Raw genomic sequence first — 56897 nt, 5'->3', positions numbered from 1 at the left:
TCGGCGCGCGCCGCTGACCTCCTGCGGTTCGCTGGGGTCGCGCACGCGACCCCGGGCCGACCCGTGCTCGACCAGCGATCACCCCTCGGACGTCTCGACGTCCCCTGACGGTCAAGGAATACTCTCGTCACCGTGAATGACCTCCCCCCTTCGGAACTGACCCCGTCCCCGGGTGCTGCCGACGGCCCCGACCGGGTCTCCGCCGACGTCTCCGACCTCCCCGACGACACCGGTCACGCCGGGCGCGGCCTCGCGCGCCACGACGTCCCGGGCCCGCTGCGCGACGACGTCCGCCTGCTCGGCGGTCTGCTCGGCACCGTGCTGCGCGAGACGGGCGGCCAGGACCTGCTCGACGACGTCGAGCGGCTCCGCGAGCTCTCGATCCGCGCGTACGACGACCCGTCCGGTGCCGTGCTGGCCGAGGCGGAGACGCTCGTCGAGGGCCTCTCCATGGCTCGCGCCGAGCAGGTCGCCCGTGCCTTCACGTGCTACTTCCACCTCGCGAACCTCGCGGAGGAGTACCACCGCGTGCGCGTCCTGCGCGAGCGCGAGGCCGAGTTCGCGACCCGCGCCACGACGCCCGACGACTCCCTCCCGGAGGCGTTCGAGCAGCTCGTCGGCGAGGTGGGCCGCGAGGAGGCGCTGCGTCGTCTCCGCGGGCTCGAGTTCCGCCCGGTGCTCACGGCGCACCCGACCGAGGCCCGCCGCCGTGCGGTCTCCGGCGCGGTGCGGCGCATCGCGACGCTGCTCGACGAGCGGGACGCGCAGCGCCTCGGCGGAACGTCGCTCGCGGAGAACGAGCGTCGCCTCCTCGCCGAGATCGACACGATGTGGCGCACCGCCCCCATCCGCGAGCACAAGCCGTCGGTCCTCGACGAGGTGAAGACGGCGCTCGGCGTGTTCGACGCCACGATGTTCGACACGTTCCCCACCGTCTACCGCCGCCTGGACGACTGGCTGCTGGGCGACGAGGCGGGGCGCGAGGAGCCGCTCGTGCGGCCGTTCGTCAGCCTGGGCACGTGGATCGGCGGCGACCGCGACGGCAACCCGAACGTCACGGCCGACGTGACGCGCCAGGCCGCGGCGATCGCCGCCGACCACGCGCTCGCGGCGCTTGAGCAGCAGGCGCGCGCCGTCGGGCGCAAGCTCACGCTCGACCAGGACGGCACGCCGCCGTCGGACGGCCTGCGCGCCCTGTGGGAGCGCCAGCGCCGGCTCTCGGAGGCGGTCACCGTCGCCGCGTCGGAGGCGTCGCCGCGCGAGCCGCACCGCGCGGTCCTGCTCGTCGTCGCGGACCGCATCGCCGCGACGCGGGCCCGCAACGCCGACCTCGCCTACCCGAACGCCGAGCAGCTCGAGTCCGACCTGCGGGTCGTCCAGGAGTCGCTCGTGGCGGCGGGCGCGCCCCGTGCGGCGTACGGGGACCTGCAGCAGCTCGTGTGGCAGGTCGAGACGTTCGGGTTCCACCTCGCGGAGCTCGAGGTGCGTCAGCACTCCCAGGTCCACGAGGGGGCGCTCGCCGAGATCGCGGAGAAGGGCCTGCACGGCGACCTCTCCGACCGCACGCGCGAGGTGCTCGACACGTTCCGCGCGCTCGGCGCGGTCCAGCAGCGCTACGGCATCCGGGCCGCACGCCGCTACATCGTGTCGTTCACGCAGAAGCCGGAGCACCTGGCGGCGGTGTACGAGCTCGCGGAGCTCGCGTTCGAGGGCTCCGACGAGGCGCCCGTGGTCGACGCGATCCCGCTGTTCGAGACCTTCGCCGACCTCCGGGCGAGCGTCGACATCCTCGAGTCCATGCTCACGCTGCCGCAGGTGCAGCGTCGGCTCGCCGAGAACGGGCGCCGCGTCGAGGTCATGCTCGGCTACTCGGACTCGTCGAAGGACGTCGGCCCGGTGTCCGCGACCCTCGCCCTGCACGACGCGCAGAGCCGCATCGCGCAGTGGGCCGAGCGCCACGACATCACGCTCACGCTGTTCCACGGCCGCGGCGGCGCCCTCGGCCGCGGCGGCGGCCCGGCGAACCGTGCCGTGCTCGCCCAGCCCCCGGGCTCGGTCGACGGCCGCTTCAAGCTCACCGAGCAGGGCGAGGTCATCCTCGCGCGCTACGGCGACCCGACGATCGCGTCGCGCCACATCGAGCAGGTCGCCGCGGCGACGCTGCTCGCGTCGGCGCCGTCGACGGAGAAGCGCAACGCCGAGGCGACCGAGCGCTACCGCGACCTCGCAGCCGCGCTCGACGAGTCGTCGCGCCGCCGGTTCCACGAGCTCGTGCGCGCGGACGGGTTCCCGCAGTGGTTCTCGCAGGTGACCCCGCTCGAGGAGGTCGGTCTCCTGCCGATCGGCTCCCGCCCGGCACGTCGCGGCCTGTCGGTCTCGTCCCTCGACGACCTGCGCGCGATCCCGTGGGTGTTCTCCTGGTCGCAGGCGCGCATCAACCTCGCGGGCTGGTACGGGCTCGGCACGGCGCTGCGCGACTTCGGCGACCTCGAGCTGCTGCGCGAGGCGCACCGCGAGTGGCCGCTCTTCGCGACGCTGCTGGACAACGTCGAGATGTCGCTCGCCAAGACGGACGAGCGCATCGCCGAGCGGTACCTCGCGCTCGGGGACCGCGACGACCTCGCGCAGGCGATCCTCGACGAGCTGCGCCTCACGCGCGAGCAGGTCCTCGCGGTGACGGAGAACGCGTGGCCGCTCGCCGGCCGGCGCGTGCTGGGCCGTGCGGTCCAGCTCCGCAGCCCGTACGTCGACGCGCTCTCGCTGCTCCAGGTCCGCGCGCTGCGCGGCCTGCGCTCCGGCGCGGAGGGCCCTGTCAAGGACGAGCTCCAGCACCTGCTGCTGCTCACCGTCAACGGGGTCGCGGCCGGCCTGCAAAACACCGGCTGAGGTCCGGCGCCCGCCACGACGGCCGTCACGTCGACCCGCGACCGGGTCCGTGGCGGCCGTCGTCGTCTGGACAGCCGTCCAGTTGTTGAATGAATCCTCAACCATCGCCCGGGTGAACGGCCGCTCACGGGGTTCTGGGTAAAGTCTTCGCCAGAGGCCTACCAGCCGCCGCTATCCGTGGGGTACTCTGGCGACGACCGACCACGCCGGAGTCCTGCTGTCGCCCGACGACGTACGAGAGCAGGGGCCGACAGGTCGGGGCGTCGGGCAGGAGGCGCGGCACTCGTCGGGGTGGGCGAGGCAAGGCGGGACGAAGGGCGGGGCAGTGTTGGTACAGGAGCTCGAACGCAGCGACACCGGGGCAGGGACGGGCGGCATCCGGCTGCTCGAAGAACGCGACGCGAGCGTCGTGGACATGTGGGGCGAGATCGACGTCGCCCTGCGCAGCGAGGCGAGCGCCGCGCTCGCCAACGCTCTCGAACGCGACGTACCCGTGGTCATCGACACGTCCAAGGTGACGTTCATGGACTCGACGGGCATCGCGTTCCTCGTGCAGTTCTACACGATCGGCTCCGAGGAGGGGCTGTCCGCGACGCTGCGCAACCCGCCGACGGTCGTCACCGACGTCCTGGAGATGCTCGGCGTCATCGAGATCTTCGGCACCGAGCACCACGAGGTCAGCCCGGCCTGAGGGCCCCGGCGAGCCCGGCCCCTCGGGACCGGGCTCGGACCCCGGGCACGATCGTCAGACGGCGTCGGCCGCGAGCGACGCGGCGCCCACGATGCCCGCTGCGTTGCGCAGCTGGGCGGGCACGATCGGCGCCCGCAGGTGCAGCAGCGGCAGGAAGTGCTCGTGCTTCTTGCTCACGCCGCCGCCCACGACGATGAGGTCGGGCGAGAACAGGTCCTCGACGACCCCGAAGTAGCGCTGGAGCCGCTCGGCCCACTGCGCCCAGTCGAGGTCCTCGCGGTCGCGCGCGGCGTCGGAGGCCCGCGTCTCGGCGTCGTACCCGTCGATCTCCAGGTGGCCGAGCTCCGTGTTGGGGAGCAGGTGGCCCTCGACGAGGATCGCGCTGCCGATGCCGGTGCCGAGCGTCGCGACGAGCACGACGCCGTCCGCGTCGCGCGCGGCGCCGTAGCGCACCTCGCCCACGCCCGCGGCGTCGGCGTCGTTGACGGCGACGACGTGCCGTCCCGTCTCGCGCGCGACGAGCGCCGGGAGGTCGACGCCCGTCCACGACTTGTCGAGGTTCGCGATGAACCGCACGACGCCGTGCTGGAGCGGGGCGGGGAACGCGACCCCGATCGGCACGTCCTGCGGGAGGTCGTAGGCGCCTACGAGCTCGGCGATGACCTCCGCGACGGCCTGCGGCGTCGACGGCTGGGGGGTGGGGATGCGGTGCCGCTCCTGCGCGAACTCGCCGGTGGCGAGGTCGACCGGGGCGCCCTTGATGCCGCTGCCGCCGACGTCGATGCCGAAGGCGGTGCGGGGGCGCGGGCGGTCCGCGGGGGGTGCGGCGTGCGAGTCCTGGTGGGCGTTCATGGCAGTGTGAGGATCTCCGCTCCGTCGTCGGTCACCAGCAGCGTGTGCTCGAACTGCGCGGTCCGCGAGGCGTCCGCGGTGACTACCGTCCACCCGTCGTCCCACATCCGCCACTCGGACGTGCCGAGCGTGAGCATGGGCTCGATGGTGAAGACCATCCCGGGCTCGATCACGGTCGCGTGGTCGGGCGCCGCGTCGTAGTGCGGCACGACGAGCCCCGAGTGGAACGCGCGCCCCACGCCGTGGCCCGTGTACTCGCGCACGACCCCGTACCCGAAGCGGGCGGCGTAGCGCTCGATGACGCGACCGACGACGTTGATCTGGCGGCCGGGCGCGACGGCCTTGATGCCGCGGGCGAGCGCCTCGCGCGTGCGCTCGACGAGCAGCGCCGACTCCGGGTCCACCTCGCCGACGGTGAAGGTGGCGTTCGTGTCGCCGTGCACGCCGCCCACGTAGGCGGTGATGTCGACGTTGACGATGTCGCCCTCGACGAGCTCGGTGGAGTCCGGGATGCCGTGACACACGACCTCGTTGAGCGAGGTGCACAGCGACTTGGGGAACCCGCGGTAGCCGAGCGTCGACGGGTAGGCGCCGTGGTCGAGGAGGAAATCGTGGCCCACGCGGTCGAGCTCGTCCGTCGTGACGCCGGGGGCGACGTGGCGCCCGACCTCGACGAGCGCCTGCGCCGCGACGCGCGAGGCCGTCCGGATGCGCTCGACGGTCGCGGGGTCGTTGACCTCGCTCCCCTCGAAGGGCCGCGGTCCCGGCCGGCCCACGTACTCGGGGCGCTCGATCGTCGTCGGGACCTGCCGCTGGGGTCCCACGACACCCGGCGTCAGGGGGCCACGGCGCCCGGGGCGTGGGAGAGCGGCGGCGTCGGGCGGGACGGGGGCGGTGCTCATGGCCGCCAGTCTACGAACGCGCGGGCGCCGTGGGCGGCCGGCCGGGCCGGGATGGGGGAGGATCGAGGCATGAGCACCGGATCACGCTTCAGCGACGACGGCGAGCCCGCGGCCGCGGACGGGTACTACTACGACACGCGCACCGGCGAGGTGCACCGCGGCCCGAGCGCGTCGTGGTCGCACCGCATGGGCCCGTACCCGACGCGCGAGGCCGCCGAGAAGGCCCTGGAGACGGCGCGCGAGCGCACCGACGCCTGGGACGAGGAAGACCGCCGCGAGCGCGAGGAGTGACCCACGCCCCGCCGCCCGGCCCGCGCCGGGTGTGGTCGGGTCGTCTCGGCCTCCTCCTCGCGGGCCTGGCGGTGGGCGCGCTGACGTTCCTCGTCGCGCTGCAGGTCCGCGCCGTGTCGGGGGCCGGCCCGACGACGGTCACCCCCTCGGGCGGGGCCGTGCCCGCCGCGCCCGAGCCCGCGCCGTCGACGGCGTCGCCCGACCCGACCGCCACGGAGACCGGGCCGGCGCCCCCGCTCGCGGGCGTGACGGTCGCCGTCGACCCGGGGCACAACGGCGGGAACGGGGCGAACCCGCTCGTCGTGAACGCGCCCGTCCCCGATGGCCGTGGCGACACCAAGGCCTGCAACACCGTGGGGACGTCCACGGACTCCGGCTACCCGGAGCACGCGTTCACGTGGGACGTGGCGGGACGGCTCGCGGGACGCCTGACCGAGCTGGGCGCCGTCGTCGTGCTCACGCGCCCCGACGACGCGGGCGTGGGCCCGTGCGTCGACGCGCGCGGCCGGTTCCCGCAGGAGAACGACGCGGACGTGCTCGTCTCGCTCCACGCCAACGGCACGGAGGACCGCCGCGCGCACGGGTTCTTCGCGATCGTGTCCGACCCGCCCGTGGACGAGGCCCAGGGGGAGCCGAGCGTCGCGCTCGCGCACGAGCTCGTGGCCGCGCTGACGGCGGCCGGGTTCGCGCCGTCGTCGGCGGTCGCGGCCGACGACGGTCCCGTCCAGCGGCGCGCCGACCTGGCGACGCTCAACCACGCCGAGCGGCCGGCCGTGATGCTCGAGCTGGGGGAGATGCGCAACCCCGACGAGGCCGCGGTCATGGAGTCGGAGGAGGGGCGCCAGCGCTACGCGGACGCCGTCGCGAGCGGCGTCGCCGCGTGGGTGACCGACGGCGGTGCGGGCGCGGGGTGACCCGGCGCCCGCACCGGGTGCTCAGCGGGCGAAGCTGTGCGCGTCGTCGGGGAAGGTCCCGCCGCGCACGTCGGCGGCGTAGTCGGCCGCCGCCTGACCGAGCGCGGCGCCGATCTCGGCGTAGCGCTTGGCGAACCGGGGCGACCAGTCCGTCATCCCGGCCATGTCGGTCCAGACGAGCACCTGGCCGTCGCACGCGGCGCCCGCGCCGATGCCGATGGTGGGGATGCGCAGGATCTCGGTGACGCGCGCGGCCACCTCGACCGGCACCATCTCGAGCACGACCGCGACGGCGCCCGCCTCGGCCACGGCGAGCGCGTCCTCGCTGAGGCGCTCCGCGGCGTCGTCGCCCCGCCCCTGGACGCGCGGGCCGCCGAGCAGGTTCTCGGACTGCGGCGTGAAGCCGAGGTGCCCGACGACGGGGATGCCCGCGTCCGTGAGCGCCTGGATCTGCGCCGCGACGCGGCGGCCGCCCTCGAGCTTGACCGCGCTCACGCCCGTCTCCTTGAGGAACCGGACGCCGGTGGCGAGCGCCTGCTCCGGGCCCGCCTCGTACGAGCCGAACGGCAGGTCCACGACGGTGAACGCGCGGCGCGCGGCGCGCGCGACGGCGCGGGCCGGGGGGATCAGGTCGTCGACCGTGACGGGCAGGGTCGACGCGTGCCCGTGCATCGTGTTGCCGATCGAGTCGCCGACGAGCAGCATGTCGATCCCCGCGTCGTCGAAGATGCGCGCGGTCACCGCGTCGTAGGCGGTGAGCATGGTGATCTTCTCGCCGCGCGCCTTGGCCTCGGCGAGGTGGTGCACGCGGACGCGGCGCGGTCCCGTGCCGCCGGTCGCGGCGGGCTCGGGGGCGGTGTGAGCAGACATGACGGCCTTTCCTGGGTGCGGGAGGGGGCGGACGACGCGCGGGGTGCCGGCGTCGTCAGGCGAGCGGCTCGCGCCAGCGGTTCGTGATCGGCAGACGGCGGTCGCGGCCGAACGCGAGCGCGGTGACCTTGGGGCCCGGCGGGTACTGGCGGCGCTTCCACTCGGCGCGGTCGACGAGCGTCACGACCTTGTCGACGACCTCGGGGTCGAACCCGCGGGCGAGGAGCTCGGCGCGTCCCTCGGCGTGCTCGATGTAGGCGTCGAGGACCTCGTCGAGCAGGTCGTAGGGCGGCAGCGAGTCCTGGTCGGTCTGGCCGGGGCGCAGCTCCGCCGACGGGGGCTTGGTGATCGACGACTCCGGGATGGGCGGGATCTCGCCGCGGTCGAGCGCGGCGTTGTTGCGCCAGCGCGCGAGCTGCCACACGCGCGACTTGTCGACGTCCTTGAGCGGCGCGAACCCGCCGATGCTGCCGGCGTCGTAGATCGTGGCGTACCCGGTCGCGAGCTCGGACTTGTTGCCGGGCGCGATGACGAGGTGGCCCTCGCGGTTGGAGATCGCCATGAGGATCACGCCGCGCACGCGCGCCTGGAGGTTCTCCTCCGCGACGCCCTCCAGTGCGAGCTCGCCCTGGAACGCCTCGACCATGGGCGCGATCGGCTGGACGCGGTAGTCCGCGCCGAGCCGCTTCGCGAGGTCGGCCGCGTCGTCCTTGCTGTGGTCCGACGAGTACCGCGACGGCATCGAGACGCCGACGACGTTCTCGCCCCCGATCGCGTCCGCGGCGACGGCGGCGGTGAGCGCCGAGTCGATGCCGCCCGAGACGCCGAGGACGACCGAGCGGAAGCCGTTCTTGCGCACGTAGCCCGCGAGGCCCGTCACGCACGCCCGGTACACCTCCTCGTCCGGGTGCAGCTCGGGGGCGCGCGGCCCGCGCGGGGCGCCGTCGGCGGGGAGCTCCCAGACGAGCAGGTCCTCCACGAACTGCGGCGACGAGGCGACCACCGTGCCCGCGGCGTCGGTGACGAACGAGCCGCCGTCGAACACGAGGTCGTCCTGGCCGCCCACGAGGTTCACGTACGCGACCGGGGCGCTCACCTCGCGCGCGCGGCGCGCGGCGAGGTCGGTGCGAACGTGCCCCTTGCCCTCCTCGTACGGCGACCCGTTGAGCACGAGCAGCAGGTCGAGCCCGTTGCCCGCCTCGTCGAGCGTCGCCATCTCCGCGACGGGGCCGCCGTCCTGCCAGATGTCCTCGCAGATCGCGATGCCGACGCGGCGCCCCTCGACCTCGACGACCGTCGTCGTCTCGCCGGGCGCAAAGATGCGGAACTCGTCGAACACGCCGTAGTTGGGCAGGTGGTGCTTGTCGTACGCGGCCTGCACGGCGCCGTCGCGCAGCACGACCGCGCGGTTGGTCGGCAGGTCGGCGGGGGAGCCCGAGGCCTCGCGCTCCGCGGCGCCCGCACCGCGCGGCGCGCCCGAGGTGCCCACGGTGCCGAGCACGACGGTGACCGCGCCCAGTCCCTCGGCGTCGAGCCGCGCCGCGATGTCCGCGGCGGCGTCCCACGCCGCGCGCCGGAACGACGCCCGCAGCGCGAGGTCCTCGATCGGGTAGCCGGTGAGGGTCATCTCCGGGAAGGCGACGAGCTGCGCGCCCGCGGCCGCGGCCTCCCGGGTGCGCTCGAGGACCAGGGCGGCGTTGCCGTCGAGGTCCCCCACGCACGTGTCGACCTGTGCCAGCGCGACGCGCAGATCAGCCATGCGTCCACCCTAGACGAGCAGGGCGGACGGCTCGTCCGGGGGCCCGCCGCGCGGCACGACGTCCAGGACACGACCGTGTCACCCGTTCGTCACACGGATCAGGCAGGATGTACCGCATGGACAGGCAGCAGGAGTTCGTGCTCCGCACGGTCGAGGAGCGCGACATCCGCTTCATCCGGCTCTGGTTCACCGACGTGCTCGGCATGCTCAAGTCGGTGGCGATCGCGCCGGCGGAGCTCGAGTCGGCGTTCGCCGAGGGGATCGGGTTCGACGGCAGCTCGATCGAGGGCCTCACGCGCGTGTACGAGGCCGACATGATCGCCAAGCCGGACCCGACCACGTTCCAGGTGCTGCCGTGGCGCGGCGAGCGGCACGGTACCGCCCGCATGTTCTGCGACATCCTCACGCCCGACGGCGAGCCGTCCCTCGCGGACAGCCGCAACGTCCTCAAGCGTGCGCTCGCCCGGGCGAGCGACAAGGGGTTCACGTTCTACACGCACCCCGAGGTCGAGTTCTACCTGTTCAACCAGCCGGCGGACGCCGGGTCGCCGCTCGTCCCCGTCGACCAGGGCGGGTACTTCGACCACCTCGCGCGCGGGAGCACGCACGACTTCCGGCGCGCCGCGATCACGATGCTCGAGTCCATGGGCATCTCGGTCGAGTTCTCCCACCACGAGGCCGGGCCGGGGCAGAACGAGATCGACCTGCGCTACGCCGACGCGCTGACGACGGCCGACAACCTCATGACGTTCCGCACGGTCGTCAAGGAGGTCGCGCTCGAGCAGGGCGTGTTCGCGTCGTTCATGCCCAAGCCGATGGCCGACCACCCCGGCTCGGGCATGCACACGCACCTGTCGCTCTTCGAGGGCGACCGCAACGCGTTCCACGAGCCGGGCGCCCAGTTCGAGCTGTCCAAGACGGCGCGCCAGTTCATCGCGGGCCTGCTCGTCCACGCGGCGGAGATCACCGCGATCACGAACCAGTACGTGAACTCGTACAAGCGCCTGTGGGGCGGGGCCGAGGCCCCCAGCTACGTGTGCTGGGGCCACAACAACCGCTCCGCGCTCGTGCGCGTGCCCATGTACAAGCCGGGCAAGGGCAACTCGAGCCGCGTGGAGTACCGCGCGCTGGACTCGGCCACCAACCCGTACCTGGCGTTCGCCGTCATGCTGGCCGCCGGGCTCAAGGGCATCGAGGAGGGCTACGAGCTCCCCGAGGAGACCGAGGACGACGTCTGGGAGCTCACCGACGCGGAGCGTCGTGCGCTCGGCATCAAGCCGCTCCCGCAGTCGCTCGACGAGGCGATCCGCATCATGGAGGGCTCCGAGCTCGTCGCCGAGACCCTGGGCGAGCACGTGTTCGACTTCGTGCTGCGCAACAAGCGCCAGGAGTGGGACGCGTACCGCGCGCAGGTCACGCCGTTCGAGCTGAAGCGGTTCCTCCAGGTCCTGTGAGCGGGTCCACGACGACGTCCGGTCGGTCCGGCGGGTCCCGCCGGCCCACGCTCACGGGTCGGCTCGCGCGGTTCGGCTTCGCCGACATCACGCGCTCGGCCGGTTTGCTCGCGGACCCTGACCTGGCGCTGCTGCTCGACCCGGGTGCCCGGTCCGTCGACGGTCCCGAGGCCGGCGCCGCCGACCCGGCGGGCGTCGTCGACGACGAGCTGCTCGCCGCGTTCGGCCAGGCCGCCGACCCGGACCTCGCGCTCCTGCAGGTCGTGCGGCTCGCGGGCGCGCTGCGCCCCGACGTCGAGGCGCGCGGTGCGCTCGCGGACCTCGCGCGCGGCACCCTGCGGCCGGGCCCGGCCCGCGACCGCCTCCTCGCGGTGCTCGGGGCGTCGGTCGCGCTCGGCGACGACGTGGTGCGGCGCCCCGCGCTGCTGGAGGTCGTCGCGGACCCGGCGCCGGGCACCGGGGTGGCCGCGGGCGACGTGCGGGCGGAGCTGCTGCGCGCCGTGGGCGCCGACCCGGACGCCGAGGTCCCGGTCGCGGCCGAGCCGGGGCCCGAGCGGGTCGACGCGCTGCGCCGGGCCTACCGCGAGCGGATCCTGCGCATCGCCGCGACCGACCTCACCGTGACCGACCCCCTGACACGCATGCCCGCGGTCGGTGCTGCGCTGGCCGACCTCGCCGCCGCCGCGCTCGAGGGCGCGCTCGCCGTCGCGCGCGCGGAGCTCGACGACCACGGCGCGGGGGTGCGACTCGCGGTCATCGGCATGGGCAAGTGCGGGGCGCGCGAGCTCAACTACGTCTCCGACGTCGACGTGATCTACGTCGTCGAGCCCGCCGACGGCTACGACGAGGAGCACGCCACGACCGTGGGGGCGCGCCTCGCGACGAGCCTCGCGCGCGTGTGCTCCGGCACGTCCGGCGAGCCCGCCCTGTGGCAGGTCGACGCCGCGCTGCGCCCCGAGGGCAAGCAGGGGCCGCTCGTGCGCACGCTCGCGAGCCACGTCGCGTACTACGAGCGCTGGGCCAAGACGTGGGAGTTCCAGGCGCTGCTCAAGGCGCGCACCGTCGCGGGCGACCGCGAGCTCGGGCGCGCGTACGAGGAGGCGATCGCCCCGTTCGTGTGGTCGGCCGCGGGTCGCGAGAACTTCGTCGAGGACTCGCAGGCGATGCGCCGCCGCGTCGAGGCGCACGTGCCCGCGGCGGAGGCCGACCGCCAGCTCAAGCTCGGCAAGGGCGGCCTGCGCGACGTCGAGTTCACCGTGCAGCTGCTCCAGCTCGTGCACGGGCGGTCCGACGACTCGATCCGCAGCCGCAGCACCCTCACCGCGCTCGCCGAGCTCGCCGCCGCCGGGTACGTGGGGCGCGAGCACGCGGCCCGGCTCGGCGTCTGCTACCGCTTTCTGCGCTCGCTCGAGCACCGCATCCAGCTCTTCCGGCTCCGGCGCACGCACCTGCTCCCGACGGCCGACGACGAGCTGCGCCGTCTCGCCCGGTCGCTCGGCATGCGGACCGAGGGCGCGGCGGGCCTCACCGAGCGGTGGCGCGCGACGCGGCGCGAGGTGCGCGGCCTGCACGAGGAGATCTTCTACCGGCCGCTCCTGCCGGTCGTCGCGCAGCTCTCGCCGGACGAGGTGAGCCTGGCGCCGGAGGCCGCGAAGGCGCGCTTCGCCGCCATCGGCTACCGCGACCCGGCGGGCGCCATGCGGCACGTCACCGCGCTCATCGAGGGCGTGAGCCGTCGCGCCGCCATCCAGCGTCAGCTCCTGCCCGTGATGCTCGGCTGGTTCGCCGAGGGCGCGGACCCGGACGCCGGGCTGCTCGCGTTCCGCACGCTCTCCGAGACGCTCGGCACGACGCACTGGTACCTCCAGCTCCTGCGCGACTCCGGGTCCGCGGCCCAGCGGCTCGCGCACCTCCTGGCGAACTCGCGCTACATGGCCGACGCGCTCGGCCGGTCGCCCGAGTCCGTGCGCTGGCTCGCGGGCGACGCGGACCTCGTCCCGCGCGGCATCGAGCGCCTCGCGGCGGAGACCGACGCGATCCTCACGCGCGCCGACGAGGTCGAGCCGGCCACGGTGAGCCTGCGCGCCGTGCGGCGGCGCGAGCTGGCCCGCACGGGCGCCGCCGAGCTGCTCGGGGTCGTCGACCCGGTCGACGCCGCGCGCAGCATCTCCGACGCGGCGGACGTCGTGCTCGCGGGCGCGCTCCGGGTCGCGGAGTTCGTGGCGCGCGACGAGCTCGGGTACGACGCGCCGGACCCGTCGTCCGCGCCGGCGCGCCTGCTCGTCGTCGCGATGGGGCGCCTGGGCGGCCGCGAGATGGGCTACGGCTCGGACGCCGACGTCATGTTCGTGCACGACCCCGCGCCCGGTGCGGCCGGCGACGCCGCCCAGGCGTACGCGCTCGCCGCGGCGACGCGGCTGCGGCAGCTGCTGTCCGCCGTCGGGTCGGAGCCTGCGCTGCCCGTGGACGCCGACCTGCGGCCCGAGGGGCGCAACGGCCCGCTCGTGCGCTCGCTCGCGTCCTACACCGAGTACTACGAGCGCTGGTCCAGCGTGTGGGAGGCGCAGGCGCTGCTCCGCGCGCGGCCCGTCGCGGGCGACGTCGCCGGGCTCGGCGAGGCGTTCACGCGCGTCGTGGACGCCCGGCGCTACCCGGCCGGGGGCCTCGACCTCGCCCACGTGCGCGAGGTCCGGCGCATCAAGGCCCGGGTCGAGGCGGAGCGGCTCCCGCGCGGGGTCGAGGCGTCGCGGCACCTCAAGCTCGGGCGCGGGGGAGTGTCCGACGTCGAGTGGACCGTCCAGCTCCTGCAGCTCCAGCACGCCCACGAGGTCCCCGCGCTGCGGACCACGTCCACGGTGGACGCGCTCGACGCCGCGGTCGACGTCGGGCTCGTCGACCCCGACGACGCCGCGACCCTCGGCGAGGCGTGGCACCTCGCGTCGCGCCTGCGCAGCGCGCTCGTGCTGTGGTCCGGGCGCACGACCGGCACGACGGTGGACGTGCTGCCGCACGACCGCTTCGCGCTCAACGGCCTCGCGCGCGTGCTCGACCTTCCGGGCGTGGACACCGGCGCCGAGCTGGAGGAGCACTACCTCCGCACGGCCCGCCGGGCCCGCACCGTCATGGAGCGCGTCTTCTACGGCGAGGACTGACCGCGGGCCGCGCGGGGCGGTCAGATCGTGCGCGGGGCGCGTGCGAGGTTGGCCCGCAGCTCGTCGGCGTCCTGGCGCGCGACGTACGCCGGGCGGTCGCGCTCGACGCGCCACGACTCCGCGAGCGGGCTCGTGTCGACGGTGTCGAAGCCGAGCTCGTCGTAGAACCGCTCGACCCACGCGGCGGCCTCGGGGAAGTCGCTCGACGTCGCCAGCGCGCGGCGCCCCGGCGTCCCGGCGGGCGTGCCGTCGGTCGTGATGTGCGCCGACTGGATGTGGTTGAACGCCTTCGCGACCTTGGACGACGGCAGGTGCTCCTGGAGCAGGCCCGACGACGTCGCCTCGCCGCGGTCGAGCGCGTCGACGTGGCCGTCGCGCTCCCAGTAGTAGTTGTTCGTGTCGAGCACGATCTTCCCCGCGAGCGGCTCGACCGGGATCTCGCGGTACGCGTGGAAAGGCACCGCCACGACGGCGACGTCGGCGGCCCGCGCCGCCTCCTTCGCGGTCGCCGCGCGCGCCCGCGGACCGAGCTCGGCGACGAGGTCGTCGAGCGTGCGGGGGTCGCGCGAGTTCGCGATGACCACGTCGTACCCCTGCCCGACGGCGGCCCGCGCCACCTGGGAACCGATGTTGCCTGCGCCGATGATGCCGAGAGTCGTCATGGTCATCGACAACGCACCTGCGGCGTCACTATTCCGCACGGCTCGCCGTCCGGGCCGCTGTGGCATCCTGACGTCCGAGAGGGGGCCCCATGATCGATCCGCTGGTCGCCACGTTCGCGATCCTGGCCCTCGCCGTCGTGGGCTTCATGACGAACCGCCTGCCGCTCGTCGTCGTCGCGCTCTTCGTGCCCGTCGCGCTGTGGGCGACGGGCGTGCTCCCGCTCGACGAGGCGCTGGGAGGCTTCAGCGACCCGATCGTCCTCTTCATCGCGTCGCTCTTCGTGCTCAGTGACGCGCTGGACTCCACCGGCGTCACGGCGTGGATCGGGCAGTGGCTCGAGCGGCGCGCGTCGCTCGGGCGCGCGGGCCTACTCACGCTCATGGTGGGCGTCGCGGCGCTGCTCGCGGCGGTCATCAGCATCAACGGCGCCGTCGCGGCGCTGCTCCCCGTCGCGGTGGTCGCGGCGGCGCGCGCCGGGATCGTGCCGTCGCGCATGCTCGTCCCGCTCGCGTTCGCCGCCGGCGCGGGGTCGCTGCTCACCCTCACGGGCACGCCCGTGAACATCATCGTCTCCGAGGCGGCGGCCGAGGCCGGCGGCCGCGAGTTCGGCTACTTCGAGTTCGCGCTCGTCGGCGTCCCGCTCGTCCTCGCCACCGCGGTGCTCGTCGTGACCCTCGGCGACCGGCTGCTGCCCGAGCGCGTCCCCGAGCACCTCGCCGACACCGCGACCGACCCGCGCGAGCGCGTGCGCTCGTGGCGCGAGAGCTACACGCCCGACCTCGACACGGGCCGCCTGTTCACCGGCGGCACCGGGGTCGTGGAGGTGGTCATCGCACCCCGATCGACCCTCGTCGGGCGCACCGTCAGCCCGGGCATGACGACGCGCGACGAAGGGCTCGTCGTGGTCGCCCTCCGGCGGGGCGAGGCGCACGCGTCGGCGTCCGACGCCGAGCGGGCCTCCGGGACGCTGACCCTCCAGCCGGGCGACGCCGTGCTCGTGCGCGGCCCGTGGGACGCGCTCCACCGGTACACGCAGTCGCCCGACGTGCTCGCGGTCGACTCGGCGCGCAGCCTGCAGCGCGGCGTCCCGCTGAGCCGCGGCTGGCGCCGCTGCCTCGCCGTGCTCGTCGTGACCGTCGTGCTGCTCGCGACCGGCGTCGTGCCGCCCGTCATCGCCGGTCTGCTCGCCGCGGGTGCCCTGGTGGTCGGCGGGGTGGTCACCGTGCCGCAGGCGTTCCGTGCGATCTCGTGGGACACCGTCGTGCTCATCGCGGCGCTCATCCCGCTGTCCGCGGCGTTCGTCTCGTCCGGGGCGGCGGAGGCGATCGCCGGGCTCGTGCTCCGGCTCACGGGCGACGGGTCGCCGCGCCTCGCGCTGCTCGTGGTGTGCGTGCTCACGCTCGTGCTCGGGCAGTTCATCTCGAACGTCGCGACGGTGCTCGTCATGGCTCCCGTCGCGGTGTCGTTCGCGCAGACGCTCGACGTGAGCGTGCTGCCGTTCATGATGGCGCTCACGGTCGTGGGCGCGGCCGCGTTCCTCACCCCGATCGCCACCCCCGTCAACCTCATGGTCCTGCAGCCCGGCGGGTACCGGTTCGGCGACTACTGGCGCCTCGGCCTGCCGCTCGCCCTCGTCTTCCTCGCGGCAGCGGTCCTCTACGTGCCGCTCGTCTGGCCGTTCTGAGCCGCGAGCCCGTGACCGTCCTGCGGTCACCGTGGCACGACGTCACAGGTCGTGGCACGGTATACCGCGTCGCGCGGGCACCGGGCCCGTGCCGACGTACCTGACACGGGGGAGTCGTCCATGGCGGAGACCACGAACGGCACGTCCTACGACGCGGTCGTCATCGGGGCGGGCTACTCGGGCCTGGCGATGCTGCACCATCTGCGCGAGATCGGTCTGTCCGTGCTCGTCGTCGACGCCGCGGACGGGATCGGCGGCACCTGGTGGGCCAACCGCTACCCGGGCGTGCGGACCGACTCCGAGTACCTCGCGTACGCGTACTCGTTCTCGCGCGAGGTGCGCGACGAGTGGGACTGGTCCGAGCGCTACCCGCGCGGCGAGGAGATCCGCGCCTACCTCGAGTTCGTCGCCGACCGGCTCGACCTGCGCCGGGACATCCGGCTCGGCGTCGCCGTCGAGCGGGCCGAGCACTCCGACGCGACGAACCTCTGGACCCTCACCCTCGCGGACGGCTCCCGGCTGCGTGCGACGTACGTCGTCTCCGCGACCGGCCTGCTCTCCCGGCCCCTGTACCCGGACCTGCCCGGGCTCGACACGTTCGCGGGGCCGGTCCACCACTCGGCCCGCTGGCCGCACGACGGCGTCGACCTGGCGGGCAAGCGCGTGGGCCTGCTCGGGGTCGGTGCCTCGGGGATCCAGATGCTGCCCGAGCTCGCGGCCGTGGCGGAGCACGTCACCGTCTTCCAGCGCACCCCCAACTATGTGCTGGAGACGACGAGCCCCGCCGTGACGGCCGACGAGCTCGCCGCCCTTCGCGCCCGCTACGACGAGGTCTTCGAGCGCGCCGCGCGCCACCCCTTCGGTGTCCCCATGGAGATCCCCACGCGGTCCGCGCTCGAGGTCGACGCCGAGGAGCGCCGCCGCGTCTTCGAGTCCCGCTGGGAGGCGGGCGGCTTCCGGTTCGCCAACGAGTGCTTCACGGACCTCGTGTCCAGCCCCGAGGCGAGCGAGCTCGCGTCCGAGTTCCTGCGCGGCAAGATCCGCGAGGTCGTCGAGGACCCGCGGACGGCCCGCCTGCTCACCCCGACGACGTACCGCTTCATGGGCAAGCGGCCCCCGACGGGCCACGGCTACTACGCGGCGTACAACCGCGAGAACGTCGAGCTCGTCGACGTGCTGACCACGCCGGTCACGCGCGTGACGCCGCGCGGGATCGTCGTGGGGGAGGTCGAGCACGAGCTCGACGTGCTCGTGCTCGCCACCGGCTTCGACGCCATGACCGGGGCGCTCACGGCGTTCGACGTCGTCGGGCGGGACGGCGTCACCCTGCGCGAGCGCTGGGAGCGCGACGGTCTGCGTACCTACCTCGGCATCTCCGTGCGCGGCTTCCCGAACTTCTTCATGTCGCTCGGGCCGCAGACGCCGCTGTCCAACCTCACGGTGCCCGTCCAGCGCGGCGCGCAGTGGCTCCAGCGCGCGCTCGCGTACGCGCGCGAGCACGGCATCGACCGGCTCGAGGCCACGCCCGAGGCGGAGGAGTGGTGGCGCGCCGAGACGGAGCGCGCGGCCCGCGCGACCGTCATGTACGAGGAGGGCAAGAAGGCGGGCGCCTGGTTCGTCGGCGGCAACGTGCCGGGCAAGCGCGAGGAGATCGCCGTGTATCTCGGAGGTGGGCACGTCTACCAGGACGAGTGCGCCCGCGCCGCGGCCGAGCACTACGCCGGGTTCCGCCCCGGCACGGGGCTGCCGTCCTCCCACGTCGTGCGGCCTGAGGATGACCCGGAGACTGCGCCCGACGCCGGCTCGGCATCCGGGACCCAGGAGGCGCCGGTGGCCGCCGGGGTCGGCGGCTGACCGGCGGGCTCGGCGGCTGACCGGCGGGGTGCGGTGCGCCCCCTGCGTGCACCGCACCCGCCGCTCACGCCGCCGGACGTGCTGCGGCCGACCGGCCGCCCACGCCGCGGTCCGGACCGCTCAGCAGGTCAGTCCCGAGCCCGGGGCGACGCCCAGCACCTCGGTGATCCGCACGTAGCGGTCCACGCGGGACTGCACCGACGCCGGGTTGCCACCGCCGCACTCGAGCGCCCCGTTGAGCGAGTTGATCGTCTGGCCGAAGCCCGCGCCGGACACCATCGCCTGGTGCGACGTCATCACGCCGGGTCCGTTCTGGGTGTTCCAGTACCAGAGCGCGGTCTGCCACGCGACGGACGGGTCCTCCTCGACGAGCCACGGGTCGTTGAGCAGGTCGAGGCCCAGGGCGTCGCCGGCAGCCTTGTAGTTGAAGTTCCAGCTGAACATGATCGGCCCGCGCCCGTAGTAGGCCGTCTGGCCCGCCGGGCAGCCGAACGGCTGGGAGTAGTCACACTTGATCCAGTAGTTCGCCTCGTTGATCTCCTTCACGTACCGGAGCCCGACCGACTCGAAGTCCGCGTGCGTGAGGAACGCCGCGGCCTCGCGCGTCCGGGTCTCCGGCGTCCCCGTGCTGGCGAACGCCGGGTACGCACCGAGCGCGTCGACGAACCCGTCGTACGTGTAGAACGGGTGCCGCTTCGGGAAGATCGCGTCGAACTCCGCGCGGCTCACCACGAAGTCGTCCCCGCCGCCCGTGCACCGGCCCGCGTCCACCCAGACGCTCGTCGACCCCGGCGTCTCGCGCTGGGTCCACCACCGCGCCGTCCAGTTCCGCCCGTGGTGCGACGCCGTCTTCCCGCCCGAGTACGCGGTCGTCGGCGACCACGTCGCGGCGCACGCGGCGGCGCTCGCGGGCTGGTCGGCGCTCGCGGGGGAGAGGCCCGTTCCCGCGCCCGCCGGGGCCGTGACGGACACGGCGAGGACCGCCGAGGTGAGGACGGAGACGACGGTGGTGAGGGCGCGCCGGAAGCGAGTGCTCATGAATCCCCCTGCTGTTGCGGGCGGCATCGTTACCGCCGCTCGCAAACCTAGCGCGAGGGGTGCTCCGGCGACAAGGGCATGCTCGTCGCACCACGCGGAACGGCGCCCGGCCTGCACCGGAGAGGTGCGGGACGGACGCCGTTCGCTGTCATCCTGGGCAGGGCCGTGAGGCCCTCCGATCAGATGTCGTAGTAGAGCTCGAACTCGTGCGGGTGCGGGCGCAGGCGGATCGGGTCGATCTCGTGGGTGCGCTTGTAGTCGATCCACGTCTGGATGAGGTCCGGCGTGAACACGTCGCCCTGCGTGAGGAACTCGTGGTCGGCCTCGAGGTTGTCCAGCGCCTCGGCGAGCGAGCCGGGGACCTGCTGGATCTGCGCGTGCTCCTCGGGCGGCAGCTCGTACAGGTCCTTGTCGATCGGCTCCGGCGGCTCGATGCGGTTCTTGATGCCGTCGATGCCGGCGAGGAGCTGCGCGGCGAACGCGAGGTACGGGTTGGCCGACGGGTCCGGCACGCGGAACTCGACGCGCTTCGCGGCGGCGGACGAGCCGGTCACCGGGATGCGGATGCACGCGGAGCGGTTGCGGGCCGAGTAGACCAGGTTGACCGGGGCCTCGTAGCCCGGGACCAGGCGGTGGTAGGAGTTCACCGACGGGTTGGTGAACGCGAGCAGCGACGGCGCGTGCTTGAGCAGGCCGCCGATGTACCAGCGCGCGAGGTCGGAGAGACCGCCGTAGCCCTTCTCGTCGAAGAACAGCGGCTTGCCGTCCTTCCACAGGGACTGGTGCGAGTGCATGCCCGAGCCGTTGTCGCCGAAGATCGGCTTCGGCATGAACGTGACGGACTTGCCGGCCTCGAACGCCTCGTTGCGGATGACGTACTTGAACTTCATCAGGTCGTCGGCCGCGTGCAGCAGCGTGTTGAAGCGGTAGTTGATCTCCTGCTGGCCGGCGGTGCCCACCTCGTGGTGCGCGCGCTCGACCTCGAGGCCGACCTTCTCCAGCGTCGCGCACATCTCGTCGCGCAGGTCCGCGAAGCGGTCGGACGGGGAGACGGGGAAGTAGCCGCCCTTGTAGCGCGTCTTGTACGCGAGGTTGCCACCCTCCTCCTCGCGGCCCGTGTTCCACGCCGCCTCGACGGAGTCGAGGTAGTAGAAGCTCGAGTGCTGGTTCGTCGCGAAGCGCGCCTCGTCGAAGAGGTAGAACTCGGCCTCGGGCGCGAAGAACGCCGTGTCGGCGATGCCGGTGGAGCGCAGGTACGCCTCGGCCTTGGCCGCGATGTTGCGGGGGTCGCGCGAGTACGGCTCGCCCGTGAACGGGTCGACGATGGAGAAGTTCACGACGAGCGTCTTGCGCTTGCGGTACGGGTCCACGAACGCGGTCTTGACGTCCGGCACGAGCTTCATGTCCGACTCGTGGATCGCCTGGAAGCCGCGGATCGACGACCCGTCGAACATCAGGCCGTCCTCGAACGCCGACTCGTCGAACTGCGAGACGGGGATGTTGAAGTGCTGCATGATGCCGGGCAGGTCGCAGAACCGGACGTCGACGAACTCGACGCCTTCGTTCCGCGTGAAGGCGATTGCCTCCTCCGCGTTGTTGAACATCCGTTGCTCCTTGATCGGGTGGTGCCGTCGGGCTGCGCGGCGGACGAGCCGCTGACGTGGCGCCCACGAACCTAGGCCGGGGCGGTTTCCCTGCGGTGTACCCCTTGTTTCGGTCGTGTTACGTCCCGCGTCCCCGTGTGACGATCGTGCGACACGAGGGCACGCGGCAGCCGACGTGGGGTCGGTGTGCCGTTCGGCACGATACCGCCGTCCGACCGCCGGCGGGCGGTCCCGTCCACCGCGTGGCACGTACGCTGGTCCCGTGGTTTCACGCGAGGACATGGGTTCGTGGCTCGAGGGCGCCCCGGGCGGCCAGAACAGCGGTCGCGGTGCGCGGCTGGGACTCCCGCCGGACGGCCCCGGCTCCCTCGCGACGCTCGGTCGGCGCGTCGTCGCGCTGGTCATCGACTGGGTCCTCGCGACCCTGGTCGCGTTCCTCTTCTTCCGGCCCGCCGCGCCGGGGTTCTTCGAGGGCATCTCGGCGCTGCCGGTCTGGTCGCAGCCGCTGGTCTTCGCGATCGAGAACGTGCTGCTCGTGAGCACGCTCGGGTTCACCGTCGGCCACCGCGTCATGGGGATCCGGGTCCGGCGACTCGCCGAGCCGGCCCGCATGGTGGGTCTCGGTCGTGGCGTGCTGCGCACGGTCCTGCTCTGCCTCGTCATCCCGGCGGTCGTGTGGGACGCCGACGGTCGCGGCCTGCACGACCGCGCCGCGGGCACGGTGCTCGTCCGCTCCTGATCGCGGGCGGCCGGATCCCCACCCCTTCGCACGACGACGCCCGGCCGGCAGAGGGAAGATCCTCACCGACCGGGCGTCGGTCGTGGTGCAGGGGGTGCGTCAGCGCCCCTTGAGGCCCTTGCGGTCCGGGCGGGCCCGGGTCGGGTCGATCCCCTTGGGGATCGGCAGGCGCGAGACGCCGAGCGCGCGCAGGCGCTTGGAGACCTCCGCCGTCTCGGGCTTCGTGAGGGTCGGCTTGAGCTTCTGGACGGCGCGGGGGAGCTTGGGCAGCGCCACCTGGTCCTCGCCGTCGCCGACCTGGATCGTGGTGACCGGCACGTTCGGCAGCACCCGCGCGACGCGCTTGCGCTCGGCGTCGAGCAGACGCTTGGCGCGGTGCGGCGGGCCCTCGCTCACGAGCACCACGCCCGCGCGCCCGACGCCGCGGAACACGAGGTCCTGCGTGCGGGGGTCGATCGCGACGGGCTCCTCGTCGAACGTCCACCCGCGGCGGATCGTGCCGAGCGCGGCGCGCGCGGCGCCGGGCTGACCCTCGATCTGCTGGTAGGCGGCGCGCTCGGCGCGACGCGTGAGGACGAACATCGCGCCCAGCGCCGCGAACGGGATGCCGACGATGAGCGTGTAGACCCACTGGCCCCACCACAGGCCGATGCCCAGCGCGACGGCGAGGATGCCGACGAACACGCCGAGCATGACCCACGTGACCGCCGGGTCCTGCTTGCGGGTCATCTGGTAGGCGGCCCACACCTGGTGGTACCAGCGCTGCTTCTTGGGCTTCTTCTGCTTCGCGACCTGCTCGCCGGCGGCGGGCGCGCCGGTGCTGTCCGAGTTCTTGCGGGCCATGCCGGTCAGTCTAGTGGGGTGCGCGGGCCAGCAGGCTCGCGGCCTCCTGGCGGGACGTCGTCGGCTCGGCGAGGTGCGCGAGCGCGGCGGGGATCTCCATGCCGCGGCGCGTCATGGCCTGGCCCCAGAGCCGCCCGGCGCGGTACGACGACCGCACGAGCGGGCCGGACATGACGCCGAGGAAGCCGATCTCCTCCGCGGCGTCCGACAGCTCGACGAACTCCTCCGGCTTGACCCAGCGGTCCACGGGGTGGTGCCGCAGCGACGGGCGCAGGTACTGCGTGATCGTCACGAGGTCGCAGCCGGCGTCGTGCAGGTCCTGCAGCGCCTCCCTCGCCTCGTCGATCGTCTCGCCCATGCCGAGGATGATGTTCGACTTGGTGACGAGCCCCGCCTCGCGCGCCCGCGTGAGCACGGAGAGCGAGCGCTCGTACCGGAAGCCGGGACGGATCTGCTTGAAGATGCGCGGGACCGTCTCGAGGTTGTGCGCGAGCACCTCCGGCCGCGAGTCGTTCACCTCGTCGAGCAGCTCGGGGATCGCGTTGAAGTCCGGGATGAGCAGCTCGACGCCCGTGCCGGGGTTGAGCGCGTGGATCTGGCGGACGGTCTCCGCGTAGAGCCAGGCACCGCCGTCGGGCAGGTCGTCGCGCGCGACGCCCGTGATGGTCGAGTAGCGCAGGCCCATCGCCTGGACGGACTCCGCGACGCGGCGCGGCTCGTCCGCGTCGAAGTCGGCCGGCTTGCCCGTGTCGATCTGGCAGAAGTCGCACCGGCGCGTGCACTGGTCACCGCCGATGAGGAAGGTCGCCTCGCGGTCCTCCCAGCACTCGAAGATGTTGGGACAGCCCGCCTCCTCGCAGACCGTGTGCAGACCCTCGCGCTTCACGAGCCCCTTGAGCTCGGAGTACTCCGGGCCCATGGTCGCGCGGGTCTTGATCCACTCGGGCTTCTTCTCGATCGGCGTCGCGGCGTTGCGGGCCTCGACCCGCAGCATGCGCCGTCCTTCAGGTGCGATCGTCACGGGTGTCTCCCGGTCGTCGTGGCGAGTGAGCGCCGACGTCGCGCCGAGCAAACGGGCGGGCGGCGCACCGTTCGGGTGCGCGCCCTGGTACGACGCCGGACTCCGGTCAGACTACGCGCTCGCGCTCGTCGTCTCCCGCGCGTCGCTCACCCTGTGGACGTGACGTCAACGACACCCCGGTCACCACGAGCAGGACCGCCGCGACGACCGGCAGCGCGAACGCGCTCGTCGTCGAGACGGTGTCGGCGAGCGCGCCGCCCCCGGACGCACCGATCGCGACGCCGACGACGTTCGCGCTGGCCACGAGTGTCATGGCCGACGCCGTCCGCCCGGCCGGCGCGCGCTCGCCCGCGACGGTGAACACCGTGACCATGACGGGCCCGACGAACAGGCCGGTCGCTGCGACGGCGACGACGACGGCGGTCAGCGAGCCGCCCGCGGCCGCGAGCACGAGACCGGCCGTGCCGACCAGGAGCCCGGCCGCGAACGTGATCCAGCGGCTGCGCAGCCCCCAGCGGCGGGGGAGGGCGACCACGGAGAGCGCGGTGATCGCGGAGCCGACGCCCATGACGGCGTACACGAGCCCCGCGCTGCCGGGCACGCCCGCGTCGCGCGTGAGGGCGGTGAGCGCCGCCTGGGTCCCGCCGAACAGCAGCCCCATGGCGAGCATCCCGACGAGGACGACCGCCTCGCGACGCACGAGCGCGGCCGTCCCGCCGTCCGCCGCACCGGCCGTCGCGGCGTGCGGGCCGTGGCCGTGCGGCGTGGTCGCGCGCGCCGTGGGGTGGAGCGCGAACGCGGCGCCGAACACGGCGATGCCGCCGGCTGCGGCGAGCACCGCCACCTGGGGCGAGCCCGCGGACGCGAGGACGCCCACGAGGGCTGGCCCCAGCACGAAGCTCACCTCGTCGGCCGTGCTCTCGTAGCTCATCGCCGCCTCGACGGTGCGGGGCTCGTCGGCCGCGAGACGCAGCCAGCGCACGCGGGCCAGCGGACCGACCTGGGGAGCGCTCGCGCCGGTCGCCGCCGCGGCGAGCAGCACCGCGGCAGTGGCACCCGGCGCGGACGCCGAGAGGACGAGCGCCAGCACGGCGACCGTCGCGACCGGCACGCACACGAGCAGGACCCGGCGCTGACCGACGCGGTCGGCGAGCGCGCCCTGGGTCGGGCCGCCGAGCGCCGTCCCGAGCGCCGTCGCCGCGGAGGCGAGGCCGCCGAGCGCGACCGACGACGTCGTCGACGACACGAGCAGCAGCGTCCCGATGGTCAGCATGGAGAACGGCAGGCGCGCGAGGAAGGCGACGGGGAGGAACGCGCGGCCCGCGAGCTGGGGGAGCCGGGCGTAGCCCGTGCGGACGGGAGCGTCGCCGGGCGGGGGAGGTGCGGGGGTGCGGGTGCGCGACGTCGCGCGCGCGGGGGTGGTGGTCATGCGGTCCAGGTCCTCGGGGTACGTCCTGCCGCGCGCCGACCCACCCGTACTCCGGCGCGCGAGGATTCCCTGGAGCCTCCAGCCTATCCCGCGAGCGCGGCCGGCGGGGCGTCCGGAGCGCCGGCCGCGAGCAGCGGGCCGAGCGCCGTCCCGAGCGCGTCGACGAGGAGCGGTGCGACCTCGGCGAGCGTGACCTCGCGGCCGAGCTCCGCCGTGAGCGACGTCACGTCGGCGTCCTCGATGCCGCACGGGACGATCCGCTCGAACCGCGACAGGTCGGGCACGCAGTTCAGCGCGAGGCCGTGCATCGTCACGCCGCGCGCGACCCGCACGCCGATCGCGCAGACCTTGCGCTCGCGGCGGGACGCGTCGGCCGCGACCCAGACCCCGCTGCGGCCCTCGACGCGCATCGTCGCGAGCCCGAGGCGGGTGCAGACCGCCATGACGGCCTCCTCGAGCGCCCGGACGTACGCGACGACGTCCACGGGCTCGGCGAGCCGGACGATCGGGTAGACGACCTGCTGGCCGGGACCGTGCCAGGTGATCTTCCCGCCGCGGTCGACGTCCACGACGGGCGTGCCGTCGTCGGGCCGGTCGGAGCGGTTCGTGCGGCGCCCGGCCGTGTAGACGTCGGGGTGCTCGACGAGGACGAGGGTGTCCGGCCGCGTGCCCGCGACGACGTCGTCGTGCACCGCGCGCTGCAGGTCCCAGGCCTCGTGGTAGTCCGTGATCCCCGGCAGCGCGAGCAGGTCCATCGGGCCAGGCTAACGCTCGTCGCCCGGTGTGCGGGGGAGGGTCTCGAGGAGCGTGAGGAGCGCCGCGCGCAGGGCGGCGATTTGCTCGTCGTCGAGGCCGCGGGTCGCGAGGTCCTCCGCGGGGCGGCGGCGCGCCGCCGCGAGCCCGGCCGCGCGGCCGGCGTCGGTGATGGCCACGGCCCGACGGCGGCGGTCGGCCGGGTCGTCGGTGCGCGTCACGTAGCCGGCCCGCTCGAGCCGCGCCACGATCCGGCTCATGGTCTGCTCGGTGACGCCCGACTCGTCCGCGAGGACGCGCTGGGACCGAGGCCCGGACAGCAGGTGCATGAGCACGGGGAAGCCGGCGTGGTTGAGGTCCCACTGCCCGAGGTGGGCGTTCCACTCCCGTTCGATCCGGCGCGCGACGGCGAAGAGCAGCCGGCCGGTGGCCCACTCCTGGGGGTCGCCGGGGGTGGGGTCGCCGACGTCCGGGTCGACGTGCGGCCCGGTGCGGTCCCTCGGTGCAAGCTCCAACGTGCATTCCTCCCTCCACCATGGCACCATTCCTCAGCATGCTGAGCAATCGGACGGGCGGGTTCCTCCGCGGACTGATCATTGTCGCAGTCATCGGTCTCTGGATGGCCATCGGCGCACTGGGTGGTCAGGCGCAGGGTCGTCTGAGCAGCGTGCAGACCAACGACGCCGCGGCGTTCCTGCCGGCGAGCGCCGAGTCGACGCGCGCCGCCGAGGTCGCGCAGGAGTTCACCGACTCCGAGACGCTGCCCGCGCTCGTCGTCGCGACGACTGGCGATGGGAGCGCGCTCACTCCCGACGACCTCACGGCGCTCGACGCCTACGCGCAAGCCGTCCCCGCCGCGCCGCTCGAGGGGACCTCGGGCGACGAGCCCGCGACCGTGGGCGACGTCTCGATCGCCGACCCGGTCCTCGTGCCGTCCGAGGACGGGGAGGCCGCGCTCGTCGTCGTCTCGCTCGACGCGTCCGTCGCGTCGGACCGTATCGGGGCGGACGAGAGCAGCGTGAGCGAGCTCGCCGTCGGCGCGCTGCGCGACCTCGCCGCCGCGGACGCGGCCGACGGCGGCCTCGCCGGCACGTCGCTCGACGTGTGGGTCACCGGCCCCGCCGGGTTCGTCGCCGACCTCGTCACGGCCTTCGGCGGGATCGACACCGTGCTGCTGCTCGTCGCGCTCGGTGCGGTGCTCGTCATCCTCGCGGTCGTCTACCGCTCGCCGATCCTGCCGTTCATCGTCATCCTCACGGCCGTGCTCGCGCTGACGCTCGCCGGTCTCGTCGTCTACGAGCTCGCGGCGGCGGACGTCCTGACGCTCAACGGGCAGTCCCAGGGCATCCTCTCGATCCTCGTCGTCGGGGCCGCGGTCGACTACTCGTTGCTCGTGGTGGCCCGCTACCGCGAAGAGCTGCGCCTCGTCCGGTCGACGGCGACGGCGCTGCGTCGTGCCGTGCGGGCCTCGGTCGAGCCGATCGCGGCGAGCGCCGGCACCGTCATCGCGGGTCTGCTCTGCCTGCTCCTGTCCGACCTGTCGTCCAACCGCAGCCTCGGCCCCGTCGCGGCGATCGGCATCGCCGCGGCGTTCGTCGCCGCGCTCACGCTCCTGCCGGCGCTCCTGCTCGTCGCGGGGCAGCGGTCCCGCGCGCTGTTCTGGCCGCGCATGCCGCGGTACGACGCCGACCACGCGGCCCACGAGGCCGCCGTCGCCCAGGCGTCGCCCGAGAACGAGAACAGCGTGAGCATCGACGGGCACGGCGTGTGGTCGCGCGTCGCGAGCTTCGTCGGGCGCCACGACCGGCGCGTGTGGATCGTCACGGCGCTCGTGCTGGCCGCGTGCGCGGCGTTCGTGCCGACGCTCGACGCCGAGGGGACCGGCGACTCGGAGGTCTTCCTCGCGGACGTCGACTCCGTCGCGGGCGAGGAGGCGCTCACGGCGCACTTCGAGGGCGTGTCCGCGCAGCCGGCGACCGTCATCGCGCCCGAGGCGGACCTCGACGCCGTCGTCACGGCGGCCGAGAGCACGGACGGCGTCGCCGCGGCGACCCCCGTCACCGACCAGCCCGCCGTCGCCCCCGGGGCGCCCGCGCAGGGCGACCCGCTCGTCGTCGACGGGCAGGTGCGCGTCGACGTCACGACCGAGGCGCCGTCCGACAGCCAGGAGGCCGTGGAGACGGTCTCGGCGCTGCGCGAGGCCGTGCACGAGGTCTCGCCCGAGGCCGTCGTCGGCGGTGCCGCGGCCGAGCGCCTGGACACCCAGCTCGCGGGGCAGCGCGACCTGCGGGTCATCGTGCCCGTCGTGCTGGTCGTGATCCTGCTGATCCTCATCCTGCTGCTGCGGTCCGTGCTCGCGCCCGTGCTGCTCATGCTCGCGAACGTGCTCTCGTTCGGGGCCGCCCTCGGCGTCGCCGCGATCGTCTTCAACCACGTGCTCGACTTCCCCGGCGCAGACCCGGCCGTCCCGCTCTACGCGTTCTGCTTCCTCGTCGCGCTGGGCGTGGACTACTCGATCTTCCTCATGACCCGGGTGCGCGAGGAGAGCCTGCGCGTCGGGACGCGGCGCGGCGTGCTGCGCGGCCTCGCGGTCACGGGGTCGGTCATCACGTCCGCGGGCGTCGTGCTCGCGGCCACGTTCGCCGCGCTCGGGATCATCCCGCTGCTCTTCCTCGCCCAGCTCGCGTTCATCGTCGCGTTCGGCGTCCTCGTCGACACCCTCGTGGTGCGGTCGCTCCTCGTGCCTGCCCTCGTGCACGACGTCGGGCGTCGCGCCTGGTGGCCGAGCGCCCTCGGGCGCCTGGACCGCGGACCGGCGGAACCGGCTCAGCCCGCCGGCAGCGGCTCGGCCGGGCAGTCCGCCAGCACGCGCGCCATCGCCTCGGACTCCGACGGCGTGACCGAGAGCTCGTAGGCCGCCTTCACGGCGATCTGCCGGGCGACGTACGGGCACCGGAACGCGTGGTTCGGGGGCAGCCACGCCGACGCGTCGCGCGCGCCCTTCGACTGGTTCGCCGGGCCGTCGGACGCGAGCAGGTTGAGGGGGTCGTTCGCGAACTGCCGGCGCGTCTCGTCGTCCCAGGCGCGAGCGCCCTTGCGCCACGCGTCGAGAAGCGGCACGACGTGGTCGATCTGGACCGCCGCGCTCGTGGTGTTGCCGCGGCGGAAGTCGATCGTCTCGCCCGTGTACGGGTCGTGGAAGGTCCCGGTCCGGACCTCGCAGACGTCGCCGCGGGTCGAGAAGGTCAGGTCCGTGAGGTCGCGCGCGAGGATGTCGTTGCGGGTGTCGCACCCGTTGCCGTCGACGTCGGCCCACGCCGGACCGAACAGCGCGCGCTCGTAGCCGGTGTCCGGGCCGGGGCCCTTGACCTCGAGGCCGGCGAGGGCCTCGAGCGCGCTCCCGGCGACCGGCTCCGGGTCGGTGTCCGCCGCGACGGACCGCTGGTTGATGACGTTCGCGACGACGATCGCGATCGCCAGGGCGATGAGGACGTAGCGCAGGACGCTCCGACGAGGGACCTGGCGGCTCGTGGTGCTCAAGGGTCGACCTTCCCGAAACCGATTCTCGGCCCGACCCCCGCGAGACGGTACGCAGCGCTCCATATCGGACCAACGCGCACATTCTGCCAGGTCGCCCGGAGTGCTCCGGGCCGCGCCCGACGTGCCCCGCGCACCCCCGGCGCCCGGCCGCGACGCGGCTAGATTGGTCGGCATGGACACCGCCGCACGCACGCTCAGGGTCGGGATCGTCGGGTACGGAGGGGCCGGCCGCGGCATCCACGCACGTCTCGTGCGCGAGGCCGGGCACACCGTCACGGCCGTCGTCGTGCGCTCGCCGGAGCGACGCGCCGCCGCCGCCGAGGACTGGCCCGGCGTGCACCTGCACGACGACGTCGAGGCGCTCCTCGCCGACCGCGCGGCCTACGACGTCGTGGTCGTGGCCAGCCCGTCCGCGCTCCACGCGGACCACGCGACGGCGCTCGTGCGCGCAGGCGTCCCCGTCGTGGTGGACAAGCCGCTCGCCCTGGGCGCCACGGCCTCGCGCGCCGTCGTCGACGCCGCCGAGGAGGCGGGGACGCCGCTCACCGTCTTCCAGAACCGCCGGTGGGACCCGGAGCAGCTCACGCTGCGGTCCGTGCTCGACCGCGGCGACCTCGGCCGGGTCCACACGTTCGAGCGCCGCTGGGAGCGCTGGCGTCCCGTGCCGCAGCAGCGCTGGAAGGAGAACGACCTCGTCGGGGGCGGCCTGCTCCTCGACCTCGGGCCGCACCTCGTCGACTCCGCCACGCAGCTCTTCGGTCCCGTCACCGGCGTGTGGGCCGAGCTCCGCTCGCACACGACCCCCACCGAGGACGACGTGTTCCTCGTGCTCCACCACGCCCCGGACGCCGACGGGAACGCCGTCGTGAGCCGCCTCTGGGCGGGGTCCGTCGTCGGCGCGCCCGGCCCGCGCACGCGCGTCCTCGGCACGGGCGGGGCGTACGTCGTCACGACGTTCGAGAACGACGCGTCGCCCTTCGAGGTGTTCGACGACGCCGCGCCCGCGGGCACCCTCGGCTGGGTCACGCGCGGTCGCGAGCGCGAGCCCGTGCCGCAGGCCCCCGGCGGGCACGCGGACTTCTACCGCGCGGTCGCCGCGTGGTTGCTCGACGACGGCCCCGTGCCGGTCGACCCGCGCGACGCCGTCCGCACGGCCGAGGTGCTCGACGCCGCGCGCCGCAGCGCGCGGGAGGGTCGCCTGCTCGACGTGTGACGGGGTGCCCGGCCCGGACCCGGCCCGGGGCAGACTCGTCCTGTGGACGACGGCTCGCGCGGGCGTGTCGTGCGGTGGGATGGGGGCATGCCGTCGTCGTCCCGCCGCCCGCGCCCGCCCGGGCCGTCCGTCGCCGACCTCGCGCCGGCGCTCGCGGCGGCGGGTTGGTCGCTGCGGCGGGAGCCGGGTGCGGTCGGCGGGGTGGTCGCGCGCGACGCCGCCGGCACGGTGTGCGAGGTCGCGCTGCTCACGGCGCCCGCGGACCCGAGGGCGCGGGCCGCGCTCGTCGAGCACCTGCGCGGGCTCGGCGGGGAGCACGAGCACCTCGCGGCGGTGCGCGGCGTCGTGGCGGCGGACGGGTCGTCGCTCGCCGTCCTCGTCGACCACGTCGGCGGGCTGCGCCTCGACGAGCTCGCCGCCGCGCGCGAGCCGCTCCGCGCCGGGGAGGCGGTGACGGTCCTCGTCCCGGTCGCCCAGGCGCTGACGGCGCTCCACCGCGAGGGTCGCAGCCACGGCGCCCTGGACGCCGCGTCGGTCGTCGTCGCCCCGGACGGCCGGACGGTGCTGCGCCCGCCGCTGGCGCCCACGACGGCGTCGAGCGCCGACGACGTCCGCGACCTCGCCCGCACGGTCCTCGGTCTCGTCCCTCCGCCCGCGTCGAGCCACCCCGCGCACGCGGCGCCGCCCGACCCCGACGAGGCGCGGGCCCTCGCTGCGCTGCACGCGGAGCTCGCCGTCGCGCTCCGTGACGAGCCGGCCGCCCGTCCCGCCGTCGGGACGTTCGCCGCGCGCTGCTACGACGCCGTCGAGCCGCAGCCGATCGTCATGCCGGACCCCGCGCGCCTCGTCGCCGGCGCCCTGGCGGGTCAGCGGGCTACCCGCCCAGCGGTGCCGGGGCGGCGAGCGGCCCGCGACGACGTGGCCGCGGCGCCCGGCCGCCGTGGGGTGCGTAGACCGCGCGGGGTCCCAGGGCGGTCGGCGCGAACGTCCGGCCTTGCGCGCGGGACGACGGCCGGTGCGCACGCCCGCCGGCCGGACCGGCGGCGCCTCCGGTGGCCCGGCCGCACGACGACGGCCCTCTTCACGTGCGCGGGGCTCGTCGTCGCGGTGGTCGTCGCGCTCGCGCTCGGCTCGCCGTGGCCCTCGCCCCTGCGCGACGACGGCCCCGCGACCACCCGCACGGCGTCGGCCGCGGATCCGGCGACCGACCCCACGCTCGACCGGGCCGACCCGCTCGGTGCGGCGCGCACCCTCACCGCGCGGCGGCTGGAGCTCCTCGCGGACGGTGCGGGGGACCTGTCCGCGGTGGTGGTCGACGGTTCGGCCGCCGAGGCGCGCGACGCCGAGCTGCTCGCCGCGCTCGACGGCGTCGACGTCGTCGGGGCACGGGCCGAGGTCTTCGACGCCCGGCACGCCGAGCCCCGGCCGCCGGATGTCGACGAGGGGCACGGGGCCGAGGCTGCGACGGTGGCCGTGGACTACGCGGTGTCGGCCCACCACCAGCGCACGGCCGCGGGCGAGGTGGAGGTGCCCGCCACGCCGCGGACCACGGTCGTGCTGGTGCTGCGGTGGACGGACGCGGGGTGGCGCGTCGCCGAGGCGCGGTGACCTCGCTCGCGCCGCAGGGTGAGCGAGCCGTCGACGAGCGCGACGGGGCCCGTCCGCGGGGAGGCCCGGCTGTGAGGACCGCCGGTCAGCGGCTCTCGACGACCTCGCGCGCGGCGTCCTCCAGGACGGGGTCGGACCACGTGAACCCGCTCGCCTCGAGGACGGTGGGCAGGGCGCGCTGGGAGCCGAGGATGTCGGACGCGAGCTCGCCGAGCGCGACGTGCAAGGCGAACGACGGCACCGCGAGCACGGCAGGACGGTGCAGCGCCCGCGCGAGCGCCCGGGTGATCTCGGCGTTGGTCGCCGGGTGCGGGGCGGACAGGTTGACGGGGCCGTGCACGGGCGCGGTGAGGAGGTGCTGCAGCGCGGCGACCTCGTCGCGCAGCGTGATCCAGCTCCAGTACTGCGTCCCGGGGCCGAGGCGCCCGCCCACGCCGAGCCGAAGGAGGGGCAGCAGCCGGCCGAGCGCGCCGCCGTCGGGGGAGAGGACGATGCCGGTGCGGCCGTGCACGACGCGGACCCCCGCCTGCTCCGCGGGAGCGGTCGCGGCCTCCCACTCGCGGACCAGCCGCGCGAGGAAGCCGTCTCCCGACGCGGACGTCTCCGTGAGCACCTGGGAGCCCCGGTCGCCGTAGTACCCGATGGCGGAGCCCTGGAGCCAGACCGGCGGCGGCGAGTCGAGGCCGGCGATCGTGCGGGCGAGCAGCCCGGTGGTGCGCGTGCGGGACGTGACGAGCGTCCGCTTGTACGCCGTCGTCCAGCGGTGGTCGCCGATGCCCGCTCCGGCGAGGTTGACGACGGCGTCTGCCCCCGCGAGCACGCCCGGGTCCAGCCGGCCGGAGTCGGGGTCCCACTCGTGCTCGTCCGAGGTCTGCGGTGCGCGGCGCACGAGGCGGCGCACGTGATGACCGTCCGCGCGCAGACGTTCGAGCAGCTCGGTGCCGATGAGCCCGTGCGAGCCCGCCACGACGATGTCCATGGGGACACGCTACGGGTCTGCGGCGGACTCGGCACGGTCCGCGGGACGCATCCGCGGCCGGGAGGGAGGGACGAGCGAGGGCCCCGACCGGCGTGCGGTCGGGGCCCTCGTCAGCGTCGCGCCGGAGCAGGCCGGCGCGGTCCGCGGCGGGTGCCGCGGAGCGGGTCCGTCAGAGGCCGACCTCGGCCTCGAACGCGCCCTCCTCGATGCGGTTCTTGATGGTGGTGAGGAAGCGCGCGGCGTCCGCACCGTCGACCAGGCGGTGGTCGTAGGACAGGAAGATGAAGCACGTCGAGCGGATGCCGATCGTGTCGTTCCCGTCCACGTCCGTCACCACGACGGGGCGCTTCGTGATCGTGCCCGTGCCGAGGATCGCGACCTGGCCGACCGGGACGATCGGCGTGTCGAAGACGGCGCCGCCCGAGCCGGTGTTCGTGATCGTGAACGTGGCGCCCGCGAGCTCGTCCGGACCGACCTTGTTGGCACGCGTGCGCGCGCCGAGGTCGGCGATCTTGCGCGCGATGCCGGCGAGGTTGAGGTCGCCCGCGTCCTTGATGACGGGGACCACGAGGCCGCGCTCGGTGTCGACCGCGATGCCCACGTTCTCCTGGCCGTGGTAGGTGATCTCGTCCTCGGCGAAGGTCGCGTTGATCTTCGGGTAGGCCTTGAGCGCCTCGACCGCGGCGAGCGTGAAGAACGGCAGGAACGTGAGGTTCGCGCCCTCGCGTGCCTTGAAGTCCGCCTTGGCGCGGTTGCGCAGGGCGGCGACGCGCGTGACGTCGACCTCGACCGCCGTCGTGAGCTGGGCCTGCGTGCTCAGCGCCTCGACCATGCGGCTGGCGACCAGCTTGCGCAGGCGGCTCGTCTTCTCGGTCGTGCCGCGCAGGGGGGAGACCGCCGGGACCGACGCCTTCTTCGGGGCGCCACCGGCCGCGGGGGCGGCCGGTGCGGCAGCGGCGGGCGCCGCCTTGGCCTCCTCGGCCTTGCGGGCTGCCTCGAGCACGTCCTCCTTGCGGATGCGGCCGCCGACGCCCGTGCCCGTGAGGGACGAGAGGTCGACGCCCTTGTCCGCGGCGAGCTTGCGCACGAGCGGCGTGAGGTACGTGCCACCGGCCTTGGCGGCGGGGGCCGGGGTCGCGCCAGGAGCCGACGGCGCGGCCGGCTTCTCCGCGGCGGGAGCGGGGGCGCTCGTCGCGGGGGCGGGCGTCTCCTCCTGCGCGGCCTGCGCGGGCACGTCCGCCTCGCTCGCCGGGGTGCGCGCCTCGGTCGGCGCCTCCTCCTGCTTCGGGGCCTCCTGCGCGGGCTGCTCGGCCGGAGCGGCGGGGGCCGCGGCCGGGGCGGCACCGGAGCCGACGATCGCGAGCACGGCGCCGACCTCGACCGTCTCGTCCTCCTGGACGAGGATCTGCTGGACGGTGCCCGCGACGGGCGAGGGGACCTCGGTGTCGACCTTGTCGGTCGAGACCTCGAGCAGCGGCTCGTCGACCTCGACGGTGTCGCCGACCGACTTGAGCCACCGCGTGACGGTGCCCTCGGTGACGGACTCGCCGAGCGCCGGGAGCTTGATCTCCTCGCCGCCACCGGCGGAGTCGCCGGACGGCGCGGGCTGCTCGGCGGGCGCGGGGGCGGCGGGCGCCTCCTGGGCGGCCGGCTGCTCCGGCTCCGGCGCGGCCTGCGGGGCCGGAGCCTCGGTCTCGGCCTCGGCGGGGGCCGGCGCGGAGCCGCCACCGCCCGAGCCGTCGCCGATCACGGCGAGGTTCGCGCCGACCTCGACGGTCTCGTCCTCCTGGACGAGGATCTGCTCGAGCGTGCCCGCGACGGGCGACGGGATCTCGGTGTCGACCTTGTCGGTCGAGACCTCGAGCAGCGGCTCGTCGACGGCGACGGTGTCGCCGACCGACTTGAGCCAACGGGTGACGGTGCCTTCGGTGACGGACTCGCCGAGGGCCGGCATCTGCACGTTCTCAGACATGACCTGCCTGGTCTCCTTCGATCGTTGGGGTCAGTTGTGGGCGTGCAGAGGCTTGCCGGCCAGGGCCAGGTGCGCCTCTCCGAGTGCCTCGTTCTGGGTGGGGTGGGCGTGGACCAGGGCGGCGACGTCCTCGGGGTACGCCTCCCAGCCCACGATCAGCTGGCCCTCGCCGACGAGCTCGCCGACGCGGGCGCCGATCATGTGCACGCCGACGACGGGACCGTCCTTGCGGCGCACGAGCTTGACGAAGCCGCTCGTCCCGAGGATCTTGCTCTTGCCGTTGCCGGCGAGGTTGTACTCGAGGGACTCGACCTGGTCGGCCCCCCACGTCTCGGCGGCGTCGGCCTCGGTGACGCCGACGGACGCGACCTCGGGCTCGCAGTACGTGACCCGGGGGATGGACGACTCGACGATCGGCGTCGGGTCGAGGCCCGCGATCTGCTCCGCGAGGAAGATGCCCTGCGCGAAGCCGCGGTGGGCGAGCTGGAGGCCGGGGACGATGTCGCCCGCGGCCCAGATGTTGCCGACGCCCGTGTGCAGGCGCTCGTCGACGATCACGAAGCCGCGGTCGAGCGTGAGGCCCTGCTCCTCGAACCCGAGGTCCGCGGTGCGCGGGCCGCGCCCGACGGCGACGAGCAGCAGCTCGGCCTCGAACGTCTTCCCGGACTCGAGGGTCACGGTGACCCCGGAGTCGGTCTCCTTGACGCCGGCGAACCGGTCGCCGAGCGAGAACGCGATGCCCCGCTTGCGGAACGCGCGCTCGAGCGCCTTCGACAGGGCCACGTCCTCGTTCGGCACGAGGTGGGGCAGCGCCTCGACGATCTGGACGTCGGCGCCGAACGACTTCCACACGCTCGCGAACTCGACGCCGATGACGCCGCCGCCGAGCACGACGACCGACTTCGGCACGCGGTCGAGCCGCAGCGCCTGGTCGGACGTGACGACCCGGCCCCCGATCTCGAGACCGGGCAGCGACCGGGCGTACGAGCCGGTGGCGAGCACGACGTGGCGGCCGGTGTAGCGGGTGCCGTCGACCTCGACCGTGTCCTGCGACACGAGGCGACCGTGGCCCTCGACGTACGTGATGCCGCGCGAGGAGACGAGTCCCTGGAGACCCTTGTACAGACCGGCGACGACGCCGTCCTTGTACGCGTTGACCCCCGCCATGTCGATGCCCTCGAGCGTGCTGCGCACGCCGAACTTCGCGCCCTCGCGGGCGCCGTCGGCGAGCTCGGCCGCGTGGAGCAGCGCCTTGGTGGGGATGCACCCGTTGTGCAGGCAGGTACCGCCGAGCCGGCCCGACTCGACGAGCGCGACGTCGAGACCGAGCTGGGCGGCACGCAGCGCGGTGGCGTAGCCGGCGCTGCCTCCGCCCAGGACGACGACGTCGAATGGTGTGCCGGGTTCGGCCACGTGCGACTCCTTCAGCGAGGGGAGAGCGAGAGCGGGCGTCCACGGCACGACGGCGGGCCGGACGGGAACCGCTGACCCACGGTGCGTGAACGTTCTCCGGGAGCCATCTTGGCACCTCGGGGACGGGCTCCCCAATCGAAACCTGGGCCGTACGGCTGTGACGCTGGAGACAGCGCGCCCACCGTATGACCAGGGTCACGCTGTACCCTGCCGCTGTGCCCCGGCTGCCCAAGCTGTCCAGCCTGTTCTCCCGCCGTCCCGCGACCACCTCGTCGCCGGGCGGCGCCGCGGCCGCGCCGTCGGACGCCCGCCGCGCGACGCTCGCACACCTGCAGGAGTTCGTGCGCACGCGCGTCGGCGTCGAGGCGTACGTCGAGCCGCCCACGCCGGACACGGGCGCGACGCTCCTGCTCATCGCGACGACGGGGGAGTGGACGCGGCGCCGCGTGCCTGACGAGAAGACGGCGTTCGACGTCGCCGGCTCGCTGGGCGTGCCCGTCTACAACGTCCGCTTCACCGGCTACCCGCAGCGCATGCGCGACTGGAACTCCAGCCAGCGGCAACGCCGGAGCTCCTGACCGGGCCGCCCGCCGGGCGAGCAGGCGGTCCTGGTCCGTCGGGGCGACCGGACGGACCAGGACCACCTGCTCGGCGGGGTCGGGTCAGCGGCGGGCGCGGCCTTCGACCAGGCCCAGCAGGGTGCGGACGGCGACGCCCGTGCCGCCGACCGGCGTGTACCCGTGCGCGGAGCCCTCGTTGAACGCGGGGCCGGCGATGTCGAGGTGGGCCCACGGCGTCTCGCCGACGAACTCCTGGAGGAACAGCCCGGCGACGAGCATCCCGCCGAACCGGTCGCCGATGTTGGCGAGGTCCGCGACCTTCGACTTCAGCGACGCGCCCAGCTCCTCGGGCAGCGGCATCGGCCAGAACTGCTCGCCCGCGGCGTCGGCCGCCGCGACGACCTCCGCGCGCACGTCGTCGGCGCCCATGACCGCCGAGACGCGGTTGCCGAGCGCGACCATCTGGGCGCCGGTGAGCGTCGCGACGTCGAGCACGACGTCGGGCTTCTCCTCGACCGCGGCGACGAGGCCGTCGGCCATGACGAGGCGGCCCTCGGCGTCGGTGTTGAGCACCTCGACCGTCTTGCCGCCCCGGATCGTGATGACGTCGGACGGGCGCTGCGCGGTGCCGGACGGCATGTTCTCCGCCAGGCACAGCCAGCCCGTGACCGCCACGGGCAGGCCCAGGCGCGCGGCGGCGACGACGGTCTGGAGCACCGCGGCGGCGCCGGCCATGTCGGACTTCATCGCCTCCATGCCCTTCGCGGGCTTGATGGAGATGCCGCCCGAGTCGAACGTGATGCCCTTGCCGACGAGCGCGACCTTCGCCGCAGGGCGCGACGGCGTGTAGGCGACCTTGACCAGGCGCGGCCCGCGCGCCGAGCCCTGGCCCACGCCGACCAGACCGCCGTACCCGCCCGCGGCGAGCGCCTTGTCGTCGAGCACGGTGACCTTGAGGCCCTTGGCGCCGGACTCCTTGACGGCCTGCTTCGCGACGTCGGCGAACGCGGCCGGGTACAGGTCGTTCGGCGCCGCGTTCACGAGGTCGCGCGTCGCGTTGACCGCGGCGGCGACGACCGTCGCGCGCTCGACGGCGGCCTTCGCGGCGGCGCTGCGCGCGTTCGCCGCGAGGATCTCGACGGTCGCGGGCGGACGGCTCCCGGCCGACGTCGCGGCCTCGCCCGTGCGGTAGCGCGCGAACGTGTAGGTGCCCAGGAGCGCGCCCTCGGCGACGGCGGCGAGCTGCGCGTCGTCCTCGACGGGCAGCGCGACGGCGACCGACGCGGTGCCGGCGAGCGCGCGCAGCGCGGCCCCCGCCGCACGGCGCAGCGCCTCGGCGCCGAACGTGCCGTCGGCCCGGCGGGCGCCGAGGCCCACGAGCACGAGCACGCCCGCCTTGAGGTCGGGACCGGCGGGGACCTTGCGGACCTCGTCGGCGGCGCCCGTGATGCCGAGCGCGGGTGCGAGGTCCTCGAGGGCGGCGACCACCGGACGGGGCAGGTCGCCCCCGACGATCGCGACGCCGTCGGACGTCGTGTGGGTGCCGACGACGAGCGCGTCGACCTTGGCACCGGCGGGATTCTTGCTGGAGACGGTCAGTTCAGCCACCCCGCGATGCTATCCCCGGCCGCCCGCGGGGTCCGCCGGGCCTGTGGACGATTCCCGCGGCGCCCACCGCCCCCGGTACGCTCGGCGGCGTGGTCCTCCCCCTCCTGCTCCTCGTGGTCGCGGCGTGCGTCGCGCTCGCCGCCTGGGCGGTCGTGTTCGTCGCGCGCGACCGCGCGGTGATCCTGCGCCAGCTGTGGGGCGCCGCGGTGATCGAGGGGCTGATCCTCGTGCAGGCGGTCGTGCTCGGGGTGCTCGGCGCGACCGGGACGGCGCCCACCGACCCGGTGCTGCTGTGGGGCTACCTCGTGACCGCACTCGTCATCCTGCCCGTCGCCGCGCTGTGGGCGTTCGCGGAGCGCTCGCGCTGGAGCTCCGTCGTGCTCGCGGTCGCCGCGCTCACGGTCGCGTTCCTCGAGTGGCGGCTGTGGCAGATCTGGAACGCCTGACCTGGAGGCCCTCGCCATGAGCGCACCTGCCGCCCCCGACGGGGCGGACCCGGCGGCGACGCCCGCAGCGGGCGGTCGCCCGGACCCCCGTTCGGGGCAGCGCCGCACCAACGGCGGCTTCGGCCGGGTGCTCGTCGCCGTCTACGGGATCTTCGCGCTCGCCGCGACGGCCCGCGCCGGGGTCCAGCTCCTGCGCGACTGGCACGAGGCGCCGCTCGCCTACGCGCTGTCGGCGCTCGCGGCGGCGGTCTACGTCGTCGCGACGATCGCCCTCGCGCGGGGCGGCCGCGTCGCGCGCCGCGTGGCGTGGCTCGCCGTGGGCGTCGAGCTCGTCGGCGTCCTGACCGTCGGCGCGTTCTCGCTCGCCGACCCCGAGGCCTTCCCGCGCGCGACCGTCTGGTCGGGCTTCGGCCAGGGCTACGGCTACGTCCCGCTCGTGCTGCCGTTCGTCGGGCTCTGGTGGCTCTGGCGCACCCGGCCCGCCGCGCCCGGCGTGACCACCCCGCCCCCCGCCGCCCCCACCACCCCCGTCACCGACGCCCCGGAGGACGCCGTATGACCCGCCGCCGACCGCTCCTCTACGGCCTCCTCTTCGACACCGTGTTCCGCCGGATGGACCCCGAGCGGGCGCACCACGTGGCGTTCGACCTCATCGGGTTCGCCGGGCGCGTGCCCGTGCTGCGCGACGTCGTCCAGGGGGCGCTCGCGCCCTACCTGGGCCGCGCGGCGGGGGGCCGGGGGAGCGTCGAGGTGCTCGGCAAGGTCTTCCCGGCGCCGTTCGGGCTCGCGGGCGGCTTCGACAAGGACGCCCGGGCGGTGCGCGGGCTGACGATGCTCGGCTTCGCGTTCGTCGAGATCGGCACCGTGACGGCGCACGCCCAGCCCGGCAACGAGCGGCCGCGCCTGTGGCGCGAGCTCGACGTCCAGGGCGTGCGCAACCGCATGGGGTTCAACAACGAGGGCGCCGCGGCGGCCGCGCGCCGGCTCGCGGCCCTGCGCTCGACGCGGGGCGGGCGTGCCGTGCTCGTCGGGGCGAACATCGGCAAGACGAAGGTCACGCCCGCCGAGGAGGCGGCCGCGGACTACGCGACGAGCGCGGGCCTGCTCGCGCCGTACGCGGACTACCTCGTGGTGAACGTGTCGTCCCCGAACACCCCGGGCCTGCGCGACCTCCAGGAGGTCGAGTCGCTGCGGCCGATCCTCGTGGCCGTGCGCGAGGCGGCCGACGCGGCCACGGCGGACGCGGGCGTCGGCCGGGTGCCGCTGCTCGTCAAGATCGCCCCGGACCTCGCGGACGAGGACGTCGACGCCGTCGCCGACCTCGTGGACGAGCTCGACCTCGACGGCGTCGTCGCCGTGAACACGACGATCGGGCACGACCGCGGGCCCGGCGGCCTCTCGGGCCCGCCCGTCCGCGCGCGTGGCCTGGCCGTCGTCGCGCGCCTGCGCGAGCGGCTCGGGCCGCAGCGCGCGATCATCGGCGTCGGGGGGATCACCACCGCGCACGACGCGCGCGACTACCTGCACGCGGGCGCGGACCTCGTGCAGGGGTACACCGGGTTCCTCTACCAGGGCCCGCTGTGGGCGGCGCGGATCAACCGCTCGCTCGCGCGGCACCCCGAGCCCGGCGCGCACGTGCGGGGCGCCGACGCGAAGGAGGCACGATGATCCGGCCGCAGTGGGTCTGGGAGCTCGACGACGCCGAGGGGCGCGCGCTCGCCTCGCCGGTGAGCCCCGTCTTCACGACGCAGTACGACGCCGAGCAGTGGCTCGGCGAGACCTGGCGGAGCCTCGCCGCGGAGGGCGCTGCCGCCGCCCGGCTCCTGCACGACGGCAGCCAGGCGACCGCGACGGTGGAGCTGCGCGTCCCCTGACCGGGTCGCCCGCCTCCTGACCTGGACGCATGGCCGGCTGGTCCGGCCCGGGCGACGCAGGCAACGCGGGCGCGCGAGCCCGTCGCGCGCCGTCGCCCCGGAGGACCGTCAGCCCGCGACCCGGGCCCACGCGGCGGCGAGCCGCGCCACGGCGTGCTCGAGCTGCTCGGGCGGTCGGGAGAACGTCAGGCGCAGCCGGTCGGCCGCGCTGCCGTCGGGCGTGAAGGTCGGGCCGGCATTGACGAGGACGCCCTCGGCCGCCGCGGCGGCGGCGAGCGCCTGCGCGACCGGCGCGCCCAGGTCGACCCACAGCGAGAGACCGCCCTCGGGCGCGTCCACGCGCCACTGCGGCAGCGCCCGGGCGAGCAGGCCGCACAGGAGGTCGCGCTGCGCGCGGAGCGTCCGACGGCGCTCGGCGAGGACCGCGGGGGCGTCGTCGAGCAGCTCGACGACGGTGAGCTGCTCCAGCACCGCGGTGGCGATGTCCGCCGACTGCCGCGTGCGCGCGAGGCGCGCGACGAGGTCCGGGTGGGCGCGGACCCAGCCGACCCGCAGCCCGCCCCAGAACGACTTGGACGCCGAGCCGACCGTGACGACGTACGGCGAGGTGCCGTCGCCCGCGAGCGGCTCCACGACCGGACCGGTGGCGTCCGGGTCGCCGTCGAGGTCGAGGTCGGTGAGCGTCTCGTCGCCGACCACGGTCACGCGGTGGCGGGCCGCGGCGTCGCGCACGCCCGCCCGCTCCTCGGGCGTGAGGGTGTAGGCGGTCGGGTTGTGGAAGTCGGGCACGAGGTAGACGAGCCGCGGCGCGACCTGGCGCAGCGTGGAGTCGAACAGGTCGACGTCGAACCCCGGCGCGTCGTGGTCGTCGCTGCCCCGCGCCCCGTGGCCTCCCCGGCCTACGGGGACGGGCACCAGCCGCGCGCCCGCCCGTCGCAGCGACTCCATCGCGTGGTAGTACGTGGGCGACTGCACGACGGCGCGGTCACCTGCCCCGAGGAGGGTGTCGGCGAGCGTGGTGATGGCGTGCTGGGCGCCCGTGGTGACGAGCACCTCGTCGGGCGTGGTGGGCGTGCCGCGGCGTGTGTGGTGGTCGGCGAGGGCCTCGCGGAGGACGCCGAGGCCGTACGGCTCGTAGCCGCCGCCGGACAGGTACTCGGGCAGCCGCTCCAGCGCGCGCGAGTAGGCGGCGTGCAGGCCGCTCGGCGCGGCGGAGGTCGCCTGCGACAGGTCGGCGAGGTCGATCGGCGCGGTGCGCGGCGCGGGCCCGGGCGGGGCGTCGCCGCCGGCCGCGCGGTCCGCGGGCCGGCGCGCGCTCGGGCGGGGGAGCACGACGACGGTGCCCGAGCCGGTGCGCGAGCGCGCGAACCCGAGCTCGCGCAGGCGCCCGTACGCGGCGGCGGTCGTGGTGCGCGAGACGCCGAGAGCGACGGCGAGGTCGCGCTCGGACGGCAGGCGCGTGTGCGGCGCGAGGGTTCCCGCGAGGACGGCGGCCCGCAGCGCGTCGGCGAGGGCGGTGTACGCGGGGCCGCCCGCGTGCCACCGGCCGAGCAGCCGCGCGGCAGCAGCGGGGGACAGGTGGCGGTGGACGTCGACCGTCCCGGCCGGGGCAAGGCTCATGGGGCCACTCTCTCGCGATTGGCTATGGATGTCGATGCCACTCGGCGGTCAGGATGACACCCATGAGCCCCACCCGCCGCACCGTCCAGCTCCTCCTCGGCCTGCTCGGCTACGCGCTGTCCATGGCGCTGCTGATCCACGCGGGCCAGGGCGGGATGCCGTGGGACGTGCTGCACCAGGGCGTCGTCCGCCGCACGGGGCTCCCGTTCGGCGTCGTCGTCGGGTCGCTGAGCGTGCTGGCCCTGCTGGCCTGGATCCCGCTCCGGCAGCGGCCCGGGATCGGCACGGTCGCGAACGTCGTCGTCATCACGCTGACGATCGACCCGGCCATTGCGCTCGTCACGCGCCTCGTGCCCGACCCGGGCGTCGCCGCGAGCGTGGCCCTGGCCGTCGGGGGCATCGTGCTCAACGGCCTCGCGACGGCGGCCTACCTGGGCGTGCGGCTCGGCCCGGGACCCCGCGACGGACTCATGACCGGCCTGGTGGCGCGCACCGGCTGGTCGGTCCGGCTCGTGAGGACCCTCCTCGAGGTCGTCGTTGTGACGCTGGGCTGGGCGCTCGGCGGCACGCTCGGCTGGGCGACGGTCGCCTACGCGCTCGCCGTCGGGCCGATCGTCCAGCTCACGGCGCGCTGGTTCGCGCCGCGCGGGCTCGTCGCCGCCGCGGCCTCCGAGGCGGCGACGGACATCGTGGCGGCGTCGGACGGCGAGCCCGCGTCGGACGTCGAGACCGCGTCGCGGGAGCCCGTCCCCGCGACCGCAGGCCCCCGGCCGGACGAGGGAGGCATGCCCGCGTCCGGCCGGTGAGGAGACGACGACGGCCCCGGCGTGCTGCCGGGGCCGTCGTCGCGTGCGGTGGCGTGCGTCAGGCGACGCGGCCCTGCGGGGCGTTCTCCGCCGTCTTGCCCGGGTCGCGCTCGACGGCGCCCCCGAGGATCTCGTCGATCCGGGCCATGAGCTCGGCCGGGATCGTCACGCCTGACGCCTTGACGTTCTCCGCGACCTGCTCGGGGCGCGACGCCCCGACGAGCGCCGCGGCGACGTTGTCGTTCTGCAGCACCCACGCGATCGCGAGCTGCGCCATGCTCAGGCCCAGCTCGTCGGCGACGGGCCGGAGGTTCTGCACGCGCGTGAGCACGTCGTCGGTGAGAAAGCGCTGGATCATGCGCGCGCCGCCCTTGTCGTCGGTCGCGCGCGACCCTGCCGGCAGCGGCTTGCCGGGGAGGTACTTGCCGGACAGCACGCCCTGCGCCATGGGCGACCAGACGATCTGCGAGAGCCCGAGCTCGCGCGACGTCGGCACGACCTCGTCCTCGATGACGCGCCAGAGCATGGAGTACTGCGGCTGGGAGGAGATGAGCTGGAACCCGAGGTCCTGCGCGAGCGCGTGGCCCGCGCGGATCTGGTCCGCCGTCCACTCGGAGACGCCGATGTACAGGGCCTTGCCCTGGCGCACGATGTCGGCGAACGCCTGCATCGTCTCCTCGAGCGGCGTCTCGGTGTCGTACCGGTGCGCCTGGTAGAGGTCGACGTAGTCGGTGCCGAGCCGCTTGAGGGAGCCGTTGATCGACTCCATGACGTGCTTGCGCGACAGGCCGGTGTCGTTGGGGCCGCCGGGGCCGGTCGGCCAGTAGACCTTCGTGAAGATCTCGAGCGACTCGCGTCGCTGGCCCTTGAGGGCGTCGCCGAGCACCTGCTCGGCCTTCGTGTTGGCGTAGACGTCCGCGGTGTCGAACGTCGAGATGCCGGCGTCGAGGGCTGCGTGCACGCACGCCGTCGCGACGTCGTTCTCGACCTGGGAGCCGTGGGTGAGCCAGTTGCCGTAGGTGATCTCGGAGATCTTGAGACCAGAGTTGCCGAGGTAGCGGTAGGTGGGCATGGACCCAACCTAGCCGCGGGCCCGGCCGCTCGCGGGGCCGGGCGCCGTCGTCACTCGGGGTAGACGCCGTGCTTCTTGTGCGTCGGCTTGGGCAGCCGCGCGCGGCGGAGCTGGAACGCCCGCATGACCGCGTACATGACCGTGCCCTTGGGGATGTCGCCGAACTTCGCGAGGAGGCGCTTGCGCAGGCGCCGCCACATGATGAAGCCGTCGACGACGGTGAGCAGGACGATGACGTACAGCGTCATGACCGTGAGGAACGCGAGCTCCTGGTTCCGCGCCGTGAGGAACGAGAACACGATGAAGACGAGGGCGACGGGCAGGAAGAACTCACCGAGGTTCCAGCGGGCGTCGACGTACTCGCGCACGTAGCGCTTGACCGGGCCCTTGTCGCGCGGCGGCAGGTAGCGCTCGTCGCCGGTCTGCATGGCCTGGTACTGACGGTCACGCATCTCGCGCTGCTTCTCCCGCGCGGACTTCGCGGCGGCGCGGCGGTCGTTCGGCACGAGGGGACGCTTGTTCGCGGCCTCGGCGACCTTGCGCTTAGGGGTCGGGCGGCCCTTGCCGGCGCGCTCGATCTCGGCCGCCTCCTCGACGGGGTCGGGGGCGGCGGGGGTCGCGGCGGCCTTGTTGCGGGAGAACACCCCTCCAGGGTAGTCGAGCCGACGGGGTGCCTGGACGCGGGTCCGGGGCCGCGCGGTGTCGTACCGTGCTGGTCGTGACGAACTCACCCGAACCCACCGCCCCCGCGCCCGGCACCGCCCTCGCGACCACGCTCCGCGAGACCGTCGCCCGGCTCTTCCCGGCGCTGCGCGCCGACCTGGAGTCGCTCGTGCGCGTGCCGAGCGTCTCGAACGCCGCGTTCGACCAGGCGCACGTCGCCGCCAGCGCCGACGCCGTGGCCGCGCTCCTGCGCGACGCCGGCCTGCCCGAGGTCCAGGTGCTGCGCGCCCGGGCCGAGGACGGCACCGAGGGCGCGCCCGCCGTCGTCGCGCGCCGCCCGGCGCCCGACGGCGCCCCGACCGTCCTGCTGTACGCGCACCACGACGTCCAGCCCCCGGGCGACGCCGGCACGTGGGAGACCGACCCGTTCGAGCCGACCGAGAGCGACGGCCGCCTCTACGGCCGCGGCGCGGCCGACGACAAGGCGGGCGTCGTGGCCCACCTCGGTGCGCTGCGTGCCCTCCTGGAGATCGGCGAACTCCCCGTCGGGGTGACGGTGTTCGTCGAGGGCGAGGAGGAGATCGGCTCGCCGACGTTCCTGCCGTTCCTCACGCAGCACCGCGACCTGCTCGCGGCCGACGTCATCGTCGTCGCCGACTCCTCGAACTGGAAGATCGGCGTCCCCGCGCTCACGACGTCGCTGCGCGGGCTCGTGGACTGCGAGGTCGAGGTCGCGGTGCTCGACCACGCGGTGCACTCGGGCATGTTCGGCGGCCCCGTGCTCGACGCCGTGACGCTGCTCGCGCGGCTGATCACGACCCTGCACGACGAAGCGGGCAACGTCGCGGTGCCCGGGCTCGCCACCGCGGACGAGCCGACCGTGGACTACGCCGAGGCCGACTTCCGCGCCGACTCCTCGCTCCTCGACGGCACCGTCCTCGCGGGGGAGGGCAGCATCGCCGGGCGGCTGTGGACCAAGCCGGCGATCGCCGTGATCGGGCTCGACGCGCCGAGCGTCGCGCACGCGTCGAACACCCTCACGCCCCGCGCGACCGCGAAGCTCTCGGTGCGGCTCGCGCCCGGCCAGGACCCGGCGGCCGCGTTGGCGGCGCTGCGCACGCACCTCGAGTCGCACGCGCCGTTCGGCGCGCGCGTGACCGTGCGCGACGGCGAGCAGGGCAAGCCGTTCCTCGCCCCGGCGGACTCCGAGGCGATGCGGGCCGCGCGGTGGGCGTTCGCGACGTCGTGGGGCACGGACCCCGTCGACATCGGCATCGGCGGGTCGATCCCGTTCATCGCCGACCTGCTCGAGGTCTTCCCCGACGCGGCGATCCTCGTCACGGGCGTCGAGGACCCGGACTCGCGCGCGCACGGCGCGAACGAGTCGGTCCACCTCGGCGAGCTGGAGAAGGTCGTGCTCGCCGAGGCGCTCCTGCTCGCCCGGCTCGGCGGCGCGGTCGCCTGACCCGCGACCGCCCGGTCCGCACGCGGCGGCGCTCCCCGGTCGGCCGGGGAGCGCCGCCGTGCGGCGTCAGGCGTCAGGCACGGTGCGCGACGTCGACCGCCCGGGCCCACCGCGCGACGTCGTCCGGGAGCTCGGGGGAGGTGACGTCGCCGCCCAGGAGCCCGACGACGTCGGGCGCGGCGATCCGGTCGCCGGACCCGCGCGCGAGGAAGCGCCCGGCGACGAGCCCGCGCGCGCAGAGGTCACCGCGGCGTGTGAACACCTGCTCGAGGTACACGACGCGCTCGTCCCACCCGAGCACGCGCGTCGTGATCTCGAAGCGGTCCCCGAGCTGCAGGGAGCGGCGGTACTTCATGGTCGACGCCGCGACGACGGGGTACCAGCCCTTGTCCTTGAGCAGGGGGAACCCGCCGAGGTCGGCGATGAAGTTGCTGCGCGCGACGTCCATCATCTGCAGGTACACGCCGTTGTTCACGTGCAGGTAGAAGTCGAGGTCGCCCGGACGCACGCGCATGCGCGTGACGGACGGCTCGAGGACGCCGCGGCCCGGCACGGCCTTGCGCGGCATCGTGCTGGCGACGAGGAGCTGGATCTGGCGGGTCACCGGGGCAGGCTACTACCCCGCACCAGCGGTATCGGGTATCTGTCGTCGACGGCGGGCGATCCCCCTCCAGGTCGGTGTGCGAGGATGCGCGCCGTGACGACGACGAGCCCCGCCCCTCGCCCCACCGCCACCGCCGACACCGGGTCGCCCGCCCCGCACCCGTGGCAGGTCCGCGCGTTCCGTGCGGTCGCGATCGCCGAGGCGTTCTCCTGGGCCGGCCTGCTCGTCGGCATGTACCTCAAGTGGGTCGCCGGGACGACCGAGCGCGGCGTGGAGATCTTCGGGCCCGTCCACGGCGGGCTCGTGCTCGTGTACGTCGCGCTCGCCGTGCTCGTCGCCGTGCGCGTCCGCTGGTCGCTCTGGACGACCTTCCTCGCGCTCGCCGCGACCGTCCCGCCGTTCTGCACCGTCCTCTTCGACGTGTGGGCGCACCGCACCGGCCGCTACGCGCGCCGCTGACCGCTCGGGTCGGCTGACCCCAGGCCCGCCGACCGCTCGGCCCGATCAGACCGGCGGGTCGGGGTCGTACTGGATCCCGCGCCGCACGGCGCGTGCGACGTCGGCGCTCTCCAGGCGCGCGACGAGGTGCAGCGCCATGTCGATCCCCGCGGACACCCCGGCGGAGGTGACCACGTCGCCGTCGTCGACGTAGCGCGCCTCCGTGTCGACCACGACGCTCGGGTCGATCCGCGCGAGCTCGTCGTAGTGCGCCCAGTGCGTCGTCGCGGGCCGGCCCCCGAGCAGCCCCGCCGCGGCGAGGACGAGCGAGCCCGTGCAGACGCTCGCGATCACCGGGGTGCGCGCCCGCATCGCGCGCAGCCACTCGAGGTGCACGCGGTCGCCGAGCAGCGGGCGCGTCCCGCGACCGCCGGGGTACACGAGCAGGTGGAGGGGGCCGACGTCGTCCGCCGAGCGGTCGGGGAGCAGGCGGAGGCCCTTCGCGAGCCGCACGCCGCCGCCGTCCCACGAGAACGTCGACACCTGGGGCTTGAGCACCGAGTGCTCGGCCCAGGCCGACAGCACCTCGAACGGCCCGGCGACGTCGAGCTCCTCGGCCTCGTCGAAGACGAAGATGCCGACGTTCGTCCCGTTGCCCGTTCCCATGGCCACCTCCGCGCGCCCTCGCGTCCCGAGGGCCTCGACCGCTCCTGCCCGCGCGCCTAGAGGCCGGGCAGGGCGAGCATCTGGTCGAGCGCGACGCGCGCCCAGTGCGCGTCGTCGGCGTCCACGACGATCCGGTTCACCACGCGACCGGCGACGAGCGACTCCATCGCCCACACGAGGTGCGGCAGGTCGATCCGGTTCATCGTCGAGCAGAAGCACACCGTCGAGTCGAGGTAGTGCACCTGCTTGTCCGGGTGCGCCCGCGCGACGCGGCGCACGAGGTTGAGCTCGGTCCCGATCGCCCACGCCGAGCCCGGCTCGGCGGCGTCGAGCATCTTGATGATGTACTCCGTCGACCCGACGAAGTCCGCCGCCGTGACGACCTCGTGCTTGCACTCGGGGTGCACCAGCACGTTGACGTCCGGGACGGCCGCACGGACGTCCTCGACGTTCTTCGCCGAGAACCGCCCGTGGACCGAGCAGTGCCCGCGCCACAGGATCATGCGCGCGTCGCGCAGCTCGGCGTCGGTGAGACCGCCGTTCGGCTTGCGCGGGTCGAACACGACGCAGTCGTCGAGCGACATCGCGAGCTTCAGCACCGCGGTGTTGCGGCCCAGGTGCTGGTCGGGGAGGAACAGGACCTTGCCCGTGCCGTCCACGCCGCCCACCTGGTCGAACGCCCAGCGCAGCGCGACCTCCGCGTTCGACGACGTGCACACCGTGCCGCCGTGGCGCCCCGTGAAGGCCTTGATCGCGGCCGAGGAGTTCATGTAGGTCACGGGGATCGTCGAGTCGGCGATGCCGACCTCCTGCAGCACGTCCCACGCGTCCTCGACCTGGTCGATGGCGGCCATGTCCGCCATCGAGCAACCCGCTGCGAGGTCCGGCAGCACGACCTGCTGCGCGTCGGACGTGAGGATGTCCGCGCTCTCGGCCATGAAGTGCACGCCGCAGAAGAGGATGAACTCCGCCTCGGGGCGGGCGGCCGCCTCGCGCGCGAGCTTGAAGGAGTCGCCCGTGACGTCGGCGAAGTCGATGACCTCGTCGCGCTGGTAGTGGTGGCCCAGGACGAACGCCCGCTCGCCCAGCGCGGCGCGCGCGACCCGGGCGCGCTCGACGAGGTCGGGGTCGCTCGGCGCGGGCAGGTCGCCCACGCACTCGACGCCGCGCTCGGACGCGAGGTCCCGGCCCTGCCCCAGCAGGAGCAGGGCGGACGGGTTGGGCTCGACGAAACCGCCCGGGCGTGCGGTGCTCGGACCGCCCACGGACGACAACAAGGTGTTCCCGGTGCTCACGGGACCATCGTCGCACAGCGCCGCGGAGACGGAGAGGGTCCTCTCACCGCGGATCGGCGCGCCCGGGCACGACCCGCCGGGCCGCGCCCGGGCTGGCACAATCCGGGCATGCGCGTGCTGCTCACCGGGTCCGCCGTCCCGCCCCCGCCCGACGGCGCGTGGCCGGGCCGCGACGTCGTGCCAGCTGCCGCCGGACCGAGCCTCGCCGACGTCGCCTCGTGGTGGTCCGCGCACGGCGCCGTGGACACCGTGCCCCTCGCGGCCTCGGGGCCCGCGTTCCTCGACGCCCTCGCTCCCGTCGCGCCCGAGGTCCTCGCGGGCGTCGTGCCGGGCCCGGGCGGCGCGGAGGTCCCGGTCGCCGTCCGACGGCGCGCGTCCTCGCCGCACGAGGGTGTGCAGGCCCGGACCGTCGTCGTCGACGCGTCCCAGGTCCCGGCCACCGGGGAGGCCGTCGTCGTCGATGCCGACGGGACGCCGACGACGGTGCCCGCCCGCTCGTCGACCGCCGTCGGGCACCTGCTCGCGCTCGCGGTCGACGCCGCTCGGGCGGGGTCGGATCCCGGCCGGGTCGTCCTCGCGACCGGGGGCAGCACGAGCCACGACGCGGGCTTCGGGGCGCTCCTCGCGCTCGCGGGCGAGCCGTCGGCGTCCGAGGTGGCGCCCGCCCGGCTGGCGGACGTCGTGCGCGCCGCGCGCGCCGCGCTGGGCGGCACGCACCTCGTGGCGGCCGTCGCGTCCGACGTCCCGCTCCTCGGTCTGCACGGCGCGAGCGCGACCCTCGACGCGCGCGGTGTCGACCCGCTGGTGGCCCAGCACCTCGAGCGCGCGCTCGGCGCGGTCGCGCACGACGTCGCCGCCGCCGCCGACCGCGCGGACGCGGCCGGGCCGGGGGAGCACGGGATCGTCGGGCGCGACCTGCTCGCGGGCGCGACGGCGGGCCGCCGCCTCGCCGCGCTGCCGGGGGCGGGCAGCGGGGGAGGGCTGGGCTTCGCCGTCGCGGCGCTGGGCGGCAGGCTCGTGCCCGCGCTCCGGGTCGTGGCGGACGACGTCGGGCTCGACGCGCGGCTCGCGGACGCGGACGTCGTCGTGGTGCTCGCCGACGAGCTCGGCGCGCACGAGCTCGGCGAGGGGACCGTCCGCGAGGTGGCCGGCCGGGCGGCGCGGCACGCGCTCCCGGTGGTCGTCGTCGCGCGCGCGGTCGTCGCGGGCCGTCGCGAGCAGGCGGCCGCGGGGCTCAGCGGTGCGTACGCGTGGGGCGACGGCGACCCGCGCGACCTCGTGGAGCGCGTCGCGCGCACGTGGTCGCGCGGCTGAGGCGCGCGTCGGCCGAGGTCGACGGCGCCACCCGTGCGGCTCCTCCGTCGTCGTCCTTGCACCCCGTGCGGCGAGGCCCGTTCGACCTTCCTGCCGCGCGGGGTCGTAGACTCGGGAACACCACCGGCACGTGTGGTGTTGAGGACCTGACGGGATCTCTCTCGAGAGATCCGAGAAGCCGGCCACCACCGGGGCAGCACTGCCCCCGACAGCGCGGAGACGAGATGAGCGAGACCACCGACATTGCCACGCACGGCGTCAACCTGACCGACGAGGCCGCGGACAAGGTCCGCACGCTCCTCGAGCAGGAGGGTCGCGACGACCTGCGCCTGCGCGTCGCGGTGCAGCCCGGCGGCTGCTCCGGCCTGATCTACCAGCTCTACTTCGACGAGCGCGTGCTCGACGGCGACGCGCTGCGCGACTACGACGGCGTCGAGGTCGTGGTCGACAAGATGAGCGTCCCCTACCTCGAGGGCGCGACGATCGACTTCGCCGACACGATCGAGAAGCAGGGCTTCACGATCGACAACCCCAACGCGGGCAGCGCCTGCGCCTGCGGCGGCTCCTTCAGCTGAGCCGTCCGGCGTGCCGCGCGCACGCCACCGGACCGCACGAGCCCGGTCACCCGTCCGCGGGTGGCCGGGCTCGCGTCGTCCGCGGGTCGTGCCGCCCTGCCGCGCTCGCGGCGGGGTCAGCCGCCGATCTCGACGGTGATCGCCCAGGCCTCGGCCTCTCCCTGACCGGGGAGCCGTTCCTCGCCCACGACCGCGTGCCCGCGCATCCGCGCCCACGCGGGGACGTCGAGGCGGGCGGCCGGGTCGGTCGACCACACGGTGAGCCGGGCGCCCGGCGCGAGGTCGCGCGCTGCCGCCGCGAGCCGGATCACGGGGAGCGGGCAGCGCAGCCCGCGCGCGTCGACCACGTCGCCCGCGTCGCCGGACGCGCCGGACGCCGGCAAGGGCGGGGGAGCGCCGGTCACAGGCCCTGCACCCCCAGCGCCGCGCGCACGCGGGCGACGGCGTCCGGCAGGGCGGCGAGCAGCCGTTCGACGTCGTCCTCCGTCGTCGAGCGGTCCAGGGCGACGCGCACGTTGCCGTGCGTGAGCACGCCCATCGCCGCGAGGACGTGCGAGGGCTCGAGCGAGCTCGACGTGCACGCCGACCCGGAGCCGACGGCGATGCCCTCGCGGTCCAGGTCGGTGAGCAGCGCCTCGCCGTCCACGTAGAGGAAGGAGAAGGTCGCGACGTGGGGGAGCCGGTCGACCGGGTCGCCGACCACCTCGACGTCGGGGATCTGCGCGACCCGTGCCCGCACGCGGTCGACGAGCGCCCGACGCCGCGCGTCCTGCGCGTCCCGGTCGGCCAGCACCGCCTGCAGCGACACGGCCGCGGCGAACGCCGCCGGGACGGACACCCCGCCGGGTGCCCACGGGTCCGCGTCCTCCGGGAACGGGCTGCGCCGTCGGACGCGGGAACGCACCGCGAGGACACCGATGCCCGGACCGCCGCCCCAGTCCGCCGGGTCGGCGGCGAGCGCGTCCCAGGTCTCGGGGACGACGTCGTGCCCGAGCGTGGCCCCCGCGTCCACGAGCAGCGGGACCCCCGCCCCCCGCGCCGCCTCGTGCACGGCCGCGACCGGCTGCCGCGTCCCCACCTCGCCGTTGGCGGCCTGGAGCGCGGCGAGCGCCACGCCCGGGCGGCCGACGGCGTCGGTCATCTCCGCGGCGTCGACGCGGCCGGACCTGTCCACCCCGACGACCTCCCGCTCCAGGCCACCGTGCTCGGCGGCGTGCAGGACGGCGGCACGCTCGACGGCGCCGACGACGACCCGTCGCCCCGCGCGGTGACGCGCACCGGCGAGCGCGGCGACGGCCGTGTGGAGGGACGCGGTGTGGTTCGCGGTGAAGACGACCTCCTCCGTGCGCGCGCCCAGCGCGGCGGCGACGGCTTCGCGGGCGCCGTCGAGCAGGGCCGCGGCACGCCTGCCCTCGGCGTGGAGGCGTCGGGGGTCGGCCCAGCCGTCGTCGAGCGCGCGGTCGAAGGCCTCGCGCGCGAGCGGGTGCCAGGGGGCGCGCCCCCCGTTGTCGAGAAGGACCCGGCGATCGGGGGTGGTGTGTGTCACATGGCCTCCAGGGCGCGGGCGGGGCCGTCGCGGAGCGGGGGACGGCCGGGCTGAGACGGCCCGAGCGGGCGCAGGGCGCCGGTCGAGGTCCGGCGCACGGCGTCGGATCGTTGCGCTCGCGCGCCCCGCGACGAGGTGCCTCCGGGAGTCCGAAGGTCCCACCGGCACGCTACCGTGCTGCCCGGTGGGCCGACGGTGTGGCAAGGATCTGACAGACTCGGGACGGGTGTGCCGAACCCACCCCTGACCGGCCACGACGTGTGCCGCATCTCGCCCGTCCGCAGCGCGTTCCGGGCCACGAAGGGCGGAATCCCGCGCTAGGCTTCGTGTGTCGAGGACGAAGGTCCTGTGCTGGGCTCGTAAAGACGGGCACGGGCAGGACGTGACGTGAAAGGCCCCCCTTGCACTCGCAACCCCCTAGCCGCACACGGCGCACCATCCTGCGGGCGACGGCCCTCGCCGTCGCCGTCGCCGCGGTGGCGTCCGGCTGCGCCACCGACACCGTCCAGCGCGGGTTCCTGCCCGGTTACGAGGACGGGGAGGTGACCAACCAGACCGCCCGGATCACGTCGCTGTGGACCGGCTCCTGGATCGCGGCCCTCATCGTCGGCGTGATCACGTGGGGCCTGATGCTGTGGTGCGTCGCCGCGTACCGCAAGCGCAAGGACGACCACCAGCTCCCCGTGCAGACGCGCTACCACCTGCCGCTCGAGATCATGTACACGGCCGTGCCGATCCTCATGGTCCTCGTCCTCTTCTTCTACACGGACCGCGACATGAGCGCGATCGTGGACAAGGACGTCGAGTCCGACCTCACGGTCCAGGTCATCGGCAAGCAGTGGAGCTGGGACTTCAACTACGTGGACGACGACGTCTACGAGACGGGCCAGCACCTGGCGGACGTCGGCGACACCATGACCGACGACGCGACGATCGACGGTGCCCCGGGCACGGCGGCGGCGCTGCCGACGCTCTACCTGCCCGTCGGTGAGTCGGTGCGGTTCGAGCTGCAGTCGCGCGACGTCATCCACTCCTTCTGGATCCCCGCGTTCCTCTACAAGCTCGACATGATCCCGCACCGGACGAACGAGTTCGTGGTCACCCCGGAGCGCGAGGGCGTCTACGCCGGCAAGTGCGCCGAGCTCTGCGGCGAGCACCACTCCGGCATGCTGTTCAACGTCGAGGTCGTCGACCGCGCGGAGTACGACGCGCAGATGGAGGCGCTCCGCGAGAAGGGCCAGGAGGGTCAGATCCCGGTGGAGGGCTTCAGCCGTCTCCAGGACCCGAACCCTGTCACCGCTACCACGGAGGGTGAGAACTGATGGTCGCGCAGGCCGAAGTCATCCCCGGTCTCGCGCCGCGGCGTCAGACCCTCGGGCGGACCGTGATCAAGTGGGTCACGTCCACCGACCACAAGACGATCGGGTACATGTACCTGATCACGTCGTTCATCTTCTTCTGCATCGGCGGCCTCATGGCCCTCGTGATCCGTGCGGAGCTCTTCGAGCCCGGCATCCAGATCGTGCAGAGCAAGGAGCAGTACAACCAGCTCTTCACGATGCACGGCACGATCATGCTGCTGCTGTTCGCGACCCCGCTCTTCGCCGGGTTCGCGAACGTGATCATGCCGCTGCAGATCGGTGCGCCGGACGTCGCGTTCCCGCGACTGAACATGTTCGCGTACTGGCTCTACCTCTTCGGTGGTCTCATCGCCTCGGCCGGCTTCTTCACGCCGCAGGGCGCCGCCTCGTTCGGGTGGTTCGCGTACGCGCCGTTGTCGAACACGACGTTCAGTCCAGGGCTCGGGGGAGACCTCTGGGTGTTCGGGCTCGCGCTCGCCGGCTTCGGCACGATCCTCGGTGCGGTCAACTTCATCACGACGATCATCACGATGCGCGCGCCCGGCATGACGATGTTCCGCATGCCGATCTTCACGTGGAACACGCTCATCACGAGCCTCCTCGTGCTCATGGCGTTCCCGCCCCTGGCCGCCGCGCTCTTCGCGCTCGGCGCCGACCGGCGCCTCGGTGCCCAGATCTTCAACCCCGAGAACGGGGGCGCCATCCTGTGGCAGCACCTGTTCTGGTTCTTCGGGCACCCTGAGGTCTACATCATCGCGCTGCCGTTCTTCGGCATCGTGTCCGAGATCTTCCCGGTGTTCGCCCGCAAGCCGATCTTCGGCTACAAGGGCCTCGTCTACGCGACGATCGCGATCGCTGCGTTGTCCGTCACCGTGTGGGCCCACCACATGTACGTGACCGGCGCGGTCCTCCTGCCGTTCTTCGCCTTCATGACGATGCTCATCGCCGTGCCGACCGGCGTGAAGTTCTTCAACTGGATCGGGACCCTCTGGCGAGGGAAGCTGACGTTCGAGACACCGATGCTGTGGTCGATCGGGTTCCTCGTGACCTTCCTCTTCGGCGGTCTCACGGGCGTCATCCTGTCCAGCCCGGCGCTCGACTTCCACCTGTCCGACTCGTACTTCGTGGTGGCGCACTTCCACTACGTCGTGTTCGGCACCGTGGTGTTCGCGATGTTCGCCGGCTTCTACTTCTGGTGGCCCAAGTTCACCGGGCGCATGCTCAACGAGCGCCTCGGCAAGGTCCACTTCTGGCTGCTCTTCATCGGCTTCCACATGACGTTCCTCATCCAGCACTGGCTGGGCGTCGAGGGCATGCCGCGCCGCTACGCGGACTACGCGCCGTCCGACGGCTTCACGTGGGAGAACCAGGTCTCGACGGTCGGGGCGTTCATCCTCGCCGCGTCGACGCTGCCGTTCCTCTGGAACGTCTACACGACCTGGCGCAACGCGCCCAAGGTCCAGGTCGACGACCCGTGGGGCTACGGCCGCTCGCTCGAGTGGGCCACGTCCTGCCCGCCGCCGCGGCACAACTTCACGTCGCTGCCGCGCATCCGCTCCGAGTCGCCCGCGTTCGACCTGCACCACCCCGAGGTCGCCGCGATGGACCACGCGGAGCCGAACCCCAACGTCCTGGAGAAGGTCTACGGGGAGGCCGACCGCCGCGGTGAGAAGAGCGTCGCGCTCGACCGCCTCGGCGACAAGCAGGCAGGCAGCGACTCGACGTCGACGATCATCATCGACGAGCCGCGCACGGGTGACACGGACGAGGAGGCCGGCAAGTGAAGGTCGAGTACAAGCTGTTCATCTTCCTGACGCCCTTCTTCGCGCTCATCGGCGTGGTGTACGGGTTCTGGAGCGGCTGGGAGCCCGTCGGCAGCGCCGCGCTCCTCCTGACCGCAGGTCTGTCGGGCATGATCGGGGCGTACCTGGCGCTCACCGCCAAGCGGATCGACGCGCGGCCCGAGGACGACCCGGACGGCCTCATCGAGCAGGGTGCTGGCGACCAGGGCGTGTACGCCCCGTGGAGCTGGTGGCCGCTCGCGATCGCAGGCTCGGCGGCGATCGTCTTCCTCGGCCTCGCGGTCGGCTGGTGGCTTGTCTACGTGGGTATCGCGCTCAGCGCGATCGCCCTCGTCGGCTGGGTCTTCGAGTTCTCCCGCGGCCAGCACGCGCACTGACGCACCGCTTCCGGACGGCCCGATCCCCTCACGGGGGTCGGGCCGTCCTGCTGTCTGCGCGGGGGCGTAGGGCGTTCGTTGCTGCGGGGACACGTCCGAGTGCCGGAGCCGCTCTCTGTGGCGCTCTGACGGCGTTCTAGCGTCCCAGGCCGGAATGGGGCGCCAACGCCTGGGCGGGAGCGCCCCCGTTCGGGCGGGAGCGCACACGCGCGGACGGGAGCGCCCTTGCGCGGGCGGGAGCACACACGCGCGGACGGGAGCGGACACGGCAGGGCAGGGCCGCAGGTTCGTAGGGCGGCCTCACGTCGAGCGGGGAAGCCGTCACGACGACGGCGACCCGGACGCGCCCCGGCTCGCTCGCTGAACGGCTGTGGCGTCTTCGTCCAGTGGTCCAGCGCGGGACGGTGCGTGGTCGCGGTGCGGGGCAGTGTGAGGGGCGGTGTGGGGCAGGCGACGGAGCGCGCCGGAACGTCGTGACGGCCGGAGACGCTGCCGGCGACGCCCCCCGGGGCCGACGCCATGACGCGGCACCTATTGGCGACCGCGGACTGACCGGGGTGGCCCTGGGCGGCCGCCGACAACGAGGTTGGTCCCGCTATCCACCGGATAGCGGGACCAACCTCGTTGTGGTGGGGGAGCGGGGTCGTGCTCGCCGACCGGGTGTCGTGCGGCGGGGTCGTC

Annotated in this window: 51 protein-coding genes (1 of these 51 running past the window's edge); 26 read left to right on the top strand and 25 right to left on the bottom strand. The window is 74.4% G+C overall.

What is annotated here, in order from left to right; translation table 11 throughout:
• The 3 genes from thiD to BXA05_RS13470 all read left to right on the top strand — a co-directional run.
• Positions 1-17, top strand: partial view of a bifunctional hydroxymethylpyrimidine kinase/phosphomethylpyrimidine kinase gene (gene thiD, locus BXA05_RS13480; protein ID WP_076405469.1) — the 3' portion only. Its footprint begins 802 nt before the window's first position; the window shows 17 of its 819 coding nt (coding positions 803-819); its start codon lies off the left edge, out of view; it ends in the stop codon at positions 15-17.
• A 259-nt stretch (positions 18-276) separates the two neighbouring features.
• Entirely contained in the window at positions 277-2886 is a 2610-nt protein-coding gene (locus tag BXA05_RS13475) for a phosphoenolpyruvate carboxylase (protein WP_244550482.1), read from the top strand.
• 325 nt (positions 2887-3211) lie between these two features.
• On the top strand, positions 3212-3577 hold the full coding sequence (locus BXA05_RS13470; RefSeq protein ID WP_244550468.1) for an STAS domain-containing protein: 366 nt from the start codon (positions 3212-3214) through the stop codon (positions 3575-3577).
• A gap of 54 nt (positions 3578-3631) precedes the next feature.
• Here the strand turns inward: BXA05_RS13470 and ppgK are convergent, their stop codons facing one another.
• Both ppgK and map read right to left on the bottom strand, forming a co-directional pair.
• Complete coding sequence (gene ppgK, locus BXA05_RS13465) at positions 3632-4429, bottom strand: polyphosphate--glucose phosphotransferase (RefSeq protein WP_021482429.1); 798 nt, start codon at positions 4427-4429, stop codon at positions 3632-3634.
• Complete coding sequence (gene map / locus BXA05_RS13460; RefSeq protein WP_076405465.1) at positions 4426-5331, bottom strand: type I methionyl aminopeptidase; 906 nt, start codon at positions 5329-5331, stop codon at positions 4426-4428. The genes ppgK and map overlap by 4 nt, the downstream gene beginning before the upstream one ends.
• Positions 5332-5400: 69 nt before the next feature.
• Between map and BXA05_RS13455 the strand changes: the two genes are divergently transcribed.
• Positions 5401-5622: a hypothetical protein gene (locus BXA05_RS13455; RefSeq protein WP_043653514.1), complete on the top strand. Its 222-nt coding sequence runs from the start codon at positions 5401-5403 to the stop codon at positions 5620-5622.
• The gene (locus BXA05_RS13450) at positions 5619-6536 is read left to right on the top strand and encodes an N-acetylmuramoyl-L-alanine amidase (RefSeq protein ID WP_168944413.1); all 918 of its coding nucleotides are present in this window, start codon (positions 5619-5621) and stop codon (positions 6534-6536) included. Before BXA05_RS13455 ends, BXA05_RS13450 begins: the two co-directional genes overlap by 4 nt.
• A gap of 21 nt (positions 6537-6557) precedes the next feature.
• Here BXA05_RS13450 and panB read toward each other — a convergent pair whose 3' ends face one another.
• Positions 6558-7406: a 3-methyl-2-oxobutanoate hydroxymethyltransferase gene (panB, locus tag BXA05_RS13445; protein WP_076405463.1), complete on the bottom strand. Its 849-nt coding sequence runs from the start codon at positions 7404-7406 to the stop codon at positions 6558-6560.
• 55 nt (positions 7407-7461) lie between these two features.
• On the bottom strand, positions 7462-9165 hold the full coding sequence (locus BXA05_RS13440) for an NAD+ synthase (protein ID WP_076405461.1): 1704 nt from the start codon (positions 9163-9165) through the stop codon (positions 7462-7464).
• A 116-nt stretch (positions 9166-9281) separates the two neighbouring features.
• Here BXA05_RS13440 and glnA (BXA05_RS13435) point away from each other — a divergent pair, with 116 nt between their 5' ends.
• Both glnA (BXA05_RS13435) and BXA05_RS13430 read left to right on the top strand, forming a co-directional pair.
• Positions 9282-10619: a type I glutamate--ammonia ligase gene (gene glnA / locus BXA05_RS13435; RefSeq protein WP_021483141.1), complete on the top strand. Its 1338-nt coding sequence runs from the start codon at positions 9282-9284 to the stop codon at positions 10617-10619.
• Positions 10616-13771 (top strand): bifunctional [glutamine synthetase] adenylyltransferase/[glutamine synthetase]-adenylyl-L-tyrosine phosphorylase, encoded by a 3156-nt coding sequence (locus tag BXA05_RS13430; protein WP_076405459.1) that lies wholly within the window; start codon positions 10616-10618, stop codon positions 13769-13771. Before glnA (BXA05_RS13435) ends, BXA05_RS13430 begins: the two co-directional genes overlap by 4 nt.
• A gap of 20 nt (positions 13772-13791) precedes the next feature.
• On the opposite strand, the gene BXA05_RS13425 is transcribed toward BXA05_RS13430, so the two are convergent.
• On the bottom strand, positions 13792-14499 hold the full coding sequence (locus tag BXA05_RS13425; protein WP_076405457.1) for an NADPH-dependent F420 reductase: 708 nt from the start codon (positions 14497-14499) through the stop codon (positions 13792-13794).
• Between the two features lie 23 nt (positions 14500-14522).
• Here BXA05_RS13425 and BXA05_RS13420 point away from each other — a divergent pair, with 23 nt between their 5' ends.
• Positions 14523-16118, top strand: coding sequence for an SLC13 family permease (locus BXA05_RS13420; RefSeq protein WP_206153658.1), 1596 nt, complete (start codon positions 14523-14525; stop codon positions 16116-16118).
• A gap of 120 nt (positions 16119-16238) precedes the next feature.
• Entirely contained in the window at positions 16239-17972 is a 1734-nt protein-coding gene (locus BXA05_RS13415; RefSeq protein ID WP_076405455.1) for a flavin-containing monooxygenase, read from the top strand.
• Positions 17973-18092: 120 nt separating this feature from the next.
• Here the strand turns inward: BXA05_RS13415 and BXA05_RS13410 are convergent, their stop codons facing one another.
• Both BXA05_RS13410 and glnA (BXA05_RS13405) read right to left on the bottom strand, forming a co-directional pair.
• Positions 18093-19010, bottom strand: a complete 918-nt coding sequence (locus BXA05_RS13410; RefSeq protein ID WP_076405453.1) for a glycoside hydrolase family 19 protein — start codon at positions 19008-19010, stop codon at positions 18093-18095.
• Between the two features lie 179 nt (positions 19011-19189).
• On the bottom strand, positions 19190-20614 hold the full coding sequence (gene glnA / locus BXA05_RS13405) for a type I glutamate--ammonia ligase (protein ID WP_076405451.1): 1425 nt from the start codon (positions 20612-20614) through the stop codon (positions 19190-19192).
• A gap of 262 nt (positions 20615-20876) precedes the next feature.
• Here glnA (BXA05_RS13405) and BXA05_RS13400 point away from each other — a divergent pair, with 262 nt between their 5' ends.
• Positions 20877-21353 (top strand): RDD family protein, encoded by a 477-nt coding sequence (locus BXA05_RS13400; RefSeq protein ID WP_043656555.1) that lies wholly within the window; start codon positions 20877-20879, stop codon positions 21351-21353.
• Between the two features lie 99 nt (positions 21354-21452).
• Here the strand turns inward: BXA05_RS13400 and BXA05_RS13395 are convergent, their stop codons facing one another.
• From BXA05_RS13395 to BXA05_RS13375, 5 genes are all read right to left on the bottom strand, one after another.
• The gene (locus BXA05_RS13395) at positions 21453-22196 is read right to left on the bottom strand and encodes a DUF4191 domain-containing protein (RefSeq protein WP_021480396.1); all 744 of its coding nucleotides are present in this window, start codon (positions 22194-22196) and stop codon (positions 21453-21455) included.
• Between the two features lie 10 nt (positions 22197-22206).
• Positions 22207-23217, bottom strand: a complete 1011-nt coding sequence (lipA, locus tag BXA05_RS13390) for a lipoyl synthase (protein ID WP_076405449.1) — start codon at positions 23215-23217, stop codon at positions 22207-22209.
• 106 nt (positions 23218-23323) lie between these two features.
• On the bottom strand, positions 23324-24646 hold the full coding sequence (locus tag BXA05_RS13385; RefSeq protein ID WP_076405447.1) for an MFS transporter: 1323 nt from the start codon (positions 24644-24646) through the stop codon (positions 23324-23326).
• Between the two features lie 83 nt (positions 24647-24729).
• The gene (lipB, locus tag BXA05_RS13380) at positions 24730-25401 is read right to left on the bottom strand and encodes a lipoyl(octanoyl) transferase LipB (protein WP_076405445.1); all 672 of its coding nucleotides are present in this window, start codon (positions 25399-25401) and stop codon (positions 24730-24732) included.
• A 9-nt stretch (positions 25402-25410) separates the two neighbouring features.
• Positions 25411-25914 (bottom strand): MarR family winged helix-turn-helix transcriptional regulator, encoded by a 504-nt coding sequence (locus tag BXA05_RS13375; RefSeq protein ID WP_244550467.1) that lies wholly within the window; start codon positions 25912-25914, stop codon positions 25411-25413.
• Between the two features lie 104 nt (positions 25915-26018).
• On the opposite strand from BXA05_RS13375, the gene BXA05_RS13370 reads away from it, so the two are divergent.
• Positions 26019-28313, top strand: coding sequence for an MMPL family transporter (locus BXA05_RS13370; RefSeq protein WP_244550466.1), 2295 nt, complete (start codon positions 26019-26021; stop codon positions 28311-28313).
• Here BXA05_RS13370 and BXA05_RS13365 read toward each other — a convergent pair.
• On the bottom strand, positions 28226-28939 hold the full coding sequence (locus BXA05_RS13365; protein ID WP_076405441.1) for an HNH endonuclease family protein: 714 nt from the start codon (positions 28937-28939) through the stop codon (positions 28226-28228). The genes BXA05_RS13370 and BXA05_RS13365 overlap by 88 nt on opposite strands.
• Before the next feature lie 172 nt (positions 28940-29111).
• Between BXA05_RS13365 and BXA05_RS13360 the strand changes: the two genes are divergently transcribed.
• Positions 29112-30152: a Gfo/Idh/MocA family protein gene (locus BXA05_RS13360; RefSeq protein WP_061269197.1), complete on the top strand. Its 1041-nt coding sequence runs from the start codon at positions 29112-29114 to the stop codon at positions 30150-30152.
• Positions 30153-30239: 87 nt separating this feature from the next.
• Complete coding sequence (locus BXA05_RS13355) at positions 30240-31760, top strand: protein kinase family protein (protein ID WP_076405439.1); 1521 nt, start codon at positions 30240-30242, stop codon at positions 31758-31760.
• Between the two features lie 85 nt (positions 31761-31845).
• Here the strand turns inward: BXA05_RS13355 and BXA05_RS13350 are convergent, their stop codons facing one another.
• The 3 genes from BXA05_RS13350 to lpdA all read right to left on the bottom strand — a co-directional run bounded on the left by BXA05_RS13350 (position 31846) and on the right by lpdA (position 36124).
• The gene (locus BXA05_RS13350; RefSeq protein ID WP_076405437.1) at positions 31846-32739 is read right to left on the bottom strand and encodes a TIGR01777 family oxidoreductase; all 894 of its coding nucleotides are present in this window, start codon (positions 32737-32739) and stop codon (positions 31846-31848) included.
• A 169-nt stretch (positions 32740-32908) separates the two neighbouring features.
• A complete protein-coding gene (gene sucB, locus BXA05_RS13345) occupies positions 32909-34711 on the bottom strand; it encodes a 2-oxoglutarate dehydrogenase, E2 component, dihydrolipoamide succinyltransferase (RefSeq protein WP_076405435.1) in 1803 nt (600 codons plus the stop codon).
• Positions 34712-34741: 30 nt separating this feature from the next.
• The gene (lpdA, locus tag BXA05_RS13340) at positions 34742-36124 is read right to left on the bottom strand and encodes a dihydrolipoyl dehydrogenase (RefSeq protein ID WP_061269200.1); all 1383 of its coding nucleotides are present in this window, start codon (positions 36122-36124) and stop codon (positions 34742-34744) included.
• A gap of 215 nt (positions 36125-36339) precedes the next feature.
• On the opposite strand from lpdA, the gene BXA05_RS13335 reads away from it, so the two are divergent.
• Entirely contained in the window at positions 36340-36702 is a 363-nt protein-coding gene (locus BXA05_RS13335; protein ID WP_372490632.1) for an oxidoreductase, read from the top strand.
• A gap of 84 nt (positions 36703-36786) precedes the next feature.
• On the opposite strand, the gene BXA05_RS13330 is transcribed toward BXA05_RS13335, so the two are convergent.
• Entirely contained in the window at positions 36787-38292 is a 1506-nt protein-coding gene (locus tag BXA05_RS13330) for a leucyl aminopeptidase (RefSeq protein ID WP_034652934.1), read from the bottom strand.
• Positions 38293-38381: 89 nt separating this feature from the next.
• On the opposite strand from BXA05_RS13330, the gene BXA05_RS13325 reads away from it, so the two are divergent.
• From BXA05_RS13325 to BXA05_RS13310, 4 genes are read left to right on the top strand one after another with little or no spacing between them, the layout of a single operon-like run.
• On the top strand, positions 38382-38738 hold the full coding sequence (locus BXA05_RS13325; RefSeq protein WP_034652936.1) for a hypothetical protein: 357 nt from the start codon (positions 38382-38384) through the stop codon (positions 38736-38738).
• 16 nt (positions 38739-38754) lie between these two features.
• Positions 38755-39297: a hypothetical protein gene (locus tag BXA05_RS19760; RefSeq protein WP_083711885.1), complete on the top strand. Its 543-nt coding sequence runs from the start codon at positions 38755-38757 to the stop codon at positions 39295-39297.
• Positions 39294-40406, top strand: coding sequence for a quinone-dependent dihydroorotate dehydrogenase (locus BXA05_RS13315; RefSeq protein ID WP_051028503.1), 1113 nt, complete (start codon positions 39294-39296; stop codon positions 40404-40406). Before BXA05_RS19760 ends, BXA05_RS13315 begins: the two co-directional genes overlap by 4 nt.
• Positions 40403-40612, top strand: coding sequence for a hypothetical protein (locus tag BXA05_RS13310; RefSeq protein ID WP_076405433.1), 210 nt, complete (start codon positions 40403-40405; stop codon positions 40610-40612). Before BXA05_RS13315 ends, BXA05_RS13310 begins: the two co-directional genes overlap by 4 nt.
• Positions 40613-40720: 108 nt before the next feature.
• On the opposite strand, the gene yczR is transcribed toward BXA05_RS13310, so the two are convergent.
• On the bottom strand, positions 40721-42232 hold the full coding sequence (gene yczR, locus BXA05_RS13305) for a MocR-like transcription factor YczR (RefSeq protein WP_083711884.1): 1512 nt from the start codon (positions 42230-42232) through the stop codon (positions 40721-40723).
• Positions 42233-42294: 62 nt separating this feature from the next.
• Here yczR and yczE point away from each other — a divergent pair, with 62 nt between their 5' ends.
• Positions 42295-43038, top strand: a complete 744-nt coding sequence (gene yczE / locus BXA05_RS13300) for a membrane protein YczE (RefSeq protein ID WP_076405431.1) — start codon at positions 42295-42297, stop codon at positions 43036-43038.
• 58 nt (positions 43039-43096) lie between these two features.
• Here yczE and BXA05_RS13295 read toward each other — a convergent pair whose 3' ends face one another.
• Both BXA05_RS13295 and BXA05_RS13290 read right to left on the bottom strand, forming a co-directional pair.
• Entirely contained in the window at positions 43097-44110 is a 1014-nt protein-coding gene (locus BXA05_RS13295) for an aldo/keto reductase family protein (protein ID WP_076405429.1), read from the bottom strand.
• A 50-nt stretch (positions 44111-44160) separates the two neighbouring features.
• Entirely contained in the window at positions 44161-44754 is a 594-nt protein-coding gene (locus BXA05_RS13290) for a DUF3043 domain-containing protein (RefSeq protein ID WP_076405427.1), read from the bottom strand.
• Positions 44755-44828: 74 nt separating this feature from the next.
• Between BXA05_RS13290 and BXA05_RS13285 the strand changes: the two genes are divergently transcribed.
• Positions 44829-46238, top strand: a complete 1410-nt coding sequence (locus BXA05_RS13285) for a dipeptidase (protein WP_076405774.1) — start codon at positions 44829-44831, stop codon at positions 46236-46238.
• A 73-nt stretch (positions 46239-46311) separates the two neighbouring features.
• Here BXA05_RS13285 and BXA05_RS13280 read toward each other — a convergent pair whose 3' ends face one another.
• Positions 46312-46842, bottom strand: a complete 531-nt coding sequence (locus BXA05_RS13280; protein ID WP_034652193.1) for an acyl-CoA thioesterase — start codon at positions 46840-46842, stop codon at positions 46312-46314.
• A gap of 93 nt (positions 46843-46935) precedes the next feature.
• Between BXA05_RS13280 and BXA05_RS13275 the strand changes: the two genes are divergently transcribed.
• Positions 46936-47301: a DUF3817 domain-containing protein gene (locus BXA05_RS13275; protein ID WP_244550465.1), complete on the top strand. Its 366-nt coding sequence runs from the start codon at positions 46936-46938 to the stop codon at positions 47299-47301.
• A 45-nt stretch (positions 47302-47346) separates the two neighbouring features.
• Here the strand turns inward: BXA05_RS13275 and BXA05_RS13270 are convergent, their stop codons facing one another.
• Both BXA05_RS13270 and nadA read right to left on the bottom strand, forming a co-directional pair.
• On the bottom strand, positions 47347-47946 hold the full coding sequence (locus tag BXA05_RS13270) for a DJ-1/PfpI family protein (RefSeq protein WP_076405423.1): 600 nt from the start codon (positions 47944-47946) through the stop codon (positions 47347-47349).
• Between the two features lie 56 nt (positions 47947-48002).
• Positions 48003-49211, bottom strand: a complete 1209-nt coding sequence (gene nadA, locus BXA05_RS13265) for a quinolinate synthase NadA (RefSeq protein ID WP_076405421.1) — start codon at positions 49209-49211, stop codon at positions 48003-48005.
• A gap of 138 nt (positions 49212-49349) precedes the next feature.
• On the opposite strand from nadA, the gene BXA05_RS13260 reads away from it, so the two are divergent.
• Both BXA05_RS13260 and erpA read left to right on the top strand, forming a co-directional pair.
• Positions 49350-50555 carry a glycerate kinase gene (locus BXA05_RS13260; protein ID WP_076405419.1) on the top strand — a complete coding sequence of 402 codons (1206 nt, stop codon included), beginning with the start codon at positions 49350-49352 and terminating at the stop codon, positions 50553-50555.
• Between the two features lie 224 nt (positions 50556-50779).
• Positions 50780-51130 (top strand): iron-sulfur cluster insertion protein ErpA, encoded by a 351-nt coding sequence (gene erpA, locus BXA05_RS13255; RefSeq protein ID WP_043658948.1) that lies wholly within the window; start codon positions 50780-50782, stop codon positions 51128-51130.
• 116 nt (positions 51131-51246) lie between these two features.
• Here the strand turns inward: erpA and BXA05_RS13250 are convergent, their stop codons facing one another.
• Entirely contained in the window at positions 51247-51534 is a 288-nt protein-coding gene (locus BXA05_RS13250) for a sulfurtransferase TusA family protein (RefSeq protein ID WP_244550464.1), read from the bottom strand.
• On the bottom strand, positions 51531-52676 hold the full coding sequence (locus tag BXA05_RS13245) for a cysteine desulfurase family protein (protein ID WP_076405415.1): 1146 nt from the start codon (positions 52674-52676) through the stop codon (positions 51531-51533). Before BXA05_RS13245 ends, BXA05_RS13250 begins: the two co-directional genes overlap by 4 nt.
• A gap of 401 nt (positions 52677-53077) precedes the next feature.
• On the opposite strand from BXA05_RS13245, the gene ctaC reads away from it, so the two are divergent.
• The 3 genes from ctaC to BXA05_RS13230 are packed head-to-tail and all read left to right on the top strand — an operon-like array spanning position 53078 to position 56216.
• A complete protein-coding gene (ctaC, locus tag BXA05_RS13240) occupies positions 53078-53998 on the top strand; it encodes an aa3-type cytochrome oxidase subunit II (RefSeq protein ID WP_021482035.1) in 921 nt (306 codons plus the stop codon).
• Entirely contained in the window at positions 53998-55821 is a 1824-nt protein-coding gene (ctaD, locus tag BXA05_RS13235) for an aa3-type cytochrome oxidase subunit I (RefSeq protein ID WP_021482036.1), read from the top strand. Before ctaC ends, ctaD begins: the two co-directional genes overlap by 1 nt.
• On the top strand, positions 55818-56216 hold the full coding sequence (locus BXA05_RS13230; protein WP_076405413.1) for a cytochrome c oxidase subunit 4: 399 nt from the start codon (positions 55818-55820) through the stop codon (positions 56214-56216). The genes ctaD and BXA05_RS13230 overlap by 4 nt, the downstream gene beginning before the upstream one ends.
• Positions 56217-56897 lie beyond the last annotated feature (681 nt).

Source organism: Cellulosimicrobium funkei (genome assembly GCF_900155925.1).
GTDB lineage: Bacteria > Actinomycetota > Actinomycetes > Actinomycetales > Cellulomonadaceae > Cellulosimicrobium > Cellulosimicrobium funkei.
This window is presented reverse-complemented; position numbering and strand designations above follow the sequence as displayed.

Excerpts from the sequence above, each read along its gene's own strand:
- BXA05_RS19760 (WP_083711885.1), top strand. The coding sequence starts at position 38,755 with ATGAGCGCACCTGCCGCCCCCGACGGGGCGGACCCGGCGGCGACGCCC.
- yczR (WP_083711884.1), bottom strand. The coding sequence starts at position 42,232 with ATGAGCCTTGCCCCGGCCGGGACGGTCGACGTCCACCGCCACCTGTCC.
- BXA05_RS13420 (WP_206153658.1), top strand. The coding sequence starts at position 14,523 with ATGATCGATCCGCTGGTCGCCACGTTCGCGATCCTGGCCCTCGCCGTC.
- BXA05_RS13350 (WP_076405437.1), bottom strand. The coding sequence starts at position 32,739 with ATGGACATCGTCGTGGCGGGCTCGCACGGGCTCATCGGCACCGAGCTG.
- map (WP_076405465.1), bottom strand. The coding sequence starts at position 5,331 with ATGAGCACCGCCCCCGTCCCGCCCGACGCCGCCGCTCTCCCACGCCCC.
- ctaD (WP_021482036.1), top strand. The coding sequence starts at position 53,998 with ATGGTCGCGCAGGCCGAAGTCATCCCCGGTCTCGCGCCGCGGCGTCAG.
- BXA05_RS13410 (WP_076405453.1), bottom strand. The coding sequence starts at position 19,010 with ATGAGCACTCGCTTCCGGCGCGCCCTCACCACCGTCGTCTCCGTCCTC.
- BXA05_RS13315 (WP_051028503.1), top strand. The coding sequence starts at position 39,294 with ATGACCCGCCGCCGACCGCTCCTCTACGGCCTCCTCTTCGACACCGTG.
- lipB (WP_076405445.1), bottom strand. The coding sequence starts at position 25,401 with ATGGACCTGCTCGCGCTGCCGGGGATCACGGACTACCACGAGGCCTGG.
- BXA05_RS13455 (WP_043653514.1), top strand. The coding sequence starts at position 5,401 with ATGAGCACCGGATCACGCTTCAGCGACGACGGCGAGCCCGCGGCCGCG.
- glnA (WP_076405451.1), bottom strand. The coding sequence starts at position 20,614 with ATGTTCAACAACGCGGAGGAGGCAATCGCCTTCACGCGGAACGAAGGC.
- BXA05_RS13395 (WP_021480396.1), bottom strand. The coding sequence starts at position 22,196 with ATGGCCCGCAAGAACTCGGACAGCACCGGCGCGCCCGCCGCCGGCGAG.
- ppgK (WP_021482429.1), bottom strand. The coding sequence starts at position 4,429 with ATGAACGCCCACCAGGACTCGCACGCCGCACCCCCCGCGGACCGCCCG.
- BXA05_RS13310 (WP_076405433.1), top strand. The coding sequence starts at position 40,403 with ATGATCCGGCCGCAGTGGGTCTGGGAGCTCGACGACGCCGAGGGGCGC.
- BXA05_RS13355 (WP_076405439.1), top strand. The coding sequence starts at position 30,240 with ATGCCGTCGTCGTCCCGCCGCCCGCGCCCGCCCGGGCCGTCCGTCGCC.
- BXA05_RS13295 (WP_076405429.1), bottom strand. The coding sequence starts at position 44,110 with ATGCCCACCTACCGCTACCTCGGCAACTCTGGTCTCAAGATCTCCGAG.
- BXA05_RS13385 (WP_076405447.1), bottom strand. The coding sequence starts at position 24,646 with ATGACCACCACCCCCGCGCGCGCGACGTCGCGCACCCGCACCCCCGCA.
- erpA (WP_043658948.1), top strand. The coding sequence starts at position 50,780 with ATGAGCGAGACCACCGACATTGCCACGCACGGCGTCAACCTGACCGAC.
- BXA05_RS13440 (WP_076405461.1), bottom strand. The coding sequence starts at position 9,165 with ATGGCTGATCTGCGCGTCGCGCTGGCACAGGTCGACACGTGCGTGGGG.
- BXA05_RS13415 (WP_076405455.1), top strand. The coding sequence starts at position 16,239 with ATGGCGGAGACCACGAACGGCACGTCCTACGACGCGGTCGTCATCGGG.
- BXA05_RS13360 (WP_061269197.1), top strand. The coding sequence starts at position 29,112 with ATGGACACCGCCGCACGCACGCTCAGGGTCGGGATCGTCGGGTACGGA.
- panB (WP_076405463.1), bottom strand. The coding sequence starts at position 7,406 with ATGTCTGCTCACACCGCCCCCGAGCCCGCCGCGACCGGCGGCACGGGA.
- yczE (WP_076405431.1), top strand. The coding sequence starts at position 42,295 with ATGAGCCCCACCCGCCGCACCGTCCAGCTCCTCCTCGGCCTGCTCGGC.
- glnA (WP_021483141.1), top strand. The coding sequence starts at position 9,282 with ATGGACAGGCAGCAGGAGTTCGTGCTCCGCACGGTCGAGGAGCGCGAC.
- BXA05_RS13270 (WP_076405423.1), bottom strand. The coding sequence starts at position 47,946 with ATGGGAACGGGCAACGGGACGAACGTCGGCATCTTCGTCTTCGACGAG.
- sucB (WP_076405435.1), bottom strand. The coding sequence starts at position 34,711 with ATGTCTGAGAACGTGCAGATGCCGGCCCTCGGCGAGTCCGTCACCGAA.
- BXA05_RS13425 (WP_076405457.1), bottom strand. The coding sequence starts at position 14,499 with ATGCCACAGCGGCCCGGACGGCGAGCCGTGCGGAATAGTGACGCCGCA.
- BXA05_RS13370 (WP_244550466.1), top strand. The coding sequence starts at position 26,019 with ATGGCCATCGGCGCACTGGGTGGTCAGGCGCAGGGTCGTCTGAGCAGC.
- BXA05_RS13260 (WP_076405419.1), top strand. The coding sequence starts at position 49,350 with ATGCGCGTGCTGCTCACCGGGTCCGCCGTCCCGCCCCCGCCCGACGGC.